This window comes from Mesorhizobium sp. M1423, assembly GCF_040317575.1.
GTDB lineage: Bacteria > Pseudomonadota > Alphaproteobacteria > Rhizobiales > Rhizobiaceae > Mesorhizobium.
Genome location: NZ_JAMYKU010000018.1, coordinates 112042 through 153588 on the forward strand (window position 1 = coordinate 112042; position 41547 = coordinate 153588).

Consider the following 41547-nt stretch of genomic DNA (forward strand, 5'->3'; position numbering starts at 1 on the left):
GCCGACGGCCTCGATGAGGCCGGCTACATGCGTGCGGACATGGCCGAGATCGCGGCCCGCCTCGGCACGGACCCCCCGGCGGTGGCAATGGCGCTGGCGATTTGCCAGACATTCGAGCCCGCCGGCATCTTCGCCCGCGACCTCGCCGAATGCCTGTCGCTGCAGCTTGCCGTGCGCGACCGGCTCGATCCGGCGATGAGGGCATTGATCGCCAATCTCGAACTCCTGGCACGGCGCGATTTCCAGACGCTGAAGCGGATTTGCGGTGTCGACGAGGAGGATCTGCTCGACATGCTGGCCGAGATCCGGGCGCTCGACCCGCGGCCGGGAATGGCGTTTTCGCGCGGTGCCAGCGATGCGATCGTGGCCGACGTCGAGGTGCGCGCAGCCAATGACGGCAGCTGGACGGTCGAGCTCAACGCCGAGACGCTACCGCGCGTGCTGGTCGATCACATCTATTTCGCTCAGGTCACGCCGCATGCGAAAAACCAGGCGGAAAAGGATTTCCTCGCCGAATGCCTGCAGAATGCCAACTGGCTGACGCGCAGCCTCGACCAGCGGGCGAAGACTATCCTGAAGGTCGCCTCCGAGATCGTGCGCCAGCAGGACGCTTTTCTCGTCCACGGCGTGCGGCACCTGAAGCCGCTCAACCTGCGCACGGTGGCGGACGCTATCGGCATGCACGAATCGACGGTCAGCCGGGTCACGGCAAACAAATACATGCTGACGCCGCGCGGCGTGTTCGAGCTGCGCTATTTCTTTACCGCCTCGATCGCTTCGTCGGGTGGCGGCGATGCGCATTCGTCGGAAGCGGTGCGCGACCGCATAAAGCAGCTGATCGACGAAGAGAAAGCCGTCGATGTGCTTTCCGACGATGCCATCGTGGACATGCTGCGGGAAAGCGGCGTCGACATTGCCAGGCGCACGGTTGCCAAATACCGGGAAGGCATGAACATACCCTCTTCGGTGCAACGGCGGCGCGAAAAACGCGCTTTGGCCAGCGCCGGCCGTTGAACTCCGGCAGAATTTCCACAGCTTTCGCGTTCATTGACAAGCGGCAACGAAGTGGCTAGAAGCCCGCCCGCATGAGACGGGCTGGCGAGTGGATTTGAGTTCGCTGATGCCCGCACGAGAGATGGTCCGTCACGACGTAGGCCACGGACGGCCAAGAAGGCGGCTTGTGATCAACCGGAAAGTTCGGATTTAAAATCGGCGCAAGTGACGCCGCAAAGCTTGTGCGCACGGACCACGAGTATAAACTCGGGACAGTTTGAAGCCTGAGCAAGGAAGGTCAGTTTTCAGATGACACTGCGCATATCGGGAAAACACATGGATATCGGCGATGCGTTCCGTACGCGCATCAACGACCGTGTCGGGGAAGTGATCGGGAAATATTTCGATCGGGGCTTTTCAGGGCAAATCGTAGTCGTCAAATCGGGGTCGCGCTACACGGCCGATTGCATGATCCGGCTGGATTCCGGTGCTTCGCTGCAGGCGACCGGCGATGCCCAGGATCCGACGCTTGCCTTCGATGCCGCGGCGGACCGTCTGGAAACCCGCCTCAGGCGCTACAAGCGCCGGCTGAAGTCGCACAATTCAGGCAATAGCAATGGCGAACTCACCGACGTCGCCTATACGGTGATGGCCCCGCTTGCCGATGACGACGAGGAGATACCGGAGAATTTCGCGCCGGCCATCGTCGCCGAATCGACCATGACGCTGCGGACCATGTCGGTGGCGTCAGCCGTGATCGAGCTCGACACCAAGGACAGCCCGGTCCTGGTCTTCCGCAATGCCGGAAACGACCATCTCAACATCGTCTATCGCCGGCCGGACGGGAATATCGGCTGGATCGACCCGTCTACGGCCAAGGTCGCGCAGGGGTAAAAACCAGCCGCACGCAAGCGTGGGGACTGGCGACGGCAGGCGAACAAGGGATTTCAAGCATGGATCTGAGCGATCTCGTCAACGTTCCGGCAATCATGCCGGCGTTGAAGGCGAACTCCAAAAAGCAGCTGCTGCAATTGCTGTCTGAAAGGGCGGCGGCAATTTCCGGCATTCCGGAGCGGGAGGTGTTCGACACCATCCTGCAACGCGAGCGGCTGGGTTCGACCGGCGTCGGCAACGGCATCGCCATTCCGCATGGCAAGCTGGCCGGGGTGAAGCGGATCGCTGGAGTTTTTGCCCGGCTGGAGACACCGGTTGATTTCGAGGCCCTCGACGATCAGCCGGTCGACCTGGTGTTTCTGCTTTTGGCCCCCGAAGGTGCCGGCGCCGACCACCTCAAGGCGCTGTCGCGCATCGCGCGGGTGCTGCGCGATGCCGACACGGTTGCCAAGATCAGGGGCACGCGCGATGCCGTGGCCATCCACGCGCTGCTGTCGGATACACAGGCCTCGCACGCCGCCTGAGTTGATTGGACCCGTTGAAGGGCCGCCGTGAGCGGCCCTGTCCGTTTCAGCCAGATCGGCGCGCCGTGTTGTTAGTGGATAGCGACGGGGGTCAGATCGTTTTCCAAGGCGCCGGCCAGCGCCCGGTCGCGAGCATCCGAAAGCAGGATCGGCTGGCCGTTGGCGGCAAACAGGGCCCACAGTTCCAGCCCGGGCGCGATTTCGCCGAGGCCCGGGAAACGGCCGCGCAGATCGTCGCTCGACACTTTCCTGAGATAGGCGACCGAACCTTCGCCGAGATGAGCGAATTCGCCGCTGGTCATGATGATATTTTCGTCAGTTCTGGTCATTTCAAGCCTCCTTGCCGCGAGACGCCGCTCAAGGCCATCCCGCATGAGAGCTATCGGCAAAACTCAGTCTTTCACCGATATGTTTATTTTTCGTACCAGCCGTTCGGACTCCGGCCGATCGAGATCGATCGACAAGAGGCCGTTCTTCAATTCCGCCGCAATCACCCGCATGCCGTCGGCCAGCACGAAACAGCGCTGGAACTGGCGCGCGGCGATGCCGCGGTGGAGGAATTCGCGCTCGGTGTCGTCGTTCTGACGGCCGCGCACGACCAACTGGTTCTCCTCCGTGGAGACATCGAGATCGCTTTCCGCGAAACCGGCGACGGCGAGCGTGATGCGCAGCCTTTCGGTTTTGCCGTCGGCACCGCTGAGGCGCTCGATGTTGTACGGAGGATAGCTGTCACCCGACTTCGCCAAGCGCTCCAGTGTCTTTTCCATGGAATCGAAACCGAGGAGAAGCGGGCTGGAAAAAGGCGTCATTCGGCTCATGTTACAGTGTCCTCTCAAGAGCGACATAAAGTGGAAAAACCCGGATGGCATTTTTCCCGATGGTCTTGATATGGTCCGCCGCCCGGCAGACTTCAAGCCGTCACACGTCCCGCCCAAAAAGACTTGCTAAAACAAGGAATTGAAATGCCCCAATCCCGCAGGATCATCATCGACACTGACCCCGGCCAGGACGATGCCGTCGCCATATTGCTGGCGCTCGGCAGCGCCGAGCTGGAGATCGTCGGCATCACCGCGGTGGCCGGCAACGTGCCGCTGAAACTCACCGAAAAAAACGCACGCAAGATCTGCGAGTTGGCCGGCCGGCCGGATGTCAAGGTCTATGCAGGCGCCATCCGGCCGCTGGCGCGTGAACTCGTCACCGCCGAGGAAGTGCATGGCAAGACCGGCCTCAACGGACCGCAACTGCCTGAGCCAAAGATGAAGCTGCAGGATCAGTATGCGGTCGATTTCATCGTCGAGACGCTGATGAAGGAGGAGACCGGCACGATCACGCTTTGCGCGCTCGGGCCGCTCACCAATGTTGCGCTGGCGCTGATCCGCGAGCCGAAAATCGCGCCGCGCATCAAGGAGATCGTGCTGATGGGCGGCGGCTTCTTCGAGGGCGGCAACGTCACGCCGACTGCCGAGTTCAACATCTATGTCGACCCGCATGCCGCCGATGTCGTGTTCAAATCCGACATTCCGATCGTGATGATGCCGCTCGACGTCACCCACAAGGCGCTGACCACCGCCAAGCGCACGAAGGCTTTCCGCAAGCTCGGCACCAGGGTCGGCACGGCGACGGCGGACATGCTGGAATTCTTCGAACGCTTCGACGAAGAGAAATACGGCACCGATGGCGGCCCGCTGCACGATCCTTGCGTCATCGCCTATCTGTTGAAGCCGAAGCTGTTCAAGGGCCGCAACTGCAATGTCAGCGTGGAAACTGCCTCGGAGCTCACCATGGGCATGACGGTGATCGACTGGTGGGGAGTGACCAAGCGGCCGAAGAACGCCATGGTGATGCGCGACATCGATCATGATGCGTTTTTCGCGCTGTTGCTGGAAAGGCTGGGGCGGCTTTAGTGCCGCTCAGTCATTGAGCAGGCGGTAGGTGCTGGTGCCGTTATTGCGGTGCTGTTGTTCGATCGAGACTTCCGATCCGATCATGTGGGGCGTCTCCACCTCACCATCGATAAATACCAGTGCGTTGCCGTCATGGAGACGGACTTCATATCTATAATAAAGTCCATGGCCGACGGAACCTTTCGGATTTAGAGGCATCGTCGCAACATCTTCGACGATGCCTCCTACGCGTTGCGTGCCCATGATCGTGCTATTCTGTCTTGTTACAATCGCCACGGCGGCCACAAGAGCGAATGAGCAAAAGAAAGCGACGCCAACGACTGTATCGCGAAACTCTGCCCGAAGCAGAAGAAGGCGGTTTCTAAGAAAAAGATTTGTCGGACCCATCACTTAGAGTTGAGTAGCGCAGGGCGTTGTTCAAGAGCGATTTCTTCGAAGAGAGCTCTGTCACTCGTTTTACCTTCGAAAACAGCTTCATTGATCGATCGCCGTTCAATTTGGAAATCGGTAGAAGACAAAGCCATTGTCGCGCGTGACGCGCTCGATGCCGACGTGCGAGCCGATCAGGCGCGGACGATCGTCGTCGATGAAAACAGATGAACCGTCTTCAAGGACCAGCACGTAGACACTTCGGCCTTTGCCCCAATGGGCACTTTTGACGGCTGCATCGATTGGGTCCACCGAGCGGATCGGGCTGGCGTTATTCGTCCACTTGAGCGGATCGAGGGCCAACACCGCCGCAAACAAAGCAACAATCAGGATCACGCCGATCGCGTGCCTTTTCACATCCACAAAAGTCCATGGCACCGGCATGAATCCCCAACTATCGATTCATGTGGTGCACAGAAGGCTGACTTTCAATCGGCCTTCCTGTTCCAGGAGATTGCTATTTGCGTCCTGGCTCGCGGCTGTTACTTCGCCTTGGAAAAGGCCAGCCACAGGCCGCCGCCCACCAGGAAGCTGCCGCTGATTCGCGACAAGAGCTTGACGCGGCCGGCCGACAGCAGGCGCCCGGCGCGGCCGGCGGCCAACGCGTAGGTCGAATCCGAGACGGCGGCGAAGATCATGGCGGTGAGACCCATGACGCCGATCTGTAACGCGTAATTGCCTGAGGGGGCGATGAACTGCGGAAAGAAGGCGCCGAAGAACACCAGCGTCTTTGGATTGCTGATCGCCACCAGCAGGCCCTGCAGGAAGAAGCCGCCGCGCGGCTGTTTAGCCGATCCGTCGGCGTTCAGCTTGCCTTTCGAGCGGAACATCTGCACGCCCATCCAGATCAGGTAGGCGGCGCCAATCAGCCGGACCCATTCGAACCAGTGGCCCATGCCGGCGATAAGCGAGGTCAGCCCGATGCCGACGATGGCGATCATGATGGCCAGCCCGGCCTGGGTGCCGGCGACATTGGCGAGGCCGGCGCGCGAGCCGTGGCGGATGCTGTTGGCGATGATCAGCGTGACCGTCGGCCCCGGCACAAGAATGATGACGATGCAAGCGACGACGTAGGTGGCGTAGAGTTCCAGCGACATTTTTCCCTCCGCAGAATGCCGCTCGTGCGGCGCGCTGTCGCGATCAATGCATGGCGATGAGTTGCGTGCAAGTCGGCGAGGCGCCGACAATGCGGAGCTGATTTCAGCAGGCGCCGGCCTGCCATGGCAGCGTTGCCTCATAGGCGGCAGCCGCCCCCAGCACCGAGAGGTCAGCGCGTGGCCGCCCGATCAATTGCATGCCCATCGGCCTGCCCTTGGGGTCGAAGCCCACCGGCACATTGATCGCCGGGCAGCCGCCGAGCGTGGCGAACGCTGAAACCTGCATCCAGCGATGATAGCTGTCCATGGCACGCCCGGCCACTTCCCTTGGCCAGTGGGTGGAGACCTCGAAAGGGAAGACCTGCGCGGTCGGCAGCGCGATGAGATCGAATCGATCGAAGAGCGACAGCAGGGTTTTGTGCCATGACGAGCGCCTCACCGTGGCGGCGTGGATCTGCGGCGCGGTGAGGCCCAGTGCATGTTCCACTTCCCACACGGCCTCCGGCTTGAGAAGGCGGCGTTTCAAGGGATCGTCGTAATGCACCTTGAGCGCACAACCGCTGCTCGCCTGGCGAAGCGTTACAAAGGCCTGCCACAGCGCTTCGAACTCGAATTCCGGCATCAGCGGCTCGGCCTCGAAGGATAGATCCGCTAACCGGCCGAGTGCTGCCTCGCAAAGCTGTAGAATGCCTGCTTCAATCGGCAGATGACCGTCAAGATCGCCGAGCCAGGCGATGCGCCCGCCGGCCGCCCGCGATTCCAGCCCTTCGAGGAACGAGCCTGGCTTATCATGCGACAGCGGCGCGCGAGGATGATAGCCGGCCTGAACGTCGAGCAGCAGGGCGATGTCGCGCACGTTACGCCCCATCGGCCCTTCGACGCCCATTTGCGCATGAAACACATCAAGATCAGGGCCGGCCGGTACCAATCCCTGCGACGGGCGGAAGCCATAGACATTGTTGTAAGCAGCGGGATTGCGTAGCGAGCCGCCGAAATCGCTGCCATCGGCAATGGGAACCATGTCGAGCGCTAGCGCGACCGCCGCGCCGCCGCTCGAGCCGCCGGCGGTCAGCGCTGGGTCGAACGCGTTGAGCGTCTGTCCAAACACGGTATTGTAGGTGTTGGAGCCGAGCCCGAATTCGGGAACGTTGGTCTTGCCGATGATGATGGCGCCGGCCTGCCGAACACGCTCGACGAAGAAGTCGTCTTCCTCAGGCACGAAATCGGCGAAGATCGGCGAGCCGAAGGTGGTTCTCAGGCCTTTTGTCAGCGCAAGATCCTTGATCGCGATCGGCAGACCGAACAGCGATCCGGTATCTGCTCCTCGCGCCAAATGAGCGTCTGCCTCGTCGGCCTCGCGCAGGATGTCGGCACGCTCACGCAATGAAACGATGGCGTTGACCTGTGGGTTCACCGCCTCGATCCGGTCCAGGAATGCAGCGATCACTTCGCGCACCGAAAGCTGCCGGCGCCTGATCCTGTCGGCCAGTTCCACGGCGGACAGGCGGCAGATGTCGCCGGCGGGCGGCACGGCATGCCCGGTGGTCGGGCGCGTGGCTGTCATCGCGCTTCAGCCGGCAGATGTCGGCATGGCGGCGTCGACATCCCTGGCCAGCGGGATGGCAGGCTGGGCGCCGGCTTTCAGGCAGGCCAGCGAACCGGCTGCGGCAGCGCGGGCAAGCGCCTGGTCGAGCGGCAGGCCTGCCGCCAGTCCGGCAGCAAAATAGCCGCAGAACGTGTCGCCGGCGCCGACCGTATCGAGCGGAGTGATCTTCAGCGCCGGAACCATCAGGAGATCGTCCGGCGTCGCGGCGAGAACGCCGTCTGGGCCAAGCGTGACGACGATGGTGCGGCCGGTTCTCGAGGCATAGTCGCGCATCCGTGCCGGGCGGTCGCGGCCACTCAACGACAGCGCCTCACCATAGAGGTCGAACTCGGTCTCGTTGGCGACGAGATAGTCGGCCTTGCCGAGGAAGCCGGCCGCGTCGCCGTGGAAAGGTGCGGTGTTGAGCACGGTGACCGCGTTGGCCGTCCTTGCCGCGTCAAGCGCTGTCTCGACCGTTTGCAACGGGACCTCCAACTGCAGCAGCACGACATCGCCGTTTTTCAGGAAAGCCTTGGAAAGGTCACCCGGCACGACCGAATCATTGGCGCCCGCCACGACGGCGATCACGTTCTCGCCGTCGGCGCCGACCATGATCAACGCGGTACCCGTCGAGGCAAAGGTCTCGCCGACGCCGGACAGGTCGATCTTGCCGTCGCGCAGCAGCGCCAAAGCCTCGCCGGCGAAGCTGTCCTTGCCGACCGCGCCGACCATGCGCACCTTGGCGCCGGCGCGGGCGGCGGCCAGCGCCTGGTTGGCTCCCTTGCCGCCGGGGGCGGTGGCGAAACCGGAGCCGCGCACCGTTTCGCCGGGACCGGGCAAACGGTCGACACTGGCGATGAGGTCGAGATTGATGGAACCGATGACGACGATCAAGAAGTGCCTCCCGCTAACGCATGTCACTCTAATTGCGCGGGAAGCTACTCCGTAAGATCGCTGCTTGTCACCCTCGGGGCCCTTCGCTCCTATCGTTCCATTCGTTGGCTATTCAAGAAGAGACTTGTCCCGCCTCCCAGCCGAGGATGGCGCGTTTGCGAGTCAGGCCCCAATGGTAGCCGGTGAGCGCGCCGGACTTGCCGAGAGCCCGGTGGCACGGCACGACGAAGGACATCGGATTTGCGCCGACTGCGGCACCGACAGCCCGGCTGGCGCTCGGTGCGCCGATGCGCGCGGCGATCGAGGAATAGGTGCAGGCCTTGCCCATCGGAATGCGCAGCAAGGCCTCCCAGACGCGGACCTGGAAGTCGGTGCCGATCATGACGACGCGCAGCGGCTGGTCGGCGCGCCACAGCGTCGGATCGAAAATGCGCGCGGCATAGGGCGCCGTCGCCGCCATGTCCTCGACATAGGTCGCATTCGGCCAACGGCTGGACATGTCCGCAAAGGCCGCACGCTCGCCGCCGGGGTCGTTGAAGGCGAGGCCGGCAAGGCCGCGGTCCGTCACCATGATCAAAGCGATGCCGAAAGGCGAGATATGATAGCCGTAGCGGATGGTGAGCCCGGCGCCGCGGGTCTTGTAATCGCCCGGCGACATCGCTTCATGGGTGACGAACAGATCGTGCAGCCGGCCTGGGCCGGACATGCCGAGTTCGAACGAAGTTTCCAGCAGCGGCATGCCGGAATCCAGCAGTTTGCGCGCATGATCGAGGGTGACGGCCTGCAGAAAAGCCTTCGGCGACAGGCCGGCCCAGCGGGTGAACAGCTTCTGCAGCCCGGTCGGCGTCTCGCCGACCTCCTCGGCCAGCACTTCCAACGAAGGCTGATCGCGATAGTCGAGGCTGATCTTTTCGATGGCACGACGGACGATTTCGTAGTCGCCACCTTCAGGCGTGATGTCTTTCTGAAGGATTGCTGTCGTTTTGAGAGGCATTTGGGCGTTCATGGCAGTATCTCCTTGAGTGCGAATATCGTCCTTCGCGGCGCCGATCACCACCCGAAACTTGCTTTCCCGCAGCATGTACCCAGATAGAGTTGGCTTTGAATGGGGAGGACAATCATGGCCGGCGAGAAGGTGCAGCTGACCAAGGAAAGAGAAACGCTGCTGATCACCGTCTACGGCAAGGCGCTGGAAAGCCGGCTTCCCAACTCGCTGCTGAAAGACCGCTTTGCGGACGAGGCGGTTCGCCGCATCGACTACGATTTCTCGCGGCTCAAGGTCGACAACAATCTCGGCGTCGGTCTGGCGATCCGGGCCAAGACGCTGGACGACTGGGTTGCGGCTTTTCTGGCGAACAACCCGAACGCCATTGTGCTGCATCTCGGCTGCGGGCTGGACACACGAATATTCCGTATCGACCCGCCAGCCGGCGTCGACTGGTTCGACGTCGACTACGCCGAAGTCATCGAGCTCAGGCGCAAGCTCTACCCGATGCGCGAGCATTACCACCTGATCGGATCATCCGTCACCGAGCCTGGCTGGTTGGATGAAGTGCCCGGCGATCGCCCGGCGATGGTCGTGGCGGAGGGCCTGACCCCCTACCTTGCCGCTGACGAGGGCCCAAGACTGGTTTCGCGGCTTGTGTCGCATCTGGCCAGCGGCGAATTTATCTGCGATGCCTACAGCGACCTGGGTCTAAAGCTCGTGCGCCTCAACCGGTCGTTCCGCGCCACCGGAGCCGAACTCCACTGGGCGATCAACGATCCGCGCGACTTGGAACGGTCAGTGCCCGGCCTGCGGTTGGTCGAGGAAACGATGGCGTACAAACCCGAACATGCCGCCCGTGTGAGCTGGTTCGCCGGACTGGTCTTTCGCCTCTGGAGCCACGTTCCGGCTCTTCGGAGGGTCGGCAGGCTGTTGAGATTTCGGTTTTGATCGTCAGCGCGCCTTGGCGGTCGCCAGAGCGTGCGAAAATGCGGTGGCAAAACTTTCGCGGTCGTCGGGGTTGAGGAAGCCACCGATCGAGACTGTTTTTCCTTGCGCCTCGACCGCCATTCTGGTGATGCCGATTTCGGTGTGGCGGGCGATCGAAAAGCGTGCCCAGAACGGATTGAAGCGATGTGCTTCCGATTTGCCTGACGGGGCAGTCTTGCGGATATCGAGGCTGGTGCGAGACACCGACACCTCCTCGCGAGCCCGAGCGGCACGATAATTGGCGCGGAAGGCGATATAGATGGCAATAACATCGAGGCCGAAGAAGCCGAACACCGGCCAGGCGCCGCGCGACAGGAAAAACGCTCCGGTCACCAGCCACCCGAACAGCAATGCGCCCATCAGGATGACAAAGCCGGTCTTGCCCAGCGACCGGTGCGGTATCAGCAGCGCCTGGAAGAATGGCTCGTCGGCCTGAAATGAGGCGTTTGTGTCGCTCATTACAGAATATTATAGGAAAGCAATGACAAGCCCCAAGTCCAAAAACTCTTCGGCGCTAAAAAAAGACCTGTTGCCCGGCCGCCGCGACGGCTCGAACGCCAAGCCGCGTCCGCGGCCGGCGAGGTCGCGGGCGCTTTACAGACCCGCCGAGGTGCATGAGATTTTCCGGCGCTTTTCCGTTCAGCGGCCGGAACCGAGAGGCGAACTCGAACATATCAACGCCTTCACGCTGCTGGTGGCGGTGGTGCTTTCGGCGCAGGCGACGGACGCCGGTGTCAACAAGGCGACGCGGGCGCTGTTCAAGATCGCCGACACGCCGCAGAAAATGCTGGCGCTGGGCGAGACCAGGCTCGGCGACCATATCCGCACTATCGGGCTGTGGCGCAACAAGGCCAAGAATGTCATCGCGTTGTCGGAAGCCCTGATCCGCGACCACGGCGGCAAGGTGCCCGATGATCGCGATCAACTGGTCGAGCTGCCTGGTGTCGGCCGCAAGACCGCCAATGTCGTGCTCAACGTCGCCTTCGGCCAGCATACGATGGCGGTCGACACGCACATCTTCCGCATCGGCAACAGGCTCGGCCTGGCGCCGGGCAAGACGCCGGAACAGGTCGAGCAAGGATTCCTGAAGATCATTCCGGACGAATATATGCGACATGCGCATCATTGGCTGATCCTGCACGGCCGCTATGTCTGCAAGGCGCGTAAGCCGGATTGCCCTGCCTGCGTCATCGCCGATATCTGCAAGGCCAAGGAAAAGACGACCAGCGTGCCTGCACCACTGGTCGAGATCGCGCCGCTCGGGCCAGTAGAGGCGGCTACTGAATCAGTGCCAGCCAAGTGACTCTGAAGTTCCTCCTATGTGGCGCCATCCACGTTCAGGAACTCTCCTCGACGAACACCTCCTCGCGCTTCTTCTTGACCGCGGGAAGAAAGACGATGACGAGCACGGCGAGCGCGATGAGGAGCAGGCTGGCGCTGATCGGTCTCGTCACGAAGGTACTCGGATCGCCGCGAGAGAGGATCATGGCGCGGCGCAGGTTTTCCTCGAGCAGCGGGCCGAGCACGAAGCCAAGCAGCAGCGGCGCGGGTTCGCAGCGCAGCTTGGTCAGGAGATAGCCAAGCAAGCCGAAGAGTGCGACTGCATAGAGGTCGTAGACGTTGGTGTTGACGCTGTAAACGCCGATCGAGCAGAACGCCATGATGATCGGGAAGAGCACGTAATACGGGATCGTAAGCAGTTTCACCCAAAGCCCGATTAGCGGCAGATTCAAGACGATCAGCATCAGATTGCCGATCCACATCGAGGTGATGATACCCCAAAACAGTGCAGGCTGTTCGATCGCAACATTGGGGCCGGGTACGATGCCCTGGATGATCATCGCGCCGATCATCAGCGCCATTACCGGGTTGGCCGGAATGCCGAGCGTCAGCATCGGGATAAAGGAGGTTTGTGCGCCGGCATTGTTGGCCGATTCCGGTCCGGCGACGCCTTCGATTGCGCCCTTGCCGAATTCCCCCGGATTTTTCGAGACACGTTTTTCGACGGTGTAGGAGGCAAAGGCGGCAAGGATCGCGCCGCCTCCCGGCAGGATGCCGAGCGCCGAACCGATGATTGTTCCGCGCACGATGGGAGCCGCCATGCGCCGAAAATCTTCGCGGGTCGGCATAAGGCCGGAGATCTTTCGGATCAGCACGGAACGCTCATGCTCGTTTTCGAGGTTGCGCAGTATCTCGGCGACGCCGAAGACACCGACCGCCACTGCGACGAAATTCAGCCCGTCGGCATATTCGCGGATGCCGAGCGTGAAGCGGGGCGTGCCGGTGTAGATATCCGTGCCGACAAGTCCGAGCAGCAGGCCGAGCACGACCATGGCCAGTGCCTTGACGATCGAGCCGTGGGCGAGCGCGACGGACGAGACCAGGCCGACAATCATCAGCGAAAAATACTCGGCTGCGCCGAATCTCAGCGCGATCGCCGTCAGCGGTGGGGCAAAGATGGCGACGAGGAAGGTCGACACCGTGCCGGCAAAGAACGAGCCTATCGCCGCGGTCGCCAGTGCCGCCCCGGCGCGACCGTTCCTGGCCATTTGGTAGCCGTCGATGGCGGTGACGGCCGACGAGGATTCGCCGGGCATGTTGATGAGGATGGCGGTAGTCGAACCGCCATACTGCGCGCCGTAATAGATGCCGGCGAGCATGATGAGAGAGGAAACCGGGTCGCCGATCTGGAAGGTGATCGGCAACAGCATGGCAATGGTTGCGGTGGCGCCGATGCCGGGCAGGACACCAATCAGCGTGCCAAGAAGGACGCCAATCAGGCAGAAACCGAGGTTTGCCAAAGATGTAGCCGTCGAAAAGCCGAGTGCGAGATTGTTGAGGAGTTCCATTTCATCTCCTCACAATGATAGGGGCAGCCACGGGCCGAAACGCCGGAACGGCAGGCCGAGTGCGTAGCTGAAGACGACGAATGCGAACAGCGTCAGGCCGGCCGACAGCACGAGCGCGGTCAGCGGCTTCATACGGCCGCTGCCGAACGATGCGATCAGCGCCGTCAGGAAGATCGAGGGGATAAAGCCGAGGCCGCGCACCGTCAGGCCGAAGAAGATCGGAGCGGGCAGAATGAACAGCATGCCGCGCCACGCGATGTGGCCGATCGGGTCGCTCTCGAAACGCACCGCTTGGACGAGGATGACGGCGCCAAGCAGGATCAGCACGATCGCCAGCACCAGCGGGAAATAGCCCGGTCCCATACGGAAGGCGGTGCCGATTTCAAGGCCGAGCGACTGCAGCGCGAAAAATGCGCCGAGGAAGATGAACAGCGCTGCGCAAATGCCGTTGGTTCTGTCGATTGCGAACGGTTTCATGACGTCCTCCCGGGCCGCGCCGCGGGCGTGCCGATGCCGGTGTAAAAACGGGGCGCTGGCGGCGCCCCGTTCAAGCTTTAGTCGGCGTACTGGCCGGCCGCTTCGATGATAGGCTTCCACCGCGCGATCTCACTTTCCAGCTTGGCCTTGAGCGCGGCCGGCGTGGCGTCGGCCTCGGGCGACGGCTTGGTGCCGAGTTCGGCAAAGCGGGCGACTACGTTCTGATCCTTCAGGGCCACCTGCAGCGATTTCGACAGGCGCTCGGTGATCTCGGCCGGCGTGCCCTTGGGTGCATAGATTCCGTGCCAGATGCCGACCTGCACCTGCGGAAGGCCGGCTTCCGTCGTTGTCGGCACGTCGGGAAGCACGTCGAGGCGTTGCGCCGAGGTTACGGCATAGCCCTTGATCGTGCCGCCCTGGATCTGCTTGGTGGTGTTGGTCGTCTGGTCGCACATGATGTCGACCTGGCCGCCGAGAAGGTCGGTCATGGCCGGGCCAGTGCCTTTGTAGGGAACGGTGACCAGCGACGTGCCGATGGCGCTCATGAACAGCATGCCGCACAGATGCGAGGCCGCGCCTATCCCGGCATTGGCGACGGTGACGGTGTCCTTGTTGGCCTTGGCGTAGTCGACCAGTCCCTTCAGGTCGGTCGGCTCGAGATCCTTGCGGCCGACGATGGTCATCGGCACTTCTGTGACGAGACCGACATATTCGAACGCGTTCAGCGTGTCGTAGGCGAGGTTCCTATACAGCGTCGCGCTGGTCGCCATGCCGATGTGATGCAGGAGCAGCGTATAGCCGTCAGGATCGGCATTCGCGACGCGGCCGGCGCCTAGCGTGCCGCCGGCGCCGCCGACATTCTCGACGATGACCTGCTGACCGAGGTCCTTGGACATGGCTTCCGCGACAAGACGCGTGACGGTGTCGGTCGGGCCGCCGGCCGAAAACGGCACGACAACGGTGATGGTGCGTTCGGGATACGTCTGCGCGCCCGCGGCCAACGGGTAAAGCATGGCGACCGCAACGGCAGCCAGCGCGGCGACGAATTTTCTCATCGTGATTTCCTCCCAGAATACGAATTACCAACCGCTGCGCGGAGTTCCTCTCAAACCGAATGTAGATGGAGCAATAACTAGCGCAACCCGACAAATGACAATCGCCTCAAACGGCAAACTGCACGTTTGTCCGCGCAATGAGTGGAAATGTCGGGCCGCGCGATGCCCTTCCTCCGACCTATCTTAATAGCCGTAGCCGCGCGCCATCGCCGCCGCGAACACCGGGATCAACAGGAAGATGAATGCCTCGGTGCGGACATAGGTGCGAACGGACGCTAGCTCCGCCGCAGGCACCTGGAAGCCGGGACTGGCGCTCGCCTGCCTGCTCCAGGACAGGAATCGGACGGTCGGGATAATCGACAACAGGCCGACAATTGCGAAAGCGGCCATCTTTGCCCAGAACATCCAGTTGTAGACGTAGAATTCCCAGCCCTTGAGACCATAGATGACGCGGCCGATGCCGACGACGATGATCAGCATGGCAATGATGCCGTAATGGCGATCGATACCGACAAGCCGCTTCAGCGTCGCGGCGGACAGGTCGCTGCGGATCAGGACGAATTCGGCGCCGATGATGCCTGCCAGCGAAAACACCAGCAGATGATGGAAGATGGCAAGCACAAGGTCGGTGGTGTCCATGCTGTTTCCCCTCTGTCGGACGGCAGCGCCGAAACCGAACGCAGTGAACCAAATACTGGCGAAAAACTAACACCGCTTGGCGGGATTCACATCAGCCTGGAAACTGATCTACACAGCCTTGGTTCTTGTTTTACGCAACGGATTTTGATTCCCCATCTCATGCATGTCGCTGTCCTAACCGTTGGATGACCTGCATTAGGCACCGGCAACACAACCGAGGCATGACCATGACCAGTCCGCAGACAATTGTCGCCCCAGTGATTGAGACCTCTCGCACGGTCCTGCGACCGCACCGGCTGGACGATTTCGACGCCTATGTCGCAATGTGGGCCGATCCCGTCGTCACCCGTTTTATCGGCGGCAAGCCGCGCACGCGGGAGGAAAGCTGGATGCGTTTCCTGCGCCATGCCGGCCTGTGGTCGCTTCTGGGCTACGGCTTCTGGGCGGTCGAGGAAAAGGCGACCAGCCGCTTTATCGGCGAGGCCGGCTTCCACGATCTGAAACGCGACATGACGCCGTCGATCGAGGGCATTCCGGAGGCCGGATGGGCTCTGGTTTCGGACGTGCATGGCCAGGGGTTGGCCAGCGAAGTCGTCGCACGGGTGCTTGCCTGGGGCGATGAGGCATTTGCAGCCGCGAAGACCGTCTGCATCATCGATCCGGAAAACATCGGCTCGCTGAACGTCGCGGCAAAATGCGGTTATGGCGAAGTGCTGCGAACCGTCTATCAAGACAAGCCGACCATTCTACTCGAGCGGCAACCCTGACGGATGCTGTCTGGGCACTGCCTGCCACATCGTCGTCGGGCGTCGAGTTCTCCAGCCTGAACATCGCACGGGCCGATTGTGGCGCATGCAGCGTGTTCTGTCTTTGACAGGATGACGCAAACTCTGCATGAATTTTATCGAGCGGGTCTGAATTCAGGCTACGTTTCTGGCAGGCACCGGAGGAGGTGTCGCGATTGGAGGAATCCCATGCTGAACAGACGCAGATTCTTGATGAGCACCGCGGCGGCAGGTGCTGCCGGGCTCGCGGCATCGCATTTTATCCCCGCTTTCGCGCAGGACGCACCGCAGCTGCAGATTTTCGTGCCGGCGGCGCCGGGCGGCGGCTGGGACCAGACGGCGCGCGCCATGGACCAGGTGCTGCGCAGTGAAAAGCTGATCTCCGGCTCGCAGATCACCAATGTCGGCGGCGCCGGTGGCACCGTCGGCCTGCCGCAGTTCGTCAACCAGTGGAAGGGCAAGGGCAATGCACTGATGGTGGCGGGCATGGTCATGGTCGGCGCCATTATCGCCAACAAGGCGGCCAACAACCTTGCCGAGGTCACGCCGATCGCCCGCCTTACCGGCGAGTTCGAGGCGCTGGTGGTGCCGGCCGCCTCGCCGTTCAAGACTGCGGCCGACTTCGTTGCTGCCCTCAAGGCCGACCCGACGCAGGTTCCGGTTGCTGGCGGTTCGGCCGGCGGCTCGGATCACATATTGTTCGGCCTTATCGCCAAGACCGTCGGTGTTCCTGCGACCAACCTGTCCTATGTGCCGTTCGCCGGCGGCGGCGAGGCGCTGTCGGCGCTGCTCGGCAACCAGGTCGCGGCCGGCATCTCGGGCTATGGCGAGTTCGCCGAACAGGTCAAGGCGGGCGCGCTGCGGCTGCTGGCGATATCTGCCGACAAACGCCAGGAGGGCATCGATGCTCCGACCATGAAGGAAGCCGGCATCGACGTCGAGCTGTTCAACTGGCGCGGCGTCTTCGCGCCGCCCGGCGTCTCGGACGCCGACAAGGCAGCAATGATCAAGCTGATCGAGACGATGGCCAAGAGCGACGCCTGGGCCACCGAATGCAAGAACCGCAACTGGACGCAGATCCTGCTCACCGGTGACGACTATGCGAAATTCGTCGCCGAAGACACGGCCCGCATCGGGACGATCCTCAAGGACCTCGGCCTGGCGTGATGCTCTCGGCAAGGGGCGGCCTGCGCCAACCCTTGCCGACTTTCGCCAGCCGCATGGACATACGCGGCGCCGGAGGTGAAACTACGCCGAGATCGGCCGAGTGAGACCGGTCCAAGGAGAACCGGCCCCAAGGGACCGACATTGGGAGGACGATGATGAGCACCAGCGACCAGCAGGCGCCGCCGCGCCTTGCAGTGCCCGAACTGCTGATCGGCGTTGGGCTCCTCGCCTGTGCGGGTGCGGTTGCCTGGCAGACGCTGGCAATCCCGGTGTCGCCGCTCTATTCCAAGGTCGGTCCGACCGTCTTTCCCTACATCACCATGACGGGGATGGTGATCCTGTCGCTGCTGCTCATCATTGCCGCCTTGCGGGGCGGATGGCAGCCGGAGGACGAAAAGGAGACGCCGACCGACTGGAAGGCGATGGGCATCGTCGTCCTCGGACTGATCGCCAACCTCGTGCTGATCCAGCCGCTCGGCTTTACCGCCGCATCTGTCATCATGTTCGTTCTCATCTGCCACGGTTTCGGCAGCCGGCGTCCGCTGCGTGACGTGCTGCTCGGTCTGATCCTGGCGCTGGCCGCCTATTTCGGCTTTGCCAGGGCACTCGGCGTCAATATCGGCGCCGGCTTCATCGAAAACCAGCTGAACGCGATCGTCGATTCGGTCGTTGCCGTGCTGAGGGGCTGACGCCATGGAAACGCTCGGCCATCTCGCGCACGGATTTTCGGTCGCCTTCTCGCCGATCAATCTCATATGGTGCCTGGTCGGCACCACGCTGGGGACTGCGATCGGCGTGCTGCCCGGCCTCGGACCGGCATTGACCATCGCGTTGCTGTTGCCGATCACCTACCAGGTGGCGCCGGAGGCGTCGTTCATCCTGTTTGCCGGCATCTATTACGGCGCCATGTATGGCGGCTCGACGACATCGATCCTGCTCAACACGCCTGGCGAAAGCGCCACTATCGTCACCGCGCTGGAAGGCAACCGGATGGCCCGCTCCGGCCGTGGCGGTGCGGCCTTGGCAACCTCGGCGATCGGCTCCTTCGTCGCCGGCACGCTGGGCACGATCGGCGTTGCCTTCCTGGCGCCGATCGTCGTCAAATTCGCGCTGGCTTTCGGTCCGGCCGAATATTTCTCGCTGATGGTGCTGGCCTTCATCACGGTTTCGGCGGTGCTCGGCTCGTCGTCGGTGCGCGGCCTGACCAGCCTGTTCGTCGGCTTCGTCGTCGGCATGATAGGCGTCGACCTGCAGACGGGGCAGCCGCGCTTCACCTTCGGCATGAGCGAATTGTTGGACGGCGTCGACGTCATCGTCGTCGCCGTTGGCCTGTTCGCCGTTGGCGAGACGCTTTACATGGCCTCGCGCCGCTATGCCGGCAAGGACGACATCGTGCCGTTGAAAGGGTCGCTCTACATGACCGCGGCTGAATGGTCGCGCTCGTGGAGGCCATGGCTGCGCGGCTCCCTGATCGGCTTCCCGATCGGCGCCATGCCGGCCGGCGGCGCCGAAATCCCGACCTTCCTCTCCTATGCCATCGAGAAGAAACTCTCCAGACACAAGGAGGAGTTCGGCACGGTCGGCGCCATCGAGGGCGTTGCCGGGCCGGAAGCGGCCAACAATGCATCCGCCGCCGGCGTGCTGGTGCCGATGCTGACGCTCGGCCTGCCGACCTCGGCGACCGCCGCGATCATGCTGTCGGCATTCCAGAGCTACGGCATCAATCCGGGGCCGCTGCTGCTGACGACGCAGGCCGATCTGGTATGGGGGCTGATCGCCAGCCTGTTCATCGCCAATGTCATCCTCGTCGTCCTCAACCTGCCGCTGATCGGGCTCTGGGTGCGATTACTGAAGATTCCGGCGCCGCAGCTCTATGCCGGCATCCTGGTGTTCGCCACGGTCGGCACCTACGGCATTTCGCAATCGCCGATCGACCTCATCATCCTCTATCTGCTCGGTGCCGCCGGCTTCCTGATGCGGCGTTTCGATTTCCCGACCGCGCCAGTCATCATCGGCATGATTCTCGGGCCGCTTGCCGAAACGCAGTTCCGCCGCGCGATGACCATCTCGAACGGCGATTGGACGGTGTTCTACAAGCATCCGCTGTCGCTGACGCTGCTGACGCTGGCCTTCATCGGGTTGGTTGGACCGCATATCTGGGCCTACATCGAGCACAGGCGCATGCGCGGACCGGAGCACGTGCCGGGCGATGCCTGAGCTGTTCGTGACGTCATGACAGACCTGCTTTCCGGCATCCGCATCCTTGACCTGACCAATGTGCTGGCCGGCCCCTATTGCGCCTACCAGCTGGCGTTGCTCGGGGCCGACGTCATCAAGGTCGAGACGCCGCAAGGCGGTGATCTGGCGCGCCAGCTCGGCGCCTCGCCGGAGCTCAACCGGGCGGGCATGGGCGCTTCGTTCCTGGCGCAGAATGCCGGCAAACGCTCGGTGGCGCTCGATCTCAAGCAGGAGGCCGACCGCGAACGCTTCCTCGATCTGGTCGCTTCGGCCGACGCGCTGGTCGAGAATTTCCGCCCCGGCGTCATGGACCGGCTGGGGCTTGGCCATGCCAGGCTGAAAGAGGTCCGGCCAAGCCTTGTCTATTGTGCGATATCGGGCTTCGGCCAGACCGGGCCGATGCGCGACAATCCAGCCTATGACCAGATCATCCAGGGTCTTTCCGGCATCATGAGCATCACCGGTACACCGGAAACGGCGCCGCTGCGTGTCGGCTATCCCGTCGCCGATACGCTTGGCGGGCTGGTCGGGGCGTTCGCCATTACCGCCGCGCTGGTCAAGCAGAAGACGACAGGCGAGGGTGCGTTCCTCGACGTCTCGATGCTCGAATGCACGCTTTCGGCGCTCGGCTGGCCGGTGTCGAACTATCTGACGGCGGACGTCGAGCCGCAGCCGATGGGCAATGAAAACATGACGGCCGCACCGTCTGGCGCGTTTCGCACCGGCGACGGCTTGCTCAACATCGCAGCCAACAAGCAGGAGCAGTTCGTCACACTGTGCCGGTTGATCGGTCGGCCGGAGCTGGCGTCGGATGTCCGCTTTGCCGAGCGCGAAACGCGCAAGCAGAACCGCATTGCATTGAAAGCGCTGATCGAGGATGCCTTGGCGAGCGGCTCTGCCGCCGCCTGGGAGGAGACGTTCAATCGCGCCGGCGTGCCGGCAGGCCGGGTGCTGACAATCCCGCAGGTACTGCAAGAGCAACAGGTGATCCAGCGCGGCATGACGGCGCGCTTCCAGGCTGTGTCCGGGATGGACCGGCCGCTGACCGTGGTGCGCGGCGGCTTCATGGTCGATGGCGAGGCACCTTTGCCGAGCAGGCCGCCGCCGGGGCTCGGCGAGCATATGGACGAGGTGTTTGCCAGCCTGCCGCCGCGCGTCGGGAAACGAGCTAAGGCATGAGCGGCACGGAAAAGAAGGTATGACCGGCACAGAAAAGAAGACTGGCCGCGCGCGCGGCGAGGAATGGTGGCAGACCGGCATCATCGAGATGCGGCCCGGCGTCATCCGGCTGCGCGGCTATGAGATCCAGGATCTGATCGGCCGCGTCAGCTTTCCCGCAATGATCTGGCTGATGCTACGGGGCGAACTGCCAAGCGAGGAGCAGGCGGCGCTGCTTGGCATTGCATTGGGTGCCGCCGTCGACCATGGGCCGCAGGCGCCGTCGATCGCCATCGCCCGTATGGCGATCACTTGCGGCGTCGGCATCAACAGCGCCATGGCGTCGGCCATCAACGTGCTTGGCGACGTGCATGGCGGCGCCGGCGAACAGGCGCTCTCCTTCTACGGGGACATCGCCGCCGAACTGGACGCCGGCGTGCCGCTTGCCGAGGCCGTGTCGGCGCGGCTCGATCGTTTCCTTGCTGGGGAAGACGGTTATGTGCCGGGGCTGGGCCACCGCTTCCACCCGGTCGACCCGCGGGCGCCGCGCCTCATCGAGCTGACCCGCGACTTTGCCGCGCGCGGCGTTGTCAGCGGGCGCTTCGCCGACATCGCCGAGATGGTCGAGGCCGAGGTTGCGCGGCGCAAGGGCAAAAAAATCCCACTCAATATCGACGGCGCCACGGCCGTCATCTACGGAGAGCTCGGCTTCCCGCCGCCGCTGACGCGAGGCCTTTTCGTACTGTCTCGCTCGGTCGGCATCCTGGCCCATGCATGGGAACAGTCGCAGGAAAGCGACCGCAACAAAGGGCCGCTGCCGCGCGAATGGCTGTGGGCCTATACCGGCACGCCGGCGCAGCCTTTGCCCGAGGAAGACGAAGGCAGTCAGTGAGATGTCGGTTCAAGCGACAGCGGAGGGCGCTGGAGCCAATTCCCGATAGAGTCGGGATAGACCCCCATGTTTTATTGAGCGTGATCTTTTCCGAAAGCCGGATTCTGCTTTTTGGGGGTATGCTCCAGCTCCGGACTCCTGATGTTTCTCACCAGCGTCGAAAGATCCGGCTCGTCGATGAGCAACGCCGCGTCGGCCGGTGCCAGCCATGCCCGCTGCCGCCTGTTGGCTTCTTGCCAGTCGGCAAGTTCCTCGGCTACCTCCAGCAAATAGACGACGACGTCGACGCGGACGAAGCGGTTCGCCAGCCGCTTCCAGTAGCAATAGGTACCGGCCGGCTGTTTCAGTGTCTTGCCGAGAACACCGGCTTCTTCCTGTGCTTCGATGGTGGCTGCCTTGCGGCCGCTCTTGCCCTTCATCGGCCAGCCCTTCGGCACGATGAAGCGCCTCGTCGTTCGCGATGTGACCAGCATAACCTCGACTTCGCCATGCTCGCTCAGCCGAAAGGGGATCGCCGCGACCTGGCGATTCCGGGCGCCCTTCCTTGCCTTACGGACGACCTTCTTTCTGCTGGCTGCCATTCAAAAATCCAGTCGAAGCGGTGCCCAAAGCACGAAGGGCAGCATTGCTAAATCCAAACCGCCTTCGATGTTGTCTCAGGTGCGGCGGCATCCAAGCATAATAAGTCGGCTAAATAAATGAAAACGTTAGCGGCAAGTGCTGACAAAGCCGCTCCCTGACGGCAGCAACTGACAAGTCGGCTTGATCTGCGGCACCACCTGCGGTTGGGGCGCCGGGATTTGGCGGTCCTGCGCACGGTATTGCTGTTGCTGCTGCTGATATTGCTGCCGCTGCAGCCTGTTCTCCAGCATCTGCAACTGGTTTTGCTGGATCAATGCGTTGCGGTCGGCGGGGCTGACGATCTGTGCCGATGCGGCAGGATTTACGCCCGACAGCATCGCCGTTGCCAGCATTGCCGACCCTAAAAACGTCAATAGACGAAGCCGTGACATCCATTCATTCCCGCGCAAAAACCGACCTCAGGTTAATATAGGGGTTTTGCCCGGCGATGCCATGGCCGCCGCTGATTCGCGGCGAATTGGTACGTCGTCCTGCCGGCTTTGAGGAGGCATTGCGGTACGCGAGGCTGGCACTCCCATTTCACTCGACTTCGCGCAGCCGATATCCGACGCCGGTCTCGGTGGTGATATAACGGGGCTGGTCGGGCATCTTTTCGATCTTTTGCCTGAGTTGCCGGACATAGACCCTGAGATATTGAACATCGGTGGAATCGCCCCAGACCTGCTTCAGCAGGAATTGGTGGGTGAGAACCTTGCCGGCGTGCTGCACGAGGATGCGAAGAATGTCGTACTCCTTCGGCGAGAGCTTTATCTCCCTGTCCTCGACCTTGACGATGCGCTTCACCAGATCGACGGAGAGATCGCCGGTGTGGAACACCGGCTTTTCGCCCTGCTGCTGGAACTTGTGGCGCAGCGCCACGCGAATGCGCGCGACGAGCTCGTTCATGCCGAACGGCTTGGCGACATAGTCGTCGGCGCCGAGTTCCAGGGCCGAGACGATGCCGGCCTCATCAGTGCGGCTCGAAAGAATAACCACGGGAATGTCCAGGCCATCATCCCGCCATTTGCGCAGCAGCTCATGCCCGCTCATGCCGGGCAGGCCGAGATCGAGGAGGACCAGGTCCGGCTTTTCCGTCTCCATGAGTTCAATCGCCGCGCTGGCGTTCGGCGCCTCGCTGATCGCATAGCCTTGGCTGCCGAGCCCGACGCGAAGCAGTTTCCGGATCGGCGGCTCGTCGTCGACCACCAATATCCTGACGTCCAAATTCGTCATGACAGGTGGTCCATGTTTCGATCGTCAGCATCGGGTTCACCGACATCGGGGAGTTCTGCCGGCACCGGCATTCTTATGGTGAAAACCGCGCCCGAGCGGTCGGTCCTGTTCGCCGCCGAGAGCGTCCCGCCCATCGCTTCGATGAAGCCGCGGCAAATCGACAATCCGAGCCCGGTGCCGGCACGCACCTGGTCACCCTTGCGCACACGGTAGAAAGTGTCGAAAACGCGCTCCAGGTCCGCTGGCGGAATGCCTGGTCCCTCATCCATGATCTGCAGGATGACGCTGCCATTGTCGGCCCAGGCCTGCAGGCGGATCGTCGAACCTGGCGGCGCGTATTTTGCAGCATTGTCGAGGAGATTGAACAGCACCTGCTCGAACAGAACGGGGTCGAGCCGCAACATCGGCAGATCCGATGGAATATCGGTCTCGGTCTTATGCTCGCCGACGATTTTGCGGGCCCGATGCAGGGCTGAGCCGACAATGTCGCCGACATAGTGGAATGCATAATTCGGCTCCATCGTGCCGGATTCTATCTTGGTCATGTCGAGCAGATTGGCGATGAAGCGGTTCAGCCTTTCCGATTCATCAAGCACGGTCGACAGCAGTTCCGCCCGGTCCTGCTCGGGCAGTGCGGCCTCGAAGTCCCTGAGTGTTCCGGCCGCGCCCATGATGGCGGCAAGCGGCGTTTTCAAATCGTGGGAAATGGAGGTGAGCAAGGCCGAGCGCAGACGGTCTGCCTCGGCCGCAAGCTTGGCCCGGTCAACATCGGCGACGAGCTGGATGCGCTCGATGGCGACCGCCGCCTGGTCGGCGAGCGCATCGAGCAGACGTTGCTGCTCGGGTGTCAGCAGCGGACCTTGCTTGTCGTTGTCGAGGCCGACGACGCCCACCGCCGTGCGTCCGGTCCGCAAGGGCAGATAGAGGCGTTTTGCTCCGGGCAGCGTGTCGGCGCCGCGCCCGGCGGCGCGGTTATGCTCCCACGCCCAGCGGGCTGCTGCGATGTCGGCCTCGGCCAGCGTGTCGTCGGGTGGGTAGCCGGCTTTGACCGCGATTGTGCCGTCCTCGGGCAAAAGCAGCACTACGCGCAGCTTCAGCATCAAGGCGATCTGGAAGGCAGTGGCCCATAGCACGTCGTCCAGGGTACCGGCGCCGGCGAGCTTCTTTGAAAACTGATAGATGTCTTCCGTGGCGCGCGCCCGTGAGCTGGCAGCGATCGCTTGACGCTGCACCCGCGCCGTCAGATTGCTGGCGATAACGGCGACAACAAGGAAGACGGCAAGCGCAACGATGCTCTCCGGATCCCTGATCGTCAGTGTGTAGCGCGGCTCTAGGAAAAAGTAGTTGAATGCAAGGGCGCTGACGACACAGGCGTACAACGCTGGCCAGAGCCCGCCCATTACAGCCGATGTGAGCACCGCCAGCAGAAAGACAATGGCCAGATTGCGAACGTCGAGAAACTGGTCGAGAACAGTGCTGAAGGCCAGCGAGCCCATGACATAGGCTGTAGCTAGCAGGTAGGGCCTAACCTGAAACTGCTTCTGCTCGGTTGCCGCGCTGACATTTTTCGAGGGTGCGTCGGTGCCCTGGTCGGTTCCCGAAATTACATGGACGCTGATGTTGCCGGCGTCGCGGATGAGATCATAGGTGAGCGAGCCTTCGATCAATTCGCGCCAGCGTGATCGGGTCGGCCTGCCGATCACGATATGGGTGAAGTTGTTCGCCGTCGCATGGCGAACGATGTCTTGCGCGACATTCTGACCCGGAATGGTCGTCACCTCGGCACCGAGCTGCTCGGCAAGGCGCAACTGCGTCGCCAGCCGATCCTTGTCCTCCTCGGGCATGGCGGCTGAGCGAGGGGTGTCCACATGAAGCGCCGTCCAGGGGGCACGGAGGCGGTCGGCCAGCCTGCGCGCATAGCGTATGCGAGCCGCTCCGCCAGGACGCGCGTCGACGCAGACGAGAACCCTTTCTCCGGCCGCCCACGGTCCCGGGATGGCGTGTGCCTGCATATGGTTGAGCAACTGCTCATCGACCCGCTGGGCGGTGCGGCGAAGCGCCAACTCCCTGAGCGCCGTCAGATTGCCCGGCGAGAAATAGTTCTCGATGGCGCGCTGGGCGGTGTTGGGGAAGTAGACCTTGCCTTCCTCCAGCCGCTTGATCAGGTCGTCGGGGGTGAGGTCGATGATCTCGACATCGTCGGCTTGATCGATGATGGAGTCGGGGACGGTTTCACGCACCCTGACGCGTGTGATCTGGGCCACGACGTCGTTCAGGCTTTCGACGTGCTGGATGTTCAGTGTCGTGTAGACATCGATCCCGTGCGTCAGGATTTCCTGGACGTCGAGGTAGCGCTTGGGGTGGCGGCTGCCGGCGACGTTGGTGTGGGCGAGTTCGTCGACCAGAACCAGCGCCGGGCGCCGGGCGAGGATGGCGTCGAGATCCATCTCCTCGAGGATCCGCCCCTTGTAATCGATCTCAAGGCGAGGAATGACCTCGTAGCCTTCGACCAGCGTCTGGGTTTCCTTGCGGCCGTGCGTCTCGACGATGCCGATCACCACGTCGACTCCGTCGGCCAGCCTGGCGCGGCCTGACATCAGCATCTCGTAGGTCTTGCCGACACCGGGGGCGGCGCCGAGAAATATCCTCAGCCGACCGCGCTCCTCCCGCTCGGCGTGCGCGAGCAGCGCGTCGGGAGAAGGCCTGGTTTCGGCGGTGCGGCTGTCGTCTGGCATAAGGGTCAATCATGAACGGCGCCGGCTTCGGTGTCGATCCCGGCGCCGCCCTTCATTGTTTCATCGCATCGTCCAGCGCAAGGTTGAGGGCCAGCACATTGACCACCGCCTCGCCGATGAATCCCAATTCGCGATCCTCGATATGGCTGTCGACGAGCGATTTGATCCTGGATTCATCGACGCCCCTGGCCTTAGCCACCCTGGCGACCTGAAAATAGGCCGCATCGGGGCTGATATGCGGATCGAGGCCGCTGCCGGACGTGGTGACCAGATCCATCGGTACCGGCTGGTTCGGGTTTTCGGCTCTCAACTTCTCGGCGTCGCTCTTGATACGGTCGATCAGCTTCGGGTTGGTCGGGCCGAGATTCGAACCGCCCGAGGCGGCGGCATTGTAGCCGTCGCCGGCAGCCGACGGACGGCCATGGAAGTAGCGGTCGCTGGTGAAGGCCTGGCCGATCAGCTCGGAACCGACGATCTTGCCGTCCTTCTCGATCAGGCTGCCATTGGCCTGGCGCGGAAACAGCGCCTGGGCAATGCCGGTCATGCCGATCGGATAGATGAGCCCGGTCAGAACCGTGAAGAAGACGATCATGACGATCGCAGGCCTGATTTGATTGAGCATCGACGTGGTTCCTTATGCGAGACCGAGAGCAGTGATGGCCACGTCGATCACCTTGATGCCGACGAAGGGCACGACGACGCCGCCAAGGCCGTAGACTATGAGATTGCGGCTGAGCAGCGCACCGGCGCCGACAGCGCGGTATTTGACGCCCCTCAGCGACAGCGGGATCAGCGCGATAATGATCAGCGCGTTGAAGATGATGGCCGAGAGGATAGCGCTCTGCGGCGTTGCCAGATGCATGACGTTGAGCGCTTGCAGCGGCCCGGCGGTTTGGCCCGGGGCGATGTAGAAGACGGCGAATATTGCCGGGATGATGGCAAAATACTTTGCAACGTCGTTGGCGATGGAGAAGGTGGTGAGCGAACCACGCGTCATCAGCAGCGCCTTGCCGATTTCGACGATCTCGATCAGCTTGGTCGGATCGCTGTCGAGATCGACCATGTTGCCGGCCTCGCGTGCCGCGACCGTGCCGGTGTTCATGGCGACGCCGACATCGGCCTGCGCAAGCGCCGGCGCGTCGTTGGTGCCATCACCGCACATCGCGACCAGCTTGCCCTTGGCCTGTTCGTCGCGGATCAGCTTCAGCTTGTCCTCGGGCGTCGCCTGGGCAAGGAAGTCGTCGACGCCGGCTTCCGCCGCGATCGCCGCCGCGGTCATCGGATTGTCGCCGGTGATCATCACCGTGCGGATGCCCATGCGGCGCAATTCGGCAAAGCGTTCTGCGATGCCGCCCTTGACGATGTCCTTCAGGTGGACGACGCCGAGCAGGCGCCCATCGCGCTCGACCGCCAGCGGGGTGCCGCCGGATTTGGCGATCTCGTCGGCGATGGTTTGAAGGTCGCGGACGGTGTCGCTGCCGGGGCGCGTACTGCCTGTGGCAATGGTCGAGAGGTTGACGCGGGCAAGCACCGCATCGACTGCGCCCTTGCGGACCGAGGAGCCTTCCAGGTCGACGCCGCTCATGCGGGTTTGCGCGGTGAAGGGCACGAAACTCGCGTGCAGGCTTGCCATGTCGCGGGCGCGGATGGCGTATTTCTCCTTCGCCAGCACGACGATCGAGCGGCCTTCCGGCGTTTCGTCGGCAAGCGAGGCAAGTTGGGCGGCGTCGGCCAGTTCCTGTTCGGTGACGCCCCTGACCGGACGGAATTCCGTTGCCTGGCGGTTGCCCAGCGTGATCGTGCCGGTCTTGTCGAGCAGCAGCGTGTCGACATCGCCGGCCGCCTCGACGGCGCGGCCCGACATGGCGAGCACGTTGAAACGCACCAGGCGGTCCATGCCGGCGATGCCGATGGCCGACAGCAGGGCGCCGATCGTGGTCGGGATCAGCGTGACGAACAGGGCGACCAGCACCGTCACCGAGATATAGCCGCCCGAATAGGAGGCAAAACTCGGGATCGTCGCTGTCGCCAGCACGAAGATCAGCGTCATGCCGACGAGCAGGATGTTGAGCGCGATCTCGTTGGGTGTCTTCTGGCGCTCGGCGCCTTCGACCAGCGAGATCATGCGGTCGAGGAACGTATGGCCGGAAGCCGCGGTGATGCGCACCCGGATCCAGTCGGACAAGACTTGCGTGCCGCCGGTCACCGCCGAACGATCGCCTCCGGATTCGCGGATGACAGGTGCGGATTCGCCAGTGATGGCCGCCTCGTTGACCGAAGCCACGCCTTCGACCACCTCGCCATCCGAGGGGATGATGTCGCCGGCTTCGACAAGCACGATATCGCCGACCTTCAGGCTGGTGCCGGGCACCAGCTTGAACTTGCGGCGGTCGCCGCCGTTCAACAGCTTGGCTTGCGTCTCGGTTCGCGCCCGACGCAGCGAGTCTGCTTGCGCCTTGCCGCGGCCTTCGGCCACCGCTTCGGCGAAGTTGGCGAAAAGCACTGTGAACCACAGCCAGATGATGATCTGCAGCGTGAAGCCAAGATCGCCGCCGCTGGTAACGAGATCTTTGACGAACAGCACGGTGGTGAGCGCCGAGACGACGGCGACGACGAACATCACCGGGTTTCGCATCAAGGTGCGCGGGTTCAGTTTTCTGAAGGATCCGCCGATGGCGGGCAACAGAATGCGGGGATCCATGATGCTCACGGATTTCGACTGGCTCATTTGGTGGCTCCAGTGTCGATGTTGGTGACCGGTCGATCGTGTGCCGAACGAAGGTGCGGCGGCCCGTAAGCCAGCAGCCAGATAATGATCAAGGCTGCCGCAATAGCGAGGAATGTGGACAGGGTCGGGAAAGGAGGAGGTGTTTTCTCCCCCTCCGGCTCGGGACGATGCCGGGCCTTTCGAGATATGATCTTGAACCAGGGCATGGCCGTTTCAGAATGTCTGACGGTGAATCATCGCCAGGTGCTCGACGATCGGTCCGACCGCCAGGGCCGGGAAGAAGGTCAGGCCACCAACGATCAGGATGACACCGACCAACAGCCCGACGAACAGCGGACCGTCGGTCGGGAAGGTGCCGGCGGAGGCAGGGACGGTCTTCTTCGCCACCAGCGATCCAGCAATCGCCAGCGCCGGAATAATGACCAGGAAGCGGCCCATCAGCATGCCGATGCCGAGCGTTATGTTGTACCAGGGCGTGTTGCCGCTGAGACCGCCAAAGGCGGAGCCATTGTTCGCCGCGGCCGAGGTGTAGGCATAGAGGACCTCGGAGAAGCCGTGCGGGCCGGCGTTGGCGATGGAAGCAACGCCGGTCGGCAGCACCACCGCGATGGCGGTGAAGACCAGCATCGCCAGCGGCAGGCAGAGGACGGCCAGCATTGCCATCTTGACCTCCTTGGCCTCGATCTTCTTGCCGAGATATTCGGGCGTGCGTCCGACCATCAGCCCGGCAACGAAGACGGCGATCACGATGAACATCAGGATACCGTAGAAGCCGGCCCCGACGCCGCCGACAATGACCTCGCCGAGCTGCATGTTGATGATGGGGATCATGCCGCCGAGTGCGGTGAAGCTGTCATGCATGGCGTTGACCGCGCCGCAGGACGCGGCGGTGGTGATGACGGCAAACAGTGCCGACAGAGCGATGCCGAAGCGGCTTTCCTTGCCCTCCATGTTGCCGCCGTCGATGCCCAGCGCATGGACGAGCGGATTGCCGGCGGCCTCGGCCCAGTAGCAGACGGCAACGCCGGCGATGAACAGCACGCCCATCGCCGACAGAATTGCCCAGCCCTGGCGCTGGTTGCCGACCATGCGACCGAAGACATTGGTTAGCGCCGCGCCGAAGGCGAAGATCGTCACCATCTGGATCAGGTTCGAGATCGCGTCGGGATTTTCGAAGGGATGCGCTGCATTGGCGTTGAAGAAGCCGCCGCCATTGGTGCCGAGCATCTTGATGGCAACCTGCGAAGCGACCGGCCCGACCGCGATCGTCTGTTGCGCGCCTTCCAGCGTCGTCGCGTTGACGTAAGCACCAACCGTCTGCGGCATACCGAGATAGACATAGACAAGCGTCAACACGATGCAGAACGGCACAAGCAGATAGAGCGTGCAGCGGGTCATATCGACCCAGAAATTGCCGATCGATTTGCCTGAGGCTCTAGCAAAACCGCGGATCAGTGCGACCGCGATGGCGATGCCGGTCGCGGCCGACAGAAAGTTCTGCACGGTCAAGCCGGCCATCTGCACGAGATAGGACATCGTGCTTTCGCCGCCGTAGTTCTGCCAGTTGGTGTTGGTCATGAAGCTGGCGGCGGTGTTGAAGGCAAGCCCAGGTTCGACGGCGGTCATGCCGCCCGGATTGTAGGGCAGGCCGCCTTGCAGCCGCTGCAGGAAATAGAGCACCAGGAAGCCGGCCAGGTTAAAGAACAGCAGGGCCGCCGCATAGGAGGTCCAGTGCTGCTCCTCGCGCTCGCTGGTCCCGGACATACGGTAGAGCCCGCGCTCGAGCGGGGCCAGAATTGGCGACAGGAATGTGCGCTCGCCGCTGAAAACGCGATGCATGTAGCCGCCGAGCGGCTTGGCCAGCAAAACGACGATCCCGCAATAGACGAGGATCTGCAGCCATCCGTTGATTGTCATGGGGTTGGCTCCTTGCCAGCGGAGATCAGAAGCGTTCCGGGCGAACGAGGGCGTATGTCAGGTAAGCGAGAAGGAACAGGGTCACGGCGCCGCCGAGGATATAGTCGAAGAGCATGTTTCGATCCCCTAAACTTACAGCCCGTCGCAGGCTTTGATGTAACCGAAGCATAGAGCAAAGAACGAGATTCCTATCCCGACAACAATGATGTCCATCGTGCAATTTCCTATATTGAGTTTGTTCTTTTCAACTTGGACAAAACTGTCCAAGCCCGCTCACCGCTTCACATCGGCGGCCGGATACATCGCTCTGCCGAATATGGATCAAAGTGCCATAAAGGTTCGAGACGGGACGCGGAGCAAAGAAATCAAAATCCCATAAGGATTTCGCCGCCTCGGCGCTGGCCACAGCTTCAGGGGGAGGTGCGCACCGGCGCGCGAAGCTGCCGGGGATCAGTCTGCGCGGGTATAGATCAGAGCGTAATCGTCCGCATAGGCCCGCTTCCAGCCCAGTTCGTCGAAGAACGGAATGCGGCTGTCGTCGGCGGTCAACAATGCCCAGCCTATCGCATATTTCTCGAGCTGGGCTTTCAGGATCGGCTTGCCCCGGCTGTGCCCAGTCTGCTCATCCGTTTCCGTAAAGCCGTTCAGGAAGAGCTGATCCGCCCGGCCGTCGATAAACGTCTTGATGCCATGGAAAATCAGCGTGCCGCCGAAATTGTAGGAATTCAGCAGATTGCCTGACAGATTATGGGCTTGGGCGAAGGCCAGCGCATCCCTCGCCGAAGTCTTCTGGCTCGGCACGACCGGATAGGCCAGGAAGACCGCGGCCGCCAAAACCAGCAAAACGGCAAGTCCAGCGCAAATTCTGGAAAATTGCCGCGCGAAAAATTGTTCAAGTCCGTCGCGCTTTTCCGCGGCCCATGTAGGGGCTGAAAGCGCTGGATATTGTTGCGCAACCTCGACGGCAAGTACGACCGGGACAAGAAGAAAGAACAGGTACATGAACCGTATGTGGGTGAGATAGACGTGCAAGGTGAAGACAAGGAACAGCGCCTTGGCCCAGCCAATACGCAATCTCGACACGAGCAGCCCGAACAACGCCACCAGCAGGGCCACCTCCTGGAGGGTATGCCGCGAGGCGTCGAAGGGTTGCCACTCCGCAATGTAAGGCACCGCCTCATTGCCATAGGCCACGGTGAATGTGGCGAGTATGGCCTTGACGCCATAGGGATTGAGCAGGCTGACCAGCGGGCAAAGCAGCCCGAAAGCGATCCACTTGGCCAGCAGCCGGGGGTTCGACAAGCGCGTGCGCATGACGAGATCGAGGCCGGCGAAGGCGGCGATAATGAAACCGAAGGTGAAGGTGGCATGGAGATTGGCCCACAGGCAAAGCAGCGCCAGCAGCCATAGAGGCGGCGCTTTCTCGTTGCGTGCGGCTTGGAAAAGACCGGCGGTCCAGACGACGATAATGGGCAAGGTAAAGATGTGGGGTCGGGCGACATAGATTGGCCCGATCAAGAGCGCGAGCACCAGTGTCAGTGCTATCGCCAGCGTCGGCTTCAACGACGCGCTGAGATACCACGACGTCAAGAAGGCCGTCAGCGCGATTACCGCAGTCGCCAGCAGTACCACGCCGTTCCAGCCGCCGGCTTCGAAGGCAAGGGCAAGGAGAACCTGGCTAAGCCATTCCTTGGCGATCCATGGCTGGCCGGCAAAAGTGTAGGAGTAAATGTCGACGGAGGGGAATGTGCGGCTTGCCAGCATATCCATGCCGACCTTGATGTGCCACCAGCTATCGGGATCCTGCAGGAGGGAGGTGGCAAAGGCGAGGAGCGCCGTCGCCATCACGACGGCCGCCAGCAGGCAAAACACCAGCCTCACATGCCGTATGTCGTCTATCGACGGCCTCGCCTCACCAGACATCCCGCGCATATGGCATCCCTGAGCCGCGATAGCGGAAGGGATAGCCCGAATTTGTTAGAAAACCGATAAGCTGCAGGATTGCGGCCACAACCCTGTGCCGCGCGTCTAACCGGCTGGGCACGTTGAGCAGCGACTACTAAGTTGCGGGTGAGGGGCAGACCTCCGGCCGTTCAGCCCTCGGCCTTGAAGTTCTTGGCTTCCTTCTCGACTTTCGGGCTGTCCTTGCCGTGCTTGCGCATCAGATCCTTCGCCTGCTTCGGCGAAACGTCGGTGGTTTCGGCCAGGTGCAGAGCCTTCTTTTCGTCCGGATCGCGCGTCTTGCGGTCGGCCATTGCGGTTTTCTTGTTAGCCATTACGACGCTCTTATGCTCTCGGCGATTTCGTTCAGCACCTTGCGGTCGGTGCCGTGGCGCTTGATCAGCGTGCGTGCCTGATCAGGGGTAATGCCCGCTTCCTCGGCGAAATGACGTACCTCATAGTCTTCGCCGCCCGCCACTCGTGAGCGGTCGCGACTGTCGGTCCTGGTTTTGTCGTCGGCCATGGCAGCTCTCCTCATCTCAACGAGAGCATAACGGGCAAGATTTCAGCGAGTTCCTTCGAGCGTGTCGCCCAGTTGCCTACCCTCGGGCATGACCCGACATGAGCGGCGGTTTTTGCTCAAAGCAAGGGCACGGCGCCAGGCTGGCCTTCGCGCACAAAAAGGCTCGCTTCCTTGGCCGCACCAGTAAATTTCCGCCGCGCGCTGCCAACCGCCCGCCACTGCTCCTGGGCGCAGCCTGGTATTCGTTGCGGATTGCTAAGGGTAGCGATGGTCGAACACGACCCCCATGGTCCTACCAACGGCCGTCATGACGATAATCTCGACCAGATCGTCGTCACTGTCACCGCAGGCCGGGGCCGTCCGGCGAACGATGTCCAGCATCGCCCTCGTCGATATGGTGTCGCCGGCGCCGAATCTTGAAAGCGCAGATGAAACAAGCTCTTGGGCCGTCAAGTCGGCGACAGTCACCCTCTGCACCACGTTCATTGGCTTCCTCCCACCATGAACCCTCTCCCGCGAGAATGATACGCCGAACGTCGGGTTTCGCCAGCGAAATGGTGGTCCTACCAGCGCGCGGGGCAGCGACCGAAATCGTCGGTTTTGCGTGAGGCAATCCAGGCGCGAGGCGGCAGCACTTTTGTGCCATGCGACTTCGCCACAGACCCATCCCGGCGGCCGGGATGGGTCTCAATTTATTTACTTGGCAGTTTGATTGCTTGGCAGTCGGGTCTGCTCGGTTGCGGTCGAAGTCAGCGCAGCAAGAACCACGGTGCGGGCAGGACCAGGACGGTTCTTCGTTTCACGGAACGCCGAACCGGTCTGTCTTTTTTGTTTGACGCAATTCCGGATGGAAAACCGTTCACACGTTTTCCTGGAATTGCTTGTCTTATGACTCTAGGCGGCCAGATCGCTCGGAAGCTTGCCGCCATTCTCGACCAGCTTTTTCATCAGTGCATCATGCAGCCACAGATTCATCGTTACGGTGTCGTTCATGTCGCCGGTGTAGTTCAGCTCGTGAGCAAGCTCCTTGCGGGCGCCGAGGCTGCTATCGATATTCAGAGCCTTCATCAGGTCGACGATCGAATTCTTCCAGTTGAGCTTTTGCCCTTTCACGGCCACCGCCTTGTCGAGAATGGCAGCGATGTCAGGAGCAGAGGACGGCGCGGATGGCGTTGCCGGAGCCGGGATTGCAGCCGGGTCGGGTCGGGTAGGCGCCGTCGGCTGGGTGGCCGTGCTCGAAGCAGGCGCGGGAGACGGTTGCGCCGGCGGCGCTTCGGCCGCAACCGCGTTTCCGAAAATCGCACCTTTGATACTGTCGAAAATGCCCATTGCTATCTCCTGGGTTGCCTTCACGGTGTGTTGCCTTGACGGTCGGTGAGGCGACCGTTGCCGAATTCGCATTGAGCGCCCTGGTTGTACCGGACCACGAACGCAACGCAGGGGCAACTCCAAACTGGCTGAAAGGTAAAGGCTTGGTTGCATGGTGAAATCGGCTCAGTGATCCGATCCCAGAGTAGAATGGTCAGATCGCGGCACGACAAATAGTTACGCGCAATGGGCGAGGGAAACGATTGGCAGCCAGTTTTGCTGACGCAGACCAGAAAAATCATCTAGATTCGTGTTCGCCATTCGCTGAGAGGAACGAAGCCATGACAGCAGTCGTCGCATCCGACAGGCTCGAACGTTCGCTGGTTTGGGCAGAGGACGATCCGTCGGTCAAATGGGCCGGCGCTTTCGCGGTTTACGGCGGGCACGGCACCACCCAGTCCTCAGTCATTGTCTACGAGATCGAGCCCGGCAAGCGGCTCGGCTGGCACACCGACGCCACCGAGGAGACGCAATACATCATCGCCGGCACCGGCGAGCTGCACATCGAGGGCGGCAGCATCCACCCGGTCAGGCCCGGCAGCGTCCTGGTACTTCCGACGCCGGTCCGGCACGACCTCGTCAACACCGGCACCGAAACCCTGCGCGCCGTCGCTTTCTTTGCGGCGGCGATGTTCACGCAGACATTCGACGACGTCATGCTGCCGCCGAAATCCCATGTCCTCGGCACGCCCAATCGCGCAGGCTGAACGCGTGCCAGCGGGAATCATCCGGCCTGCGGATTGCGGACTTGGAGCTGAGATGAGCGCGCGCGCGGCCGGCAAGCGGTTCGGCGTCGTTACGCGCCTGTGTCACGGGCGGACCGGCTGATGGCGCCCGTCAAGGTCGACCCGGCCAAGGTGCGCGAGTTCAGGGATGCCGAAAGCTTCCATGCCTGGCTTGGCGAGCATCACGACAGCGAGGACGAAGTCTGGATCAAGATCCATAAGCGCGATTCGGGGCTGCCGTCGATCACGCCGAAGCAAGCCATCGACGTGGCGTTATGCTGGGGCTGGATCGATGCGGTGCGCAAGGCCCTGGACGGCAAAAGCTATTTGCAGCGTTATACCCCGCGCGGCAAGAAGAGCACCTGGAGCCAGATCAACGTCGACAATGTCGCCCGGCTGATCGAGGAGGGCCGGATGACCGAGCATGGGCTGAGGCAGGCCGAGGCAGCCAAGGCCGACGGCCGCTGGGCGCGCGCCTATAGGAGCGGCAAGGAGATGAAGATCCCCGACGACCTCCAGGCGGCAATAGACGCCGAGCCCAAGGCGAAAGAGATGCTGGCGAAGCTCAGCGAGCAAAACCGCTTCGCGCTCGCCTTCCGCACCCACAACATGAAGACCGAAGCCGGACGCAAGAAGAAGATCGCGGCGTTCGTGGAGATGCTGAAGCGCGGCGAGACCATCCATCCGCAACGAAAACGCGATTCTGGCTGAACATTCTGACCGCGCTTGTCTCCGGCATCTTGTGCTTGTCCCGAATGCGGCCGGATCGCTGCTCAGCCTTCGATCCTGGCGATGTCGCAGACTATTGTTTTCGGCGAGCGTCGCCTGACATTTCGACAACATCTCTCATTCGTTTGATCGATGCAGGAACAAAGCTCCGTCCTCACAGTCGGTATGGTATATTAGCAGGCGCTGTTATGAGGTTTTTGCCCGTTCAGGAGCCGACTGGCACGTGGGCCGTGTTTGATGCGACCGTGGACGTGCCTGCGGATTTCGCTGGCAGTTGCCTTATCGGCTTGCCGCGGGAGCGGGCGGAGTGGCTCGCAGCAAGAGCCAATCGAGATGCTGCAAAAGGCACTTCGACTTGGCGGTTGTCAGCTGCCGGACCGGCAAAAGCCGCGGTTCTTAGACTTAGACCGTTAGGAGAGATTTCGATGATGCACGAACAGGTAATGGAAGCTGCGTTGGCAGCCAGAAATCAGGAAGTGGATATTTGTGGTGTCTTCGACATCACCAACAAAACCGATGCGCCAATTGGCTCTCGCCGATTGGGCGAGGCTATCCACTTTGTCGCCAATGCACCTATCGTTGGCTATGATGTTCACGCCGCCGTCATCCGATATGGCCCACTCGGAACCCCCAGCCTCAGAGCAACAGATTGCACACAGCTGTGGGAGAAGTTTGGCGAGGCCTTGCTGCAACACTGACGGGCTGACCTTTGGCGCGTATGGCACCACCATCGTGCAGGACACTTCCCTTGTGAGAACGACGTGGAAGCCTGGCGGGTGATATTGCAATCAAATTAGCGTGAGCGCATATTTTTTACCGGCTGGACTCGCAACCGGCCAGGCCCGGCGGCCGGCCGCCAACGGGCCGTCAGGCCGCCAACAAATGGTTCGGCAGGCCCGACGGTCCCCCCTTGGCAAGGTCGCCGGAAACGAAGCATGATGCGGCGGCAAAACGGGTTTGGGAGAATGACATGCCTAAGGTTTCGGAGCTCTTTTTCAAGACAGCCATCGTCTTTCTTATTCTGGGAATTGCAGCTGGCTTGCAGATGGCAATTTCAGGCGATCACGGCGCGTTTCCGGCTCACGCGCACATCAACCTGCTGGGATGGGTCACCAGTGCAATATTCGGCGGCTACTATGCGCTGAACCCGGCGAAGGCTGCCCGCAGGACCGCGATGATCCACTACGGCGTCTACAATCTCGGCCTGGTCGTGATGCTGCCGGCGCTTTACCTGATGCTGCAGGGAAATCCGGCGCTCGAGCCGATCGTCGCCACCGGCTCGATGATTGTCGCCGTCGCCGTGCTGATCTTTGCCTTCGTGGTTTTCTCCGGCGAAACAGAGCGCTCGGTCTCAGGGATACAAGCGGTTCCGCACTAGACGCGTAGCGACGGTACCGAGCCTGTCAAAGCCCGCGCTCTGGTGGAGCGCGGGTCGGTTCGGCTTGTGGGCTGATCTGGGGTAACCCGGGGGTCCAGTTGATCGGCAGCGAAGGTCGACAAGGCTTTCAGTCGCAACCTTGAGGATTGCCAGGGACATCTATCCTTCCTATCCGGGAACGGAGCGAGCGCGAAGCGCAAGCCCTGGAGTCTATGCCGTCAATCAGGCCGTTGCTGCGATGCAGAACCTTGAAGTCAGAGGGATAGCGCGCCTCGTCCCAGTCGGACATTTGCCCCGCAACAAGGGGAGATTGCCAGCTTCTGCGGTCCGGCAGCTTATTGCCAAACGTAAGCGCCAGACTGGACGGGGGCGCCGCGACTGTCCCAACGGTTCGGGCACGCGGACAGCCAATGCAGCGAGGTGCCTAGGCCTTGGCCAGCACGCCTGCGTGGGGGGATGAACCCGGAAAAGGCGAAGAGGGCGCTTGTCGAGGCCGTGAGGCCGCCGAACGAGCAACTTTGTGAAAGGGCGCACATGGAACTTTCTCGCTGCAAAAGTCTCGATCACGATTGCCTGGGAGTCTACGGGTGATTAGCGTGCATCTTGGGGGATTGAGATATGGTCAAAAAGCATCCATTGGAGGGGTTCAGCGTCTCCGCAAGGAGCTTTAAGAGTTTTGGGGAAGAGAATTTCCCAATGCTTGGTTTCTCCCCGATTAACATAGTAATTGGAAGGAATAACTCAGGAAAATCATCCCTTGTTGATTTGGTAGATTTATTTATAACAAGGGGAAAAAAATTCGATCCAACAAAACACAACGTCGGCGGTAGAGAGTTCACTTTCTATATGACTCAAACCATACCGGAGGCGACTCTAAGAAGAGTTTTCCCTGAAAGTACTTCGGGAGGAGTGCTTGGCGGAAATCACTGGACTTTCGGGCAACAGTTTGTTGGCGCGCCTGCTGTCCTTGCCTATGGACCGACATGGAAGCCCGAGTTTGCATCGATGCCTCCGAGCGACGACAGACTGCGTTCCATTCCTCCGGAATATAGAGATGCACTGGCTCAGCAGTTGCCGTGGCCTTGCGACGGCATGCGGCTGTTGCGGGTGGCAGCAGAGCGCGACGTGCAGCCGGAGGGGCGAGACCCCTCTCGCACAGTCATGCCAAATGGTCGGGGTGTTACTAATCTCGTGCGATCATTTATAAACAGTGACGATCTTCCCCGCGAAGAAGTTGAAGTCGGCCTCCTGAGGGATTTAAACGAAATCTACCGAGGCGACAGCATCTTTACCGCAATCGTTTGTCGAGAAAATAAGGATCAAATATGGGAAATCTTTCTTCGGGAGGAGGGCAAGGGAAATATTCGATTGTCAGAATCTGGAAGCAGTCTTAAGTCTGTATTTATTATGCTCTGTACGTTGCGACTAGTTCCAAAAATCGAATCTGTATCATGGGAGCGTATTGTCCTGTCAGTGGAAGAACCTGAAAATAATCTCCACCCCGCTCTCCTGAGGCGACTCCTAAACTTCCTGGCAGAACGTCGAGCGGAGCGCGGTTTTAGTCTGATAGTTGCCACCCACTCGCCGGTTGGCATCGATTGGTCAACTAAACGGGATGATAGCCAAATAATTCATGTGAAGCACAATGGCATCTCCGCCTCAGCGCAAGTGGCAATAGGATATACCGGTGGCCGCGACATACTGAACGACCTAGATATCCGTGCTTCTGACATCCTCCAAGCCAACGGGGTGATTTGGGTCGAAGGGCCTTCAGATCGAATCTACCTCAACAGGTGGATTGAGCTCTTTTCTGACGGCGGATTGAAGGAAGGTGTCCATTATTCGATTATGTTCTATGGGGGCAAGTTGCTGTCGCACTTGCATGCGCTCGCCCCAGCAGAAGGCGACAAGCTCATTTCCTTGATGAATCTAAATCGCAACGCAGCCATTTTGATCGACAGCGACAGGCACCTGGGAAAAGCAGCATCAAGCAAGAAGCCAGCTCGTAGGCCTCGTATGCATTTGAACGAAACCAAGAGCCGGCTAAAAGATGAACTCGCACGCATTGGCGGGTATGTATGGGTTACCGAGGGTCGCGAAGTAGAAAACTATCTGTCTAGATCGCTTCTTGCGCGTGTTGTGGAGAACCCAACCCTAATTGTCGGAAGTTATGACATTATTGTAGAGTTGCCGGCTCTTTCAGGCTTTAAGCGAGATAAAATTGCACTCGCACACAAGGTCGCTGAGTTTACCGAAAGAGGCGATCTAGACGGCCACATGGATTTGGCACTGATGCTGGGCAGTCTGTGCGATGCAATTCGCACGTGGAACGGTCCCAACTGACAGGTGCTGGCGGAGAGAGCGGGATTCGAACCCGCGTTACGGTCTCCCGTAAACACACTTTCCAGGCGTGCGCCTTCAACCACTCGGCCACCTCTCCGTCTCTTTAGCATTTTCGCCGCGGCCGGTTTCGCCGTGCGGGTTGGGGAGATGCATCTCCTTTGGGATTCCGGCCGAAATTGCGGCCGCGGGCGCCGTCAACCAGCGGATACCCTTCCCCGCACCTGAGCCGTCAAAGCAACAGGCGCGGGGCTCATCTAGTCGATCCGGTGCCGAATGCCAAGACATAACGGCACTCTATTCGCTTTGCCGCATAGGGAGGCTCCGTCCAGCCACCGGCGCACCGTTTGCCGATGCGGCAGCGGCTGACCCGATGTGGACAGCCGGCGAGTTTGTCGACGCGATCGGCGTCTTCGCCGTCCAGCGCGTCACGGGCTCCGGCGCAAACCGGCGGCGTAGGTTCAACTTCGTGTGTCGCGATTGCGGATAAGGCGCGCAGATCCTATTTAACAGTCCACACGACATTCTGATAAACTCCTGGGGAGGAAGGGTCTGGATGTTCCGCTTCGTCTTTCGTCTCGCTGCAATGGTCGCGCTTTCGGTTTCGGTCATCATGGCCGTGCTCGACGCGACCCGGTCGGTGGCGGCTTCGGCGCTGGTGATGACCCCGCTCAACACCAGCTGGCTCGCCGTCTCGCCGGACACGCGCAGCGCCTTTGAAAGCTTCGTCCGCGACAAGCTCAATCCGCTGCTGTGGGACGGCGCCATCGCCTGGGTGCTCAGCCAGCCCGGCTTTGCCGTGTTCGCGGTGCTGGCCTTCGTTCTTTATGCCATCGGCTACAGGCGGCAGCGCCCCAGCGGGCGGTTCGCCGCGACCTAAAATTCCTGCGTTCCCGGATCCAGCGTTCCCCGGATCGGGGAAGGCTCAAGCAAGAAGAAAAGGAAATCGCACATGTTTCTCAGCGATATGCTGAACAAGAAGCTCAACCTGCCGAAGCCCTCCGAGGCGTTGCCCGGCCGCGACCGGCCGATCCCGACGGCATCGAAGCATTTCGTCTCGAACAGGCCGCTCAAGGGTCCCTATCCCGAAGGGCTTGAGACGGCGATGTTCGGGCTGGGCTGTTTCTGGGGTGCCGAGCGCCTGTTCTGGCAGGTCGATGGCGTCTGGGTCACGGCGGCCGGCTATGCTGGCGGCGTCACGCCCAACCCGACCTATCAGGAAACCTGCACCGGGCTCACCGGCCATGCCGAAGTCGTGCTCGTCGTCTACGATCCGAAGATCGTGTCCTATGCCGAGCTTTTGAAGCTGTTCTGGGAAAGCCACGACCCGACGCAAGGCATGCGCCAGGGCAATGATGTCGGCACCACCTACCGTTCGGCGATCTACACGTTCAACGACGCGCAACACCAGGCGGCGCTCGCTTCGCGCGATGCTTACGAGGCTTCGCTGCGCGGTGCCGGACGCGGCAAGATCACCACCGAGATCGCGCCGGCGCCGGAATTCTACTTCGCCGAGGAAGACCACCAGCAATATCTGGCGAAGAACCCCTACGGCTATTGCGGCCTGCACGGAACCGGCGTCTCCTGCGCCATTCCGGCCGCCGTCTCCGCCTGATTTTGCGCCCCTGACGCAAGGAATATGCTGTGGGGGCCCCCGGGCGCGCCCCCCCTTTTACAAATGGGGAAAAAAAAAAGATGATTTTTTTTTTGGCGGGGGCCCAATTATCCCAACCCGGGGGGCACCCCCCACCCCG

Annotated in this window: 45 protein-coding genes and 1 tRNA gene (1 of these 46 only partly in view); 19 read left to right on the forward strand and 27 right to left on the reverse strand. The window is 61.7% G+C overall.

Translation table 11 applies throughout. The annotated features are described in order from the left end of the window. From rpoN to ptsN, 3 genes are all read left to right on the forward strand, one after another. Positions 1-1014 carry the 3' portion of an RNA polymerase factor sigma-54 gene (rpoN, locus tag NKG95_RS22080; RefSeq protein WP_353042521.1) on the forward strand. Its footprint begins 513 nt before the window's first position, so 1014 of the gene's 1527 nt are visible here — the last part of the coding sequence; its start codon lies off the left edge, out of view; the stop codon is at positions 1012-1014. 288 nt (positions 1015-1302) lie between these two features. Beyond that, positions 1303-1887, forward strand: a complete 585-nt coding sequence (gene hpf / locus NKG95_RS22085) for a ribosome hibernation-promoting factor, HPF/YfiA family (RefSeq protein ID WP_352483585.1) — start codon at positions 1303-1305, stop codon at positions 1885-1887. Positions 1888-1946: 59 nt separating this feature from the next. Then, positions 1947-2411, forward strand: a complete 465-nt coding sequence (gene ptsN / locus NKG95_RS22090) for a PTS IIA-like nitrogen regulatory protein PtsN (RefSeq protein ID WP_023718962.1) — start codon at positions 1947-1949, stop codon at positions 2409-2411. Between the two features lie 71 nt (positions 2412-2482). Here ptsN and NKG95_RS22095 read toward each other — a convergent pair whose 3' ends face one another. Together NKG95_RS22095 and NKG95_RS22100 are read right to left on the reverse strand one after the other, a co-directional pair. Further along, entirely contained in the window at positions 2483-2740 is a 258-nt protein-coding gene (locus tag NKG95_RS22095) for a BQ00720 family protein (protein WP_352483584.1), read from the reverse strand. Positions 2741-2803: 63 nt separating this feature from the next. Then, positions 2804-3229 (reverse strand): Hsp20 family protein, encoded by a 426-nt coding sequence (locus NKG95_RS22100; RefSeq protein WP_023718964.1) that lies wholly within the window; start codon positions 3227-3229, stop codon positions 2804-2806. A 144-nt stretch (positions 3230-3373) separates the two neighbouring features. On the opposite strand from NKG95_RS22100, the gene NKG95_RS22105 reads away from it, so the two are divergent. Beyond that, the gene (locus NKG95_RS22105) at positions 3374-4315 is read left to right on the forward strand and encodes a nucleoside hydrolase (protein WP_352483583.1); all 942 of its coding nucleotides are present in this window, start codon (positions 3374-3376) and stop codon (positions 4313-4315) included. A 6-nt stretch (positions 4316-4321) separates the two neighbouring features. Here NKG95_RS22105 and NKG95_RS22110 read toward each other — a convergent pair whose 3' ends face one another. The 6 genes from NKG95_RS22110 to NKG95_RS22135 all read right to left on the reverse strand — a co-directional run bounded on the left by NKG95_RS22110 (position 4322) and on the right by NKG95_RS22135 (position 9326). Next, positions 4322-4558, reverse strand: a complete 237-nt coding sequence (locus NKG95_RS22110) for a hypothetical protein (RefSeq protein ID WP_353005899.1) — start codon at positions 4556-4558, stop codon at positions 4322-4324. 249 nt (positions 4559-4807) lie between these two features. Further along, complete coding sequence (locus NKG95_RS22115; protein ID WP_353042523.1) at positions 4808-5128, reverse strand: hypothetical protein; 321 nt, start codon at positions 5126-5128, stop codon at positions 4808-4810. A 98-nt stretch (positions 5129-5226) separates the two neighbouring features. Next, positions 5227-5841 (reverse strand): LysE family translocator, encoded by a 615-nt coding sequence (locus NKG95_RS22120; RefSeq protein ID WP_353042525.1) that lies wholly within the window; start codon positions 5839-5841, stop codon positions 5227-5229. A gap of 103 nt (positions 5842-5944) precedes the next feature. Next, complete coding sequence (locus NKG95_RS22125; RefSeq protein ID WP_352847394.1) at positions 5945-7405, reverse strand: amidase; 1461 nt, start codon at positions 7403-7405, stop codon at positions 5945-5947. Between the two features lie 6 nt (positions 7406-7411). Further along, positions 7412-8320, reverse strand: coding sequence for a ribokinase (locus tag NKG95_RS22130; RefSeq protein WP_023718970.1), 909 nt, complete (start codon positions 8318-8320; stop codon positions 7412-7414). Positions 8321-8432: 112 nt separating this feature from the next. Beyond that, positions 8433-9326: a methylated-DNA--[protein]-cysteine S-methyltransferase gene (locus tag NKG95_RS22135; RefSeq protein ID WP_023718971.1), complete on the reverse strand. Its 894-nt coding sequence runs from the start codon at positions 9324-9326 to the stop codon at positions 8433-8435. 114 nt (positions 9327-9440) lie between these two features. Between NKG95_RS22135 and NKG95_RS22140 the strand changes: the two genes are divergently transcribed. Then, on the forward strand, positions 9441-10256 hold the full coding sequence (locus NKG95_RS22140) for a class I SAM-dependent methyltransferase (RefSeq protein ID WP_353042526.1): 816 nt from the start codon (positions 9441-9443) through the stop codon (positions 10254-10256). 3 nt (positions 10257-10259) lie between these two features. Here the strand turns inward: NKG95_RS22140 and NKG95_RS22145 are convergent, their stop codons facing one another. Next, positions 10260-10754, reverse strand: a complete 495-nt coding sequence (locus tag NKG95_RS22145) for a DUF2244 domain-containing protein (RefSeq protein ID WP_353042528.1) — start codon at positions 10752-10754, stop codon at positions 10260-10262. A gap of 22 nt (positions 10755-10776) precedes the next feature. Between NKG95_RS22145 and nth the strand changes: the two genes are divergently transcribed. After that, positions 10777-11598 carry an endonuclease III gene (gene nth, locus NKG95_RS22150; RefSeq protein ID WP_353042530.1) on the forward strand — a complete coding sequence of 274 codons (822 nt, stop codon included), beginning with the start codon at positions 10777-10779 and terminating at the stop codon, positions 11596-11598. Positions 11599-11632: 34 nt separating this feature from the next. Here nth and NKG95_RS22155 read toward each other — a convergent pair whose 3' ends face one another. The 4 genes from NKG95_RS22155 to NKG95_RS22170 form a co-directional block, all read right to left on the reverse strand. Next, entirely contained in the window at positions 11633-13144 is a 1512-nt protein-coding gene (locus tag NKG95_RS22155; RefSeq protein ID WP_353042532.1) for a tripartite tricarboxylate transporter permease, read from the reverse strand. Positions 13145-13153: 9 nt separating this feature from the next. Beyond that, complete coding sequence (locus tag NKG95_RS22160) at positions 13154-13621, reverse strand: tripartite tricarboxylate transporter TctB family protein (RefSeq protein WP_023718976.1); 468 nt, start codon at positions 13619-13621, stop codon at positions 13154-13156. Between the two features lie 77 nt (positions 13622-13698). Beyond that, a complete protein-coding gene (locus NKG95_RS22165; RefSeq protein WP_353042534.1) occupies positions 13699-14676 on the reverse strand; it encodes a tripartite tricarboxylate transporter substrate-binding protein in 978 nt (325 codons plus the stop codon). 183 nt (positions 14677-14859) lie between these two features. Further along, positions 14860-15315, reverse strand: coding sequence for a DUF2214 family protein (locus NKG95_RS22170; RefSeq protein ID WP_023718978.1), 456 nt, complete (start codon positions 15313-15315; stop codon positions 14860-14862). Between the two features lie 227 nt (positions 15316-15542). On the opposite strand from NKG95_RS22170, the gene NKG95_RS22175 reads away from it, so the two are divergent. The 6 genes from NKG95_RS22175 to NKG95_RS22200 all read left to right on the forward strand — a co-directional run bounded on the left by NKG95_RS22175 (position 15543) and on the right by NKG95_RS22200 (position 21555). Continuing rightward, positions 15543-16082: a GNAT family N-acetyltransferase gene (locus NKG95_RS22175; protein ID WP_353019892.1), complete on the forward strand. Its 540-nt coding sequence runs from the start codon at positions 15543-15545 to the stop codon at positions 16080-16082. Positions 16083-16289: 207 nt separating this feature from the next. Further along, the gene (locus NKG95_RS22180; protein ID WP_353042536.1) at positions 16290-17267 is read left to right on the forward strand and encodes a Bug family tripartite tricarboxylate transporter substrate binding protein; all 978 of its coding nucleotides are present in this window, start codon (positions 16290-16292) and stop codon (positions 17265-17267) included. Positions 17268-17422: 155 nt separating this feature from the next. Further along, a complete protein-coding gene (locus tag NKG95_RS22185) occupies positions 17423-17956 on the forward strand; it encodes a tripartite tricarboxylate transporter TctB family protein (RefSeq protein ID WP_023718981.1) in 534 nt (177 codons plus the stop codon). 4 nt (positions 17957-17960) lie between these two features. Further along, the gene (locus NKG95_RS22190) at positions 17961-19484 is read left to right on the forward strand and encodes a tripartite tricarboxylate transporter permease (RefSeq protein ID WP_352483579.1); all 1524 of its coding nucleotides are present in this window, start codon (positions 17961-17963) and stop codon (positions 19482-19484) included. A 15-nt stretch (positions 19485-19499) separates the two neighbouring features. After that, positions 19500-20684, forward strand: a complete 1185-nt coding sequence (locus tag NKG95_RS22195; RefSeq protein WP_353042538.1) for a CaiB/BaiF CoA transferase family protein — start codon at positions 19500-19502, stop codon at positions 20682-20684. Between the two features lie 19 nt (positions 20685-20703). Then, positions 20704-21555 (forward strand): citryl-CoA lyase, encoded by an 852-nt coding sequence (locus NKG95_RS22200; protein ID WP_353042540.1) that lies wholly within the window; start codon positions 20704-20706, stop codon positions 21553-21555. Between the two features lie 71 nt (positions 21556-21626). On the opposite strand, the gene NKG95_RS22205 is transcribed toward NKG95_RS22200, so the two are convergent. The 13 genes from NKG95_RS22205 to NKG95_RS22265 all read right to left on the reverse strand — a co-directional run bounded on the left by NKG95_RS22205 (position 21627) and on the right by NKG95_RS22265 (position 34582). After that, positions 21627-22136 carry an NUDIX hydrolase gene (locus tag NKG95_RS22205; protein ID WP_353042542.1) on the reverse strand — a complete coding sequence of 170 codons (510 nt, stop codon included), beginning with the start codon at positions 22134-22136 and terminating at the stop codon, positions 21627-21629. 126 nt (positions 22137-22262) lie between these two features. After that, positions 22263-22568 carry a hypothetical protein gene (locus NKG95_RS22210; RefSeq protein ID WP_353019897.1) on the reverse strand — a complete coding sequence of 102 codons (306 nt, stop codon included), beginning with the start codon at positions 22566-22568 and terminating at the stop codon, positions 22263-22265. A gap of 148 nt (positions 22569-22716) precedes the next feature. Further along, complete coding sequence (locus tag NKG95_RS22215; protein WP_353042544.1) at positions 22717-23409, reverse strand: response regulator transcription factor; 693 nt, start codon at positions 23407-23409, stop codon at positions 22717-22719. Then, positions 23406-26144 (reverse strand): DUF4118 domain-containing protein, encoded by a 2739-nt coding sequence (locus NKG95_RS22220; protein WP_352856904.1) that lies wholly within the window; start codon positions 26142-26144, stop codon positions 23406-23408. Before NKG95_RS22220 ends, NKG95_RS22215 begins: the two co-directional genes overlap by 4 nt. A gap of 52 nt (positions 26145-26196) precedes the next feature. After that, positions 26197-26766, reverse strand: a complete 570-nt coding sequence (gene kdpC / locus NKG95_RS22225) for a potassium-transporting ATPase subunit KdpC (protein WP_353042547.1) — start codon at positions 26764-26766, stop codon at positions 26197-26199. Positions 26767-26778: 12 nt separating this feature from the next. Beyond that, on the reverse strand, positions 26779-28872 hold the full coding sequence (gene kdpB / locus NKG95_RS22230) for a potassium-transporting ATPase subunit KdpB (RefSeq protein WP_353042548.1): 2094 nt from the start codon (positions 28870-28872) through the stop codon (positions 26779-26781). Between the two features lie 213 nt (positions 28873-29085). Continuing rightward, complete coding sequence (kdpA, locus tag NKG95_RS22235) at positions 29086-30789, reverse strand: potassium-transporting ATPase subunit KdpA (RefSeq protein WP_352495475.1); 1704 nt, start codon at positions 30787-30789, stop codon at positions 29086-29088. A gap of 25 nt (positions 30790-30814) precedes the next feature. Then, on the reverse strand, positions 30815-30904 hold the full coding sequence (locus NKG95_RS22240) for a K(+)-transporting ATPase subunit F (protein ID WP_023675300.1): 90 nt from the start codon (positions 30902-30904) through the stop codon (positions 30815-30817). Between the two features lie 335 nt (positions 30905-31239). After that, a complete protein-coding gene (locus NKG95_RS22245) occupies positions 31240-32721 on the reverse strand; it encodes a hypothetical protein (protein WP_353042550.1) in 1482 nt (493 codons plus the stop codon). Between the two features lie 161 nt (positions 32722-32882). After that, positions 32883-33065 (reverse strand): hypothetical protein, encoded by a 183-nt coding sequence (locus NKG95_RS22250; RefSeq protein WP_036244723.1) that lies wholly within the window; start codon positions 33063-33065, stop codon positions 32883-32885. Further along, entirely contained in the window at positions 33065-33253 is a 189-nt protein-coding gene (locus NKG95_RS22255; protein WP_023718995.1) for a DUF3606 domain-containing protein, read from the reverse strand. Before NKG95_RS22255 ends, NKG95_RS22250 begins: the two co-directional genes overlap by 1 nt. 255 nt (positions 33254-33508) lie before the next feature. Next, on the reverse strand, positions 33509-33739 hold the full coding sequence (locus tag NKG95_RS22260) for a hypothetical protein (RefSeq protein WP_023718996.1): 231 nt from the start codon (positions 33737-33739) through the stop codon (positions 33509-33511). A 408-nt stretch (positions 33740-34147) separates the two neighbouring features. Continuing rightward, positions 34148-34582, reverse strand: a complete 435-nt coding sequence (locus NKG95_RS22265) for a DUF3597 domain-containing protein (RefSeq protein WP_353042552.1) — start codon at positions 34580-34582, stop codon at positions 34148-34150. A 320-nt stretch (positions 34583-34902) separates the two neighbouring features. Between NKG95_RS22265 and NKG95_RS22270 the strand changes: the two genes are divergently transcribed. From NKG95_RS22270 to NKG95_RS22290, 5 genes are all read left to right on the forward strand, one after another. Next, entirely contained in the window at positions 34903-35328 is a 426-nt protein-coding gene (locus NKG95_RS22270; RefSeq protein WP_031194003.1) for a cupin domain-containing protein, read from the forward strand. 120 nt (positions 35329-35448) lie between these two features. Beyond that, positions 35449-36057, forward strand: coding sequence for a YdeI/OmpD-associated family protein (locus NKG95_RS22275; RefSeq protein ID WP_023718999.1), 609 nt, complete (start codon positions 35449-35451; stop codon positions 36055-36057). Positions 36058-36500: 443 nt separating this feature from the next. Continuing rightward, positions 36501-36773, forward strand: a complete 273-nt coding sequence (locus NKG95_RS22280; protein WP_031194005.1) for a hypothetical protein — start codon at positions 36501-36503, stop codon at positions 36771-36773. A gap of 272 nt (positions 36774-37045) precedes the next feature. Then, a complete protein-coding gene (locus tag NKG95_RS22285) occupies positions 37046-37453 on the forward strand; it encodes a hypothetical protein (RefSeq protein ID WP_353042554.1) in 408 nt (135 codons plus the stop codon). A gap of 618 nt (positions 37454-38071) precedes the next feature. Then, positions 38072-39796, forward strand: coding sequence for an ATP-dependent nuclease (locus NKG95_RS22290; protein ID WP_353042556.1), 1725 nt, complete (start codon positions 38072-38074; stop codon positions 39794-39796). Between the two features lie 7 nt (positions 39797-39803). On the opposite strand, the gene NKG95_RS22295 is transcribed toward NKG95_RS22290, so the two are convergent. Beyond that, positions 39804-39893, reverse strand: a tRNA-Ser gene (locus NKG95_RS22295). Positions 39894-40349: 456 nt separating this feature from the next. Between NKG95_RS22295 and NKG95_RS22300 the strand changes: the two genes are divergently transcribed. Together NKG95_RS22300 and msrA are read left to right on the forward strand one after the other, a co-directional pair. Next, positions 40350-40673: a hypothetical protein gene (locus NKG95_RS22300; protein WP_023719002.1), complete on the forward strand. Its 324-nt coding sequence runs from the start codon at positions 40350-40352 to the stop codon at positions 40671-40673. Positions 40674-40745: 72 nt separating this feature from the next. Next, positions 40746-41408 (forward strand): peptide-methionine (S)-S-oxide reductase MsrA, encoded by a 663-nt coding sequence (gene msrA, locus NKG95_RS22305; RefSeq protein ID WP_023719003.1) that lies wholly within the window; start codon positions 40746-40748, stop codon positions 41406-41408. Positions 41409-41547 lie beyond the last annotated feature (139 nt).

Coding starts and splice junctions, on each gene's coding strand:
- hpf (WP_352483585.1), top strand. CDS start 1,303: ATGACACTGCGCATATCGGGAAAACACATGGATATCGGCGATGCGTTC.
- ptsN (WP_023718962.1), top strand. CDS start 1,947: ATGGATCTGAGCGATCTCGTCAACGTTCCGGCAATCATGCCGGCGTTG.
- NKG95_RS22095 (WP_352483584.1), bottom strand. CDS start 2,740: ATGACCAGAACTGACGAAAATATCATCATGACCAGCGGCGAATTCGCT.
- NKG95_RS22100 (WP_023718964.1), bottom strand. CDS start 3,229: ATGAGCCGAATGACGCCTTTTTCCAGCCCGCTTCTCCTCGGTTTCGAT.
- NKG95_RS22105 (WP_352483583.1), top strand. CDS start 3,374: ATGCCCCAATCCCGCAGGATCATCATCGACACTGACCCCGGCCAGGAC.
- NKG95_RS22110 (WP_353005899.1), bottom strand. CDS start 4,558: ATGGGCACGCAACGCGTAGGAGGCATCGTCGAAGATGTTGCGACGATG.
- NKG95_RS22115 (WP_353042523.1), bottom strand. CDS start 5,128: ATGCCGGTGCCATGGACTTTTGTGGATGTGAAAAGGCACGCGATCGGC.
- NKG95_RS22120 (WP_353042525.1), bottom strand. CDS start 5,841: ATGTCGCTGGAACTCTACGCCACCTACGTCGTCGCTTGCATCGTCATC.
- NKG95_RS22125 (WP_352847394.1), bottom strand. CDS start 7,405: ATGACAGCCACGCGCCCGACCACCGGGCATGCCGTGCCGCCCGCCGGC.
- NKG95_RS22135 (WP_023718971.1), bottom strand. CDS start 9,326: ATGAACGCCCAAATGCCTCTCAAAACGACAGCAATCCTTCAGAAAGAC.
- NKG95_RS22140 (WP_353042526.1), top strand. CDS start 9,441: ATGGCCGGCGAGAAGGTGCAGCTGACCAAGGAAAGAGAAACGCTGCTG.
- NKG95_RS22145 (WP_353042528.1), bottom strand. CDS start 10,754: ATGAGCGACACAAACGCCTCATTTCAGGCCGACGAGCCATTCTTCCAG.
- nth (WP_353042530.1), top strand. CDS start 10,777: ATGACAAGCCCCAAGTCCAAAAACTCTTCGGCGCTAAAAAAAGACCTG.
- NKG95_RS22155 (WP_353042532.1), bottom strand. CDS start 13,144: ATGGAACTCCTCAACAATCTCGCACTCGGCTTTTCGACGGCTACATCT.
- NKG95_RS22160 (WP_023718976.1), bottom strand. CDS start 13,621: ATGAAACCGTTCGCAATCGACAGAACCAACGGCATTTGCGCAGCGCTG.
- NKG95_RS22165 (WP_353042534.1), bottom strand. CDS start 14,676: ATGAGAAAATTCGTCGCCGCGCTGGCTGCCGTTGCGGTCGCCATGCTT.
- NKG95_RS22170 (WP_023718978.1), bottom strand. CDS start 15,315: ATGGACACCACCGACCTTGTGCTTGCCATCTTCCATCATCTGCTGGTG.
- NKG95_RS22175 (WP_353019892.1), top strand. CDS start 15,543: ATGACCAGTCCGCAGACAATTGTCGCCCCAGTGATTGAGACCTCTCGC.
- NKG95_RS22180 (WP_353042536.1), top strand. CDS start 16,290: ATGCTGAACAGACGCAGATTCTTGATGAGCACCGCGGCGGCAGGTGCT.
- NKG95_RS22185 (WP_023718981.1), top strand. CDS start 17,423: ATGAGCACCAGCGACCAGCAGGCGCCGCCGCGCCTTGCAGTGCCCGAA.
- NKG95_RS22190 (WP_352483579.1), top strand. CDS start 17,961: ATGGAAACGCTCGGCCATCTCGCGCACGGATTTTCGGTCGCCTTCTCG.
- NKG95_RS22195 (WP_353042538.1), top strand. CDS start 19,500: ATGACAGACCTGCTTTCCGGCATCCGCATCCTTGACCTGACCAATGTG.
- NKG95_RS22200 (WP_353042540.1), top strand. CDS start 20,704: ATGACCGGCACAGAAAAGAAGACTGGCCGCGCGCGCGGCGAGGAATGG.
- NKG95_RS22205 (WP_353042542.1), bottom strand. CDS start 22,136: ATGGCAGCCAGCAGAAAGAAGGTCGTCCGTAAGGCAAGGAAGGGCGCC.
- NKG95_RS22210 (WP_353019897.1), bottom strand. CDS start 22,568: ATGTCACGGCTTCGTCTATTGACGTTTTTAGGGTCGGCAATGCTGGCA.
- NKG95_RS22215 (WP_353042544.1), bottom strand. CDS start 23,409: ATGACGAATTTGGACGTCAGGATATTGGTGGTCGACGACGAGCCGCCG.
- NKG95_RS22220 (WP_352856904.1), bottom strand. CDS start 26,144: ATGCCAGACGACAGCCGCACCGCCGAAACCAGGCCTTCTCCCGACGCG.
- kdpC (WP_353042547.1), bottom strand. CDS start 26,766: ATGCTCAATCAAATCAGGCCTGCGATCGTCATGATCGTCTTCTTCACG.
- kdpB (WP_353042548.1), bottom strand. CDS start 28,872: ATGAGCCAGTCGAAATCCGTGAGCATCATGGATCCCCGCATTCTGTTG.
- kdpA (WP_352495475.1), bottom strand. CDS start 30,789: ATGACAATCAACGGATGGCTGCAGATCCTCGTCTATTGCGGGATCGTC.
- NKG95_RS22240 (WP_023675300.1), bottom strand. CDS start 30,904: ATGCTCTTCGACTATATCCTCGGCGGCGCCGTGACCCTGTTCCTTCTC.
- NKG95_RS22245 (WP_353042550.1), bottom strand. CDS start 32,721: ATGCGCGGGATGTCTGGTGAGGCGAGGCCGTCGATAGACGACATACGG.
- NKG95_RS22250 (WP_036244723.1), bottom strand. CDS start 33,065: ATGGCTAACAAGAAAACCGCAATGGCCGACCGCAAGACGCGCGATCCG.
- NKG95_RS22255 (WP_023718995.1), bottom strand. CDS start 33,253: ATGGCCGACGACAAAACCAGGACCGACAGTCGCGACCGCTCACGAGTG.
- NKG95_RS22260 (WP_023718996.1), bottom strand. CDS start 33,739: ATGAACGTGGTGCAGAGGGTGACTGTCGCCGACTTGACGGCCCAAGAG.
- NKG95_RS22265 (WP_353042552.1), bottom strand. CDS start 34,582: ATGGGCATTTTCGACAGTATCAAAGGTGCGATTTTCGGAAACGCGGTT.
- NKG95_RS22270 (WP_031194003.1), top strand. CDS start 34,903: ATGACAGCAGTCGTCGCATCCGACAGGCTCGAACGTTCGCTGGTTTGG.
- NKG95_RS22275 (WP_023718999.1), top strand. CDS start 35,449: ATGGCGCCCGTCAAGGTCGACCCGGCCAAGGTGCGCGAGTTCAGGGAT.
- NKG95_RS22280 (WP_031194005.1), top strand. CDS start 36,501: ATGATGCACGAACAGGTAATGGAAGCTGCGTTGGCAGCCAGAAATCAG.
- NKG95_RS22285 (WP_353042554.1), top strand. CDS start 37,046: ATGCCTAAGGTTTCGGAGCTCTTTTTCAAGACAGCCATCGTCTTTCTT.
- NKG95_RS22290 (WP_353042556.1), top strand. CDS start 38,072: ATGGTCAAAAAGCATCCATTGGAGGGGTTCAGCGTCTCCGCAAGGAGC.
- NKG95_RS22300 (WP_023719002.1), top strand. CDS start 40,350: ATGTTCCGCTTCGTCTTTCGTCTCGCTGCAATGGTCGCGCTTTCGGTT.
- msrA (WP_023719003.1), top strand. CDS start 40,746: ATGTTTCTCAGCGATATGCTGAACAAGAAGCTCAACCTGCCGAAGCCC.